Consider the following 55,439-nt stretch of genomic DNA (forward strand, 5'->3'; position numbering starts at 1 on the left):
CTCGACCGGGATCACCTGGCCCTTCAGCGGTTCGCTAGTGACCAGGCGGGTCGGGTTCGCCATCGATGTCAGTGCCCCGACCCGTTTCACCGGACCGAGGAAATTGATGAGGTTGGCGATATAGTAGGGGCCGAGATCGAGGATCGGTCCGCCGCCTTCGAGGAAGAAGAAGCCGGGATTGGGATGCCACATTTCCATGCCCGGGCTCATCACGTGGCAGGTGCCCGACGTGATGCGCCCGACGCCGCCTTCGTCGATATATTTGCGGGCGAGCTGGTGCGCACCGCCGAGGAAGGTATCCGGCGCGCAACCGACCGACAGACCCTTCTCCTTGGCGAGCGCCTGCAGCGCCTTGCCCTCCTCCAGCGTGATGACGAGGGGCTTTTCCGAGTAGACGTGCTTGCCGGCTTCGAGGATCGCCTTGGAGACGGCGAAATGCGCCGCCGGTATGGTCAGGTTGACGATCACGTCGAGCTCGTCATTGGCAAGCATCTGCTCGATCGACTGCGCCTTGACGCCGTATTCCTCGGCGCGCATTTCGGCCGCGTGCTCGTTGAGATCCGCGCAGGCGAGAACCTTCAAGCCGTTGAAGAGCGGCGACAGCTTGAAGTAAGTGGTGGAAATATTGCCGCATCCCATGATGCCGACGCCAAGTTCCTTGGGCATGGAAAACTCCGGAATTCCTGTGATCAATAGGTCTTGAAGGAAGCGATCGAGCGCGTCAGCAGCCGGTCGAGATCCTTCGGGTTGTCGTGTTCGAGGACGTAATGTTTTGCGGACGTCTTTTTGAGCGCCGCCATCAGGTCCTTCCACGGAACGGTGCCGTGGCCGACATCGGCCCAGCCGTCCTCATCCGCGTTTTCGCCGGCCGGTGCGATGTCCTTGACATGAACGGCGGTGATCCGCTTGGCGTAGCTCTCGATCCAGGCGAACGGATCGGCGCCGCCGCGGATCACCCAGGCGATATCCGCTTCCCAGGCAAGGTCAGGACCACCGGCGAGGATCTGCTCCTGCGGGGTCGAGCCGTCCGGCAGCGTCTTGAACTCGAAGTCGTGGTTATGCCAGCCGAACGTATAACCGGCATCCCAATAGCGTTTGCCAACGTTCTGCAAGCGCTGACCGAAGGCGAACCATCCGGCGGCGTCGGTTGGGCGCTGGTCGGCGACGAGATGCGGGCAATAGATCGCCTCGACGCCGAGCGTCCTGGCAATCAGCAGCGCCTGTTCCGGCTCCTTTTCGAGAAGGTCAATACCGAAGTGACCGGTCGGCATGGTCAGGCCGTTGGCATCGAGATCACCCTTGAGCGTCTTCAGGCCTGCTTCGTCAAGCGTCGCATAGATGCCGCCATAACCTTCGACTTCCGTATAGCCGGCCTGCGCAACCTTCTTCAGGACATCCGAGAGCGGCGGAAAGTTGCGTGCGCAATAAAGCTGAAAACCGAGTTTCGTCATGGTGTTCCTCCCTTGATAGAGACCTCAGCCTGCCGCCTGGCAGGAATAGAGGTCGTAGATGCGGAATTGCGGGATCGCGTCCGTCGGGACGGCGGGCGTGAAGCGAATGCTGCGGCTCTCGCCGGCGGCGAGATCGAAAGCGTTATCGGAATAACGGCCGGGCGTGCCGCTCTCGATCAGCACGAAAAGGGCGAGGCTCTCGGCCTTGACGACGAGATCAAAACCTCCGTCTCCGGATGGAGACGCGGCAAGCTCAAGCCCTGCCGGTTCGAGTTCCAGGGCCTTGTAAGTGCCCGGCACATGATGCCCCTCGCCGGCCATGCCGTTCGACGCGGTAAAGCTCCAGGCGAGGATCCCGCCCTCGGGAATATCTGCGGTCGGTAACGTCAGCACGGTCACGGCCGCATCCGGCGTACAGACGGATTCCACACGCCGAAGCGAACTGCGTTCGCCCTTGAGCGTCAGGAGCGAAAGGTTGAGCGTCACCGTCACATCCTCCGCCGTGTCGTTGACGAGCGAGAAGCGGATTTCCCGGACGTCGTCGGACGGGATCGCCGCAACCGTGATCGGCTGGAAGAAGCGTTTCGCCATGTAGTGCAGCACTTTCCAGCTGCCGCCGTAATCGAGGCTCGACCAGGAGGCGACGGGCCAGGTATCGTTGAGCTGCCAGTAAAGCGCACCCATCGTATGCGGCTTCAGCGACCGCCAGAAATCGACGGCGGTCTTGATCGCCAATCCTTGCTGTACCTGGCTGAGATAGACGAAATTGGCAAAATCCGTTGGAAAGCGGAAGTTGCGGAACATCGTGCCAGCGATGCGCTCGTTGCCACCGACATTCTTCTGGTGATGCTCCATGACTGGCGAAGCGATATTCATGTCCTTGGCCGCGGCATAGGTCTCGATGACCGGCAGCGACGTATAGGACTGGAAGCCGAATTCCGAGCAGAAGCGCGGGCGGACAGAGCGGTAATTGTCGAATGGCTTGTTCTCGTGCCAGACGGACCAGTAATGCATGTCGCCCGAACCGTCCGCATGCCAGGCGTCGCCGTAATCGAGATAACCGGAAGCAGGGCTGGACGGCCACCAGATGGCGTCGGGCGCGGCCTTGTCGAGCGCCTGTTCGATGACGCGGTTCAACCGGTCGTAGGAGACGAGGTACCGGTCGCGGTTCTCACGGGACTCCGGAAACCATGTCAGCGCGCCGACAAGTTCGTTGTCGCCGCACCAGAGCACGATGGAGGGATGCGAGATCAGCCTGCGGGCCTGGTACTCGACTTCCGCCGCAACGTTTTCGAGGAAATCGGGCGTCGACGGATAGAGATTGCAGGCGAACTGAAAATCCTGCCAGACCATTAGGCCGAGGCGGTCACAGAGATCGTAGAACCAGTCCGCTTCATAAAAGCCGCCGCCCCAGACACGGATCATGTTCATGTGAGCGTCGACCGCGGAGCGCAACAGGTCCTCGGTCTTCTCCCGGCTCGATAAGGAAAACAGCGCGTCGGCCGGGATCCAGTTGGCGCCGCGGCAGAAGATTTCCCGGCCGTTGACGCGAAAGGCGAAACGGCTGCCGGCCTCGTCCGGGTCGGTCAGCAGCTCCACGGTCCTGAGGCCGATCTGGCGGGTGATGGCTTCGGTGGGGGTGCCGACCGTCAATTCGTAGAGCGCCTGTTCTCCGCTGCCGGAGGGCCACCAGAGCTTCGGGTCATCGATGTGAAAGAGGTGAGTCACCGTCGTTTCGCCGGCGCGCACGCCGCAATCGAGCCGGACCCGTTCGTCTCCGAACGAGAAGAACACCGGCAGCACGCCCTGCCCTTCGGCATGAAGCGTCACTGTGACAACGAGATCGACCTCGCCCGCCTCATGTCTCTGGCTGGTGACGATGTGTTCGATACGGGCGGTTTCGAGCTTCTTCAGCGCGATTTCGCCGTAAAGCCCGAGCGGTGCAATTGCGATATTCCAGTCCCATCCGAAATGGCATTGCGGCTTGCGCAGCATGTTGCCGTTCGGGATCGGCGAATTGGTCGTGGAATAGGGAATGTAGAACGGCTGGCGCGCCTGCCGCTCGGCCGCTTCGGCGATGCTGGAGCGGAAGAGAATGCGGACCGTATTCTCTCCGGCCCTCAGCGCTTTCGACACGTCCGGACGGTAGCGGCGGAAGCAGTTGTCCGCCTGCAGTACAGGGATGTCGTTGACGAAGACGGTCGCGACCGTATCGAGGTAGGTGATGTCGAGATACCAGGAGCCCGCGGGATCATCGAGGGTGAAGCGCCTCTCGATCGTCCAGTCTGCATTTGCGACCCATTGCACGTCGCTCTCGTTGCGGCCGAAATACGGATCGGGAATGATGCCGGCCGACTTCAGCGCAGTGTGAACGTCGCCCGGGATCGGCATCTGGGTGCGATGCGTTCCGTCGGCAGAGGCGAGCTGCCAGGAGCCGGAGAGGTCGATCGTGGTCATTGCACCGGTCCGCAAAATTCATGGCGTGCCGTGCCAGCCCCCCTCTGTCCTGCCGGACATCTCCCCCACGGGTGGGGAGATTGGCTGGGGGCCTGTTCACCAGTCCCACTATAAACGCCGGGGATGGCGAGACGTTGCAGCGAGTCGATCTCCCCCCTTGTGGGGAAGATGTCCGGCAGGACAGAGGGGGGTATTACCTGCCGCGACGACAATTGCCCCAAGGGCAATCGGCCCATCTGCAACTGACTGCACGCAAACATCAGATCCGCTCTTCCGTTCCCGCGTCGAACAGCGAAGCCATGCTCATGTCGAAGGCGAGGCGCACCTTGGCGCCGACGGCGTAACGCCGTGCGCCGCCGATGCGAACAGACATCACGTGGCCGGCATGTTTCAGCCATAGCAGGTTGTCGGCGCCCATCGGCTCCTCGATATCGACCACCGCCTCATGGATTTCGCCGCCGGTGATATCGCCATCCACCTTGATATGCTCCGGACGGGCGCCGAGGATGACCTGGCGTCCGGGTTTCAGCGGTTCGGAGGCATCATAGCCATCCAAGGAGAAACTGACGCCATTGGTCTTGAAGACGGTATGATCGCCCTCCTCCGCCAGTTCTCCTTTCAGAAAATTCATCGACGGGGAACCGATGAAGCCGGCGACGAAACGGTTCCTGGGCCGGTTGTAGATCGTTACCGGATCGTCGAGCTGCTGAATGACGCCGCTCTTCATGATGGCGATACGGTCGGCAAGCGTCAGCGCCTCGATCTGGTCGTGGGTGACGTAGATCATCGTGTTCTTGAGCGCCTGATGCAGCCGCTTGATCTCGACGCGCAGTTCGGAGCGCAGTTTTGCGTCGAGGTTCGACAGCGGCTCGTCGAACAGGAAGACGTCGACGTCGCGCACCAGGGCGCGGCCGATCGCGACGCGCTGGCGCTGACCGCCGGAGAGTTCCGAGGGCTTGCGCTTCAAGAGCGGCTCGATCTGCAGAATGCCGGAAGCGCGTGCCACGCGGCGGTCGATCTCGTCCCTCGGAACCTTGGCAACGCGCAGGCCGAACGAGAGGTTCTTCTCAACCGTCATCTGCGGATAGAGCGCGTAGGACTGGAACACCATGCCGATGCCGCGGTCCTTGGGCTCTTCCCAGGTGACGTTCTTGTCCTTGATGAATATCTGGCCCTCGGTCGGCTCCAGAAGTCCGGCGATGCAGTTCAGCAGCGTGGACTTGCCGCAGCCCGACGAGCCGAGCAGGACCAGGAACTCGCCGTCATGGATGTCAAGGTTGAGGTTTTCCAGCACCTTGACCGAGCCGAAGGACAGCGACAGTTCTCGGATGGAAACGCTGCTCTGAGTGCGCGTGGAAACATTGTTGAGCATCAGGCTTATCCTTTGACTGCGCCGGCCGCGATGCCGCGGACGAAAAGCCGGCCGGAAACGAAATAGACGATCAGTGGAACCGCACCCGTCAGCAGCGTCGCCGCCATGTTGACGTTGTATTCCTTCACGCCCTGGACGGAATTGACGATGTTGTTGAGCTGTACGGTCATCGGATAGGTATCCGGGCGGGTGAACACCACGCCGAACAGGAAGTCGTTCCAGATGCCGGTGGTCTGCAGGATCATCGAGACGACGAAGATCGGCAGCGACATGGGCAGCATGATCCGCAAATAGATCTGCCAGAACCCTGCCCCGTCGATGCGCGCCGCCTTGAAAAGTTCTTCCGGCAGCGAGACGAAATAGTTGCGGAACAGCAGCGTCTGGATCGGCATGCCGAAGATCGAATGCACCAGAATGAGACCGTAGAGCGTGCCGTAGAGGCCCATTTCGCGCAGCACGATGACGATCGGATAGATCATCACCTGATAGGGGATGAAGGCGCCGACGATCAGGATCGTGAAAAAGATCTCCGAACCCTTGAACCGCCAGTTGGCGAGCGCGTAGCCGTTCACCGAGGCGATCGCGATCGACACGATCACCGATGGCACGGTGATCCGAACCGAGTTCCAGAAGCCGCGCGAAAGACCGTCGCAGTTCAAGCCCGTGCAGGCCTGCGCCCAGGCCTTCACCCAGGGCTCGAAGGTGATCTCCATCGGCGGCGAGAAGATATTGCCGAGACGAATTTCGGGCATGCCCTTCAGCGACGTGACGACCATCACATAGAGAGGCAGAAGGTAATAAAGTGCCGCCAGGCCAAGCGCACCGTAGACGATGATATTGCGCGACGAGAGAACCTTGCGGGGGCGTTTTCCCTGCGGACCGGCTTCCAGCCGGGAACCGGCCGGCCCGGAGATGGCGGCCCCTGAAATGGGCATCGTGAGCGATTTATCCACGCTTGCGTCCTCCGAATTCGAGATAGGCCCAGGGAACGATGATGATGGCGACGGCGAGCAGCATCATCGTGGATGCGGCAAAGCCCTGGCCGAGGTTCTGGGCGAAGAACATGTAGTCGTAGACGTATTTGGCAGGCACGTCGGAGGCGATGCCGGGTCCGCCGCTCGTCTGCGCCACGACAAGGTCGTAGATCCTGACGATGCCGCTGGCGATGATGACCAGGGTAGTGACGAAGACCGGCCTCATCATCGGGATGATGATGAAGAGGTAGGTCTTCCACATGGGGATGCCGTCGACGCGTGCGGCCTTCCAGATGTCCTCGTCGATGCCGCGAAGCCCCGCAAGCATCAGGCACATGACAAGCCCCGTCCCCTGCCAGAGTGCAGCGATCAGGATGCCGTAGATGACGATATCGGAATTGTAGAGTGGATCGAACGCGAAGCTCGTCCAGCCAAGCGAGCGTATGACCGATTGCACGCCGAATTCAGGATTGAGGATCCACTGCCAGACAAGGCCGGTGACGATGAAGGACAGCGCGAACGGATAGAGGAAGATCGTCCGGAACGTGTTTTCGAACCGGATCTTCTGATCCATCAACGCGGCCAGCAGGAAGCCGATGGTCAGGCTGAAAATCAGCGACAGGCACCCGTAGGTCGCCAGATTTTGGATCGAGACGATCCAGCGCGGCGTATCCCAGAGCCGCTCGTACTGTTCCAGGCCGACGAAGGACAGGCGTGGCAGGAGCTTGGAATTTGTAAAGGAATAAACGACGGTCCAGATCGTGCCGCCGAGGAAGATCACCACGGCCGTCAGCATCATCGGGATCGAGGCAATCTTCGAATTGAGATTGCGGAATAATTGGTTGGGTCGGCCGGGCTGAGTGTGCGCCGCCATGGTCAACTCCTCTGGATGGCAAAGGCTGCTGGAAGCGAGCCACCACCGGCCCCGCCCCTTTCGGACGCGGAGCCGGCTGTTGGATCGCTGTCTGTCGGATCAACCGGCCTTGGAGAAAATAGCCACGAAGCGCTTCTGGGCTTCCTCGGCAGTGATCGAGGTATTGGCGAAGAACTGCGACATCAGGTCTTCCAGCTGCTTCTGCGTATCCTGCGTGATGAGCTGGTCGGTGCTGGTGACGACATTGCCCTTGGCAAGGATCTCGAGGCCCTTCTTCATGCAGTCGTTGGCGGCCGCAAGATCGACGTCGCCACGCACCGGCAGCGAGCCCTTCTTGAGGTTGAAGGCAACCTGCGTCTTGGCATCGAGAAGCGTCGAGGCAAGTACTTCCTGCGCTTTCGTCTTCGCCGCATCCTTGAGGACCGGGAAGTAGAAGGCGTCACCGGCGGTCGAGATGATCTCGTTCACGCCGAGGCCCGGCAAGCAGGTATAGTCGACACCGGCTTTTTTGCCGGCCAGCTGGAATTCGCCCTGCGCCCAGTCGCCCATGATCTGGCCGCCGGCCTTGCCGGTGATCACCATGTTGGTCGCCTGGTTCCAATCCTGGACGTTGGTGCCCTTCGACATCTTGCGGGCGTCGTCGGCTGCCTTGAAGACCTTGGCCATTTCCGGACCGGCCGCGACCTTTGCGTCCTTGTCGCCATAGACCTTCTGGTAGATCTCCTTGCCGCCGATCGCGACCGTCAGCACGCTGAACAGGCCGGTCGACTGCCAGGCCTGACCGCCGATTGCGAGCGGCACGATGCCTGCCTTTTCAAGCGCCGGGGCTGCTGCGACATATTCGTCCCAGTTCTTCGGAACCGCAACGCCCGCCTTCTTGAAGGCGTCGTTGGAAAGCCACAGCCATTGCCAGGAATGGATGTTGAGCGGCACGCAATAGATCTTGCCTTCGAAAGTGCAGGATTTCAGCAGGCCCGCAGGGCGGACGATCTTGTCCCAACCTTCCTTCTTGGCGAGATCGGTGAAGTCGCGCATCAGGCCAGCCTGGACCAGTTCTTCGGCCTGGCGGCCGTGGTTGAACTGGGTGGCTGCCATCGGATCGCCGCCGGTGATACGGCTGATCATGATCGGACGGGCGGTACCGCCGGAACCTGCAATCGCGCCGTCAACCCATTTGTTGCCGGTTGCGTTGAAAGCCTTGGCGAGTTCCGCGACAGCGGCAGCCTCGCCCCCGGACGTCCACCAATGGGTGACTTCGAGATCGGTGGCGTGAGCCGCACCAAGCGGCAGCATCACGGTTGCGGCAAGAACAGCCGCCATAGAACGAATATTCATGAGTCTCCTCCCTCACTGAAACGTTGCCGTAAAAACGTAGGGCAATCCCGGATATCGCGCAACCGGTTTTGTCGGAAAAAATTTGTTGGCGCAGAGAATGCAACCTGAAGAAGATACCACCGTATTTCGACGGTCAGCGAATTTGTTCTTCAAGGGGACGAACAGCCACGTAACAGGCGTCAATTCGCCGATATCAGGCAGCCTACCTTTCGCGCCTGCAAAAATTTCTTTCGCATCTGCGTTGTGCAACTCAGAGGAAGGTGGTTCCTGTATCGGGCAAAATTCCTCTCGACATTTTACCTGTATCGTTTCAGTTATAATTTTCGTGTTGGAGGACAGGGAGGTGTCGCGACGTTTCCAGGCAAGCTTGGGCCCTTTATAGTGGCCACCTGACTCGAGCAGCGACGGCAAATCATGGATGACAGCGGAAGATCTAGGACGGGCGGAACGCAGACGGCGGTCCGTGAACGTCCTACCTTGAAAACAATCGCCTATATGACGGGCCTCGGCATCACCACCGTTTCACGTGCGTTGAAAGATGCGCCGGATATCGGCGCCGACACCAAGGAACGCGTCCGCCTTGTTGCCAACCAGCTCGGCTATCAACCGAACCGCGCCGGAGTGCGCCTCAGAACCGGCAAGACCAACGTCATCGCCCTCGTGCTCAGCATCGACGAGGAGCTGATGGGCTTCACCAGCCAGATGGTGCACGGCATTTCCGAAGTGCTGGGCGGCACGCAATATCACCTCGTGGTGACGCCGCATTCCTTTCAGAAGGACCCGATGGTGCCGGTACGCTATATCCTCGACACCGGCTCGGCGGACGGGGTGATCATCTCGCGTATCGAGCCCGACGACGCGCGGGTGCGGCTGATGACGGAGCGGAATCTGCCCTTCGTCACCCACGGCCGCACCGACATGGGGATCGTCCATCCCTATCACGACTACGACAACGAGGCTTACGCCTATAAGGCCGTTCAGAAATTGGTAGGGAAAGGCCGTCGGAGGATTGCGTTCCTGTCGCCGGGAAGCCGCTTCTCATTCTACGTCCACAGTCGCGTGGGCTTCGAACGCGGGCTTGCCGATTTCGGTGCAACCGAAGTGCCGATGGGCCGGGTGACCAGCGAGACGCCGCTTGAAGAAACACGCGCCTACGCGGAACGGATGATGCGCGCGGCCGAGCCGCCGGATGGCATCATTTCGATCAGTGGATCGGCGACGATCGCGCTGGTAGCCGGGCTCGAGGCCGCCGGCAAGAAACTGGGCCACGACGTCGATATGGTATCGAAACAGTCGGCCGACTTCCTCAACTGGATTCGCCCGGAGATCTATACGGTCAGCGAGGATGTTCGCCAAGCCGGGCGCGAACTCGCCAAGGCCCTGATGGCGCGCATCGACGGCGTCGGGCCGGAACTGCTGCAGAGCGTCTCAAAGCCCGTCTGGTCGAAGATGGCGCCGAAGGACTGAAACGAAAACGCCCGCCGGATTGGCGGGCGTTTTGCGTTGCGTGGATCAATGATCAGGCAAATTCGCTAAGGCCGCTGCCCCATGGGCCGTGATGCTTGTCGACGCCGTCGAGGCGGTCGAAGCCATGGGCCCCGAAGAAGTCGCGCTGAGCCTGGATGAGGTTCGCCGTGCCACGGCCGCGACGATAGGCGTCGAAATAGGAGAGCGCCGAGGCGAGCGCCGGAACCGGCAGGCCGGAGAGAGCGGCGTAAGAAACGACGCGACGCAACGGAGCGTCGGTATCCTTGACCATCTGCGCAAAGGCCGGCGTGACGATCAGGTTGGCGACATGCGGATCCTTGGTAAAGGCCGAGGTGATCTCGTCGAGGAAGGCCGAGCGGATGATGCAGCCGGCGCGCCAGATCTTGGCGATCGTCGGCATCGGCAGGTTCCAGTTATATTCGGCGGACGCTGCCGACATGACGGCGAAACCCTGCGCATAGGCGGCGATCTTGGCAGCAAGCAATGCGCTTTCGAGGTCGGCGATGAAAGCAGCCTTATCCTTCGGCGCTTCCGCGACCTTCGGGAGGCCAAAAATCTTTTCGGCAGCCAGGCGTTCGGTTCTCTGGGACGAGAGGACGCGGCCGGCGACGGCTGCCTCGATGGCGGTCGCGGCAACGCCCATGTTCTGGGCTTCGATAACCGACCACTTACCAGTGCCCTTCTGGCCGGCAGCATCGACGATGACGTCGATCATTGGCTTGCGGGTGATCGGATCGGCTGCCTTCAGCACCGTCTGGCTGATCTCGATCAGGTAGGAATTGAGCCGACCCTCGTTCCATTTGCCGAACACGTCGCCGATTTCGGAGGCGCTCATGCCGAGGCCGTCGCGCAGGATCCCGTAGATCTCGGCGATCATCTGCATGTCGGCATATTCGATGCCGTTATGGATGGTCTTGACGAAATGGCCGGCGCCGTTTTCGCCGAGCCAGGCAACGCAGGGCTCGTTGTTGAACTTGGCGGAGATCGAGGTCAGCACCTTCTCGACGCGCTTCCAGCTTTCCTCGGTGCCGCCGACCATGATCGACGGCCCGTGGCGCGCGCCCTCTTCACCGCCGGAAACGCCCATGCCGATGAAGGTCAGGCCGCTGTCCTTCAGATTGTCGAAGCGACGCATCGTGTCGCGGAAATTCGCATTGCCGGCATCGATCATGATGTCGCCGGCCGAAAGGTAGGGCTTCAGAAGCTCCATCTGCTGATCGACCGGATCGCCGGCCTTGATCATGATGATGATCGGCCGCGGCGGACGGATGGCGGCGACGAATTCTTCGAGTGTCTCGCAGGGGACAAGCTGGCCCTGCAGTTCGCCGGCTTCGGCGTAGAACTTGCGGGTCGCTTCCGGAGATCGGTTGAAGACGGCGATCTTATTGCCTTTTTCGGCAATGTTGAGCGAGAGGTTAGAGCCCATGACGCCGAGCCCGATAAGGCCGATTTCTGCCTGTTCCACGGATGTGCCTCCATATTGAGATTCGAGGGTGTTGTCGCATTCATATAGGGAAACGGCAAGGCGATGGCCACGCTAAACGATTAAATTTCCATGACACTCTGTCTTCGTCGCGGCGGCGCAGCGGCCTGTTTTCTCCGCGGCGGATGGCGTCTTGCGGCTGCCAAATTCCGATGCCACAAGGAGGTATGAATACGGCCAAAGATATGCGCAAAGATACGCCGATACTGGCAATGCGCGCCGGCACTTACCGAGAGCGACCGGCGCACGGGACGCTTTCGAGGCTGTTTTTCCGTGTCTGGTCGCACCGCCTGCCGCAGGAATTCGAGGGTCAGATTGCCGTCGTGCCGGACGGCTGCTCGGACCTGATCTGGGTTGGCGGTCAATTGATGGTGATTGGCCCTGACCGCACCGCCGCCTTCCCTGCCCTCGCCCCCGGTGAAACCATCCTCGGTCTGCGCTTCAGGGCGGGTGCCGCCCTGCGCTGGCTTGACGTCCCGTTGAGTGAGCTGGTTGGACGCGCCGTCCCGCTCCGCGAGCTCCGGGACGACGTTCGGACGGTAGAGGAGCGGCTGGCCGAAGCAAACTGCCCAATTGTAAGGCGGCGGCTGCTCGAGGCTTGGGCGGCAGGAGAGGCATCACTGGCCGCCGAGCCCCAAAACGCGATGGGAATGCTCTTTGATGAGCTCGGCAGCGGCGTGCTGCATGGCACGTCGGCAACGCAGGCACTCGGCGAACGCACCTTGCGCCGCCAGAGCCACGATCACTTCGGATATGGGCCGAAAACTCTCGAGCGCATTCTTCGCCTCCAGCGCTTTCTTCGCATGGTCCGCCAGCCCGCATCCGGAAATCTCGCCATTCTCGCGCTTGAGGCCGGTTACGCTGATCAGGCGCACATGACCCGCGACGTGAAGGAGCTGACGACCTTTACACCTTGGGAAATCCGCAGACAGATCTGCAGCTGATTGTCCGTTTTGTTCAAGAACCGTCGTTTCTCTTCGGATAGACCGAGGGGAAACTGAGGAGGCTACCATGACCACCCTGCCTGCCCGTATAATTCATATCGGCATCGAGAGACCTTGGCAGCACGTCTACGCCTTCGCGAGCCAGCCTGAAAACATGCCGCTCTGGGCATCCGGCCTTGCTGCCGGGCTTACCCGGGACGGTGACCACTGGATCGGCGACGGCGGACCGGTCGGCCTGGTGCGCGTGCGGTTCTCGCCCGACAATCCGTTCGGCATCCTCGACCACACGGTGATGATGGAAAACGGTCTCGTGGTCGAGAACCCGTTGCGCGTCGTGGCAAACGGTGATGGAGCGGAAATCATGTTCACGCTGTTCCAGCGCCCGGACCTTGACGACTCGGCTTTCGAGGCAGATGCCGCCCATGTGCGGAAGGATCTCAGGGCGCTGAAGAACCTGCTGGAAGAAACCAAATAGGAGGGCCCGATGGGAACCAAGGGAGCGGATCGCAAGATCGATTATATCGAGTTCAACGTGAAGGACGTCGAAGCCGCCAAGGCTTTTTACGGCTCGGCCTTCGGCTGGATTTTCACGGACTATGGACCGGACTACTGCGAGTTTCAGGACGGAAGGCTGACGGGCGGTTTTGCGAAGTCGACGGACGTAACAGCCAAAGGCGGCCCACTCGTCATTCTTTTCGCGGACGACCTGGAAAATGCCCTTGAGCGGGTCGGTAAAGCCGGTGGCCGGATCGTCAAGCCGATCTTCTCGTTCCCCGGGGGGCGGCGTTTCCATTTCGCCGATCCGGAGGGCTACGAGCTGGCCATCTGGTCCGACAAGTAAAGGTCAGGCAGCGGGGCGCCGGCGGCGGTCGGCTGTTTCCTGCATGACCAGGAGCGCGCCGATCAGTTGTGAAGAGCCAGAAACACAGGGAGACATGCGGCAACGGACGACGACCGTCTGGCCGTCGGTCTGATCCGCGTAAGTCAATGATATGCTCTCGCCCGCAAAGCAGCGATCCAGGTTCGGCTTGAAATCGTTCTTGAAACGGTGAAGGCCGACGAATTCAGCAAAATGCCGGCCGATCAGCGCGTCGCGATCGAGATCAAGACGGCGTGCGTTGGTCTCGTTGGAGTAGAAGATCCGATATCCGGGCGCGATCACCACGATACGGTCGGAAATCCGATTGAGCAGAGCGTCGTCGAGAAAACCGTCTGCCGTCGCATCGGCGATCACACCATGATCGAGCGATTCCGGCTCCGGACGGCGATTGGCCGACAGACCGGTCTCCTGAACGACGTAGCGTTCCACAAGCATCTGCAGCAAATGACCGTTGCGGCGGACGCAGCCGCGGTCATCGGCCTCTTCGTTCAAGAGGTCGAGTGCAAAGCGGAATTGCGCCTGTATGCTGGCCGGATCCTTGCTCTGGCTCGAAAACACAGCGAGCAGAAGCGGATCGAGGTCACGATCGAGCGAAGCGGTTGCGTTATCGTCATTGCGTTCGACGGCCTGCCGTAGATCGGCATATTTTGACCAAAACAGATCGATCAACGCTTCCAAAATGCCCTCCCCCTCGTGCCGGAGATTATCGCCGATCGTTCCTCAAGATCGGCGCCTCCGATATCCAATGCGATTCAGATTAATTTATTCCTCAAAAGCAGACCCGATTTATAGCCGGTGACTTAAAGTAAAATTGCAGTAATGCGGTCAGAAAAATCTCAAAATCTGCTTAGAGATAGCGCTTGATATGCCACCGGTCGTGGTACCAGAGCCACTGTTCGGGATATTCGCGAACCCAGCTTTCCACCTTGTCGTTGAGGAGCTGCCCGGTCGCCTGGAGATCGAGTTTGCCGTTGGCGTCCCGCGGCAGTTCGACCTTCGGTTCGATCTCGAGCCGGAAACGATTGCCCGGCAGTCGGATGCAGCGAGCCGGATAGACTTCGGCATCGAACTGCCGAACCAGCTTTGCGAGCAATGGGCTCGTCTGGACGGGCTGGCCGAAAAAGCTGGTCTTGAGGCCCTTGCGGAATTTCTGATCCACCAGAACGCCGACACCGCCGCCCGTTTCGAGCTTACGCGCCAGAGCAAACGAAGAGCCCGCATGCGATGGCACCAGCTGGCCCATGCGGGCGCTACGGAAGGCGAACACCTTGTCGGCGATATAGGGATTGTTCGGCGGCCGGAACAGCACCGTCACTTCGAGGCCGAAGGCATTGCCGGCGACCGGCAGCAGTTCGAAATTGCCTGTATGGGCCGTGAAGACGATGAACGGACGCGGATTGTCACGAAGATCGGCGAAGATCGGAATGCCGGAGACTTCCACCCTGCCCGGCTTCTCCTGTTCCGGATCGAAATCGAACAGCCGGTCGAGGAACACGTATTCGGCGGCGAGCCGGCCCATATGGCCCCAGCTCGCTATGGCGATCTGCTCAAGTTCCTCGTCGGTCTTTTCCGGATAGGCGTTGCGCAGATTGACAAGCATCAGCTTGTGGCGGCCGAGCTTTGGCCCGATGCGCCGCGCCATCCGGTCGGCGAACCGGATGCCCGGATCCGCCGGAAAGATCTTCAGGAAATTCAGGAGCCCGAACGCGCTCTGCGCCACCAGCCATTGCTGGAAGTGGAGTAGCGCCAGAGCGATCCGGGTAAGGAACATCTTCACGGGGGGACGCCTCAGTCCATCCGGAGCACGATCTTGCCGAACACCTGGCGGGTTTCCATTCGCTCCAGCGCCTTGTCGATCTCGGCGAAGGTGACTTCCGTGTCGATCACCGGATGAACGATGCCCTGAGCCATCTTCTGCATGGCATTCGCCATGTTCTCCATGCGGCAGCCGAACGAGCCGAACAGCTTCAGCTGCTGCTGGAAGAGCATCATCAGGTTCATGTCGGTCGAGACGCCGGACGTGGAGCCGCAGGTGACGAGGCGGCCGCCGCGCTTCATGCACAGCATCGAGCCGGCCCAGGTATCCTTGCCGACATGTTCGAAGACGACGTCGACGCCCTTCTTCTTGGTGAGCTTGCGCACCACGCCTTCAAAACGGTCGGTGCGGTAGTTGATGACGTGATCTGCGCCGAGTGCCTTGGCCCGTTCGATCTTGTCGTCCGAGCCGACCGTGGTGATCACCGTGCAGCCGATCTTCTTGGCGAGCTGGATCGCCGCCGTGCCGATGCCCGAACCGCCTGCGTGAACCAGGATGGTTTCGCCCGGCTGCAGCTTGGCATTGTCGAACAACATATGCTCGACGGTCCCGAACGTGACCGGTGCGAGCGCTGCGGCAACCGCATCGACGCCCGGAGGTGCAGGCACGAGCAGGCGGGCCGGCAGGTTGGCCTTTTCCTGTGCGAAGCCATCGAGGTGGAAGCCGTGCACGCCGGAGACGTGTTCGCAGAGATTGTCGCGCTTCTCGCGGCAGGGCTTGCAGAGGCCGCAGGTGCGCGCGCCGTAGATCGATACGAGCTGGCCCGGCAGGACGTTCGAAACGCCCGGCCCGATCGCCTCGACGACGCCGGAAGCTTCCGCTCCGATCGTCAGCGGCATCTTGCGCTTGGCGAACGCCATGCCACGCCAGCCCCAGACGTCGATATGGTTGAGCGCGACGGCTTTGACCCGCAGCGTTACCTCGCCCGGGCCGGGGGCTTCCGGCTCGGGAATGTCCACCGCTTCGAGCTTCCGGTCATCGATCAGTTGCAGAGCGCGCATAATAGGTCTTCCTTCGCCCGGAGGCGTCCCAATTCGTCAAACGTGATTGGCGACGGTCTCTAAGCTGGTTCCAGCGTCATGACAAGGCTGGCGTTCTGTCCGCCGAAGCCGAATGAGTTGGAAAGCACCGCCTTCGGCTGCCCATCCCGCTTCTTGTTCGGCACCACGTCGAGCACGATCGTCGGATCGGGGTTGGTGTAGTTGATGGTCGGCGGCAGCGTACCGGTCAGCATCGTCTGGATGGAGAAGACGGCCTCGACGGCGCCGGCCGCTGTCAGCGTATGGCCGATCATCGACTTGTTGGAGGAAACCGGGATTTCCTTCAACCGATCGCCGAAGACGGCGAGCATCGCGCCATACTCCATCTTGTCGTTTTCCGGCGTCGAGGTGCCATGCGCATTGATATAGCCGATGCTGCCCTCGTCCATGCCGGCGTCTGCCAGCGCCGCGCGGATCGTCGCAATTGCCGGGCCGCCGTCAGGCGAAGAACGGGTGCGGTGGAAATGGTCGGCCTTTTCGCCGCAGCCCTTCATGATGCCGAGCACCTTGGCGCCGCGGGCGATGGCCGATTCGAGCGATTCGAGCACCAGCGTCGCCGCGCCTTCGGCGATGACAAACCCGTCGCGGTCCTTGCTGAACGGCTTTGACGCCTTTTCCGGCGGATCATTCTGAGTGGAGAGTGCGGAGAGGAGCGAGAAGCGGATCAGTGCTTCGGCGCTGACCGAACCGTCGGTCGCAACCACCAGCGAGCGATCGGTGCGGCCCTGACGGATCGCTTCGACGCCGAGCTGGATGGCGGTGACACCGGAGGCACAGGCCGTCGAGAGGGTCACGGGCAGGCCGCGCGTGCCGAACTTGTCGGCGAGGCGTTCGGAGATCGACCCGAATTGCACGGCTTCGAGGAAGACCGGATCGGGACGTTCGCGCATGGCGGCGAGGAAACGGTCATAGGCGTCGCCTTCGGCCTTCGACGGCGGAGCGCGGTCGGCAAGCGCGAAACGATCGCTCCATTCCGGCTCGACCGGCGGTGCGGCAAGAAAGAGCGGTCCGTCGAAATCGCCGGAAAGACCCGACTGCGCAAGCGCTTCGACCGTCGTCTCGCGGGCAAAAGCGAAGGAACGTTCGACAGAGTTTTCGGCCGGAACGGCAATGAAATCCACCGTGCCTGCGATCCGGGTGGAAAGGCCCTCGGTCGGGAAGCGGGTCACCTTGTGGATGCCGGAGGTGCCGGAGGTCAGCGCCGCCCAGTTGTCGGCAAGGCCCTGGCCGAGCGAGGTAATGACGCCCATGCCGGTGATCGCGATGATCGGACGGCCGAGATGATCCTTGAAGCGGTTGTCGCTCATCAAAATCTCCTTTACGCGGCCGAGAGGACTGCAAGGCCCTCGCCGCGCGTATAACCGACCGTCGTCACCACCGCGTGTTTGGCAGGCGCCGTCATCGGCTTTTCGTTCTGGGCATCGAATGTGGGAACTTTTGCCGCGCCATCCAAGGTCAATGCCGCAAGGGCCAGACCCAAGGGGAATTGCGCTTCCATGCCATGGCCGGTGACGCCGCCAAATCCGCGGATCGCAGCGCCCGGGAATTCGGTCTCCAGCAGCGTTTTCTCCCGCGTCGTGAGATCGACGACGCCGCTTGCACCTGAAAACACGACCGTATCGGCCTTGGAAAGGCCCGAGGCATGGCCAGCGAGACGGGCGAGACGTTTTTCGAGGCGGCCCTCGTCACGATTGCCGCGATCGCCTTCGATCGCATCGATGACAGCGTAGATATGGGCGCCCCGCGCCTGCGCATGGGCGCGCGATTCGAGCACCAGGAAGGCCCCGACGGTGCCCATGATCATGCCGCCGCCATTGTCGGCCGAGCGCGACCAGAGCGGATGCCAGCCGCCCGTCGCATGCGCACGAATACCCTCGACAAGAAGGATGATGTCGGCGCGTTCGGCGACGAAGGCGCCGCCGACCAGACTGTGGGTAGATTGGCCGGCCTTGATGCGGTGGAAGGCGGTCTCGACGGCGGAAATGCCGGCCGCCTCTTCGCCCATGAAGGTGCGCGACGAACCGGTGACCTTGTGGACGATCGAGATATTGCCGGCGACCAGGTTGGAAAGCTGCGCCAGAAACAGCGTCGGGCGAAGCTCGGTCGTCAGCTTCTCGTTGAGCAGCATTTCGCGGTCGTTGCGCTTCAGCGCTTCGTCGACGATCAGCGAATCGACCTTGATGTCGCGCTCGCCGCCGCCGGCGGCCACGATCATGTCCATGGAAGCGCAGGCTTCCGCATCCGTCTTCAGGCCCGCGTCGTCGAGCGCAAGGCCTGCGGAAAACACGCCGAGCCGCTGCCAGTTCTCCATCTGGCGCTGGTCGCCACGCTTGGCGATCTGCGCCGACCAGTCGATCTCGGGCATCGGATGCACCGGATACGGCGCGAAACGATCGGTCTCGACTTTCGGGGCACCCGCTTGCAGCGACGACAGGAGCTCGATATGCGGCTCCTTGCCCACGCCCTGGCTGGTGACGATCCCGATACCAGTGATCACGACATCATTGTCAGACTTCATAATGTCCTCTTTGACCCACCGGGTTGAACGGGCAGGCTTTTATGCGCTTGCGGCAATCGCATCCATCAGGCCGACCTCTTCCGCGCGCTTGCGGATGACCGGCGCCAGCGGGATTTCGCTGAACGGCATGGTGCGCAGTTTGAGCTGTGCGTCGCAGACCTTCTTGCCGTTACACGTGATCTTTGCCTTGGTCACCGCGTAACCGGACCCCTCATGCTCCAGAAACGCCTCGATGTCGAGAACCGCGTCGGGCTCCACAAAGGCGCGCATCTTGGCGCCGTCGACCGACATCAGGAACGGCATGGCGGCGAAATCGGTGGCGGCAAGCACTAGGAAACCGGAGGCCTGCGCCATGGTCTCGATCAGGAGCACGCCAGGTACCAGCGGCATTCCGGGAAAATGGCCTTCGAAGACAGGGCTTTTGGAAGGCACGACAGACCGCGCCTTCAACACTTTGGCCCCAAGATCGACCGCTTCGACGCGGTCGATCATCTGGAAATATTCGAGCAGCATGAGTTTGCCGGCCCGGGATGATCGGTGACGATCAGCCCTTGGCCGCCTTCAGCTCGTCGATCTTGGCACACAGGTTCTTCAGGACGAAGTACTCTTCGGTCGAAACCTTGCCCTCGTTGACTTCCTGGGTCCACTGTTCCAGCGGAATCTTGATCCCGAATTCCTTGTCGATGGCGAACACGATATCCAGGAAGTCCAGGCTATCGATGCCCAGGTCATCGATCGTGTGGCTCTCCGGCGTGATCGTCTCGCGATCGATTTCGCTGGTCTCAGCGATGATGTCGGCAACTTTATCGAATGTAGCTGTCACGCCCATGTCCTTTGTCGAATATCCAAATCAAGGTTCCACATAGGGAAATCGATCACAAATGCCAATGGCCTCGTGTTCCCGCGTGAAAATTTGCACCGGAACTGTTGCCTAAACAGCAATCGCCTAGGCACCGGAAGCTCGGCTCTCGACCAGCGCGGTGCGGATCACCTCCAGAACCTCGCCCGATCGGACGTCGGTGCACACCCACTGGCTCGGCTGACCGTCCCAGGCGGTGCCGACGAACTTGCGGCCGCTGTCGGGGGCCTGGATCGTTTCGCCGTCGGCAATGCCGCCGCAGACGACCCGCACCGCGCCGCTGCGGAGAATAAAGAGGTCCGGCCGCACCAGATAGACGCAAGCCGTGCTGTCATGTACCGCCATGCCGGAAATGCCGACCCGGCTCTTGTAGAACTCGATGTAATATTGCGACAGGTCGGAGAGCAATTGCACCGATTTTTCGCCCGACTTGGCCATGTCGGCAAGATACTCCCCCGTCATGATCGTCTTCAGCGTCACATCGAGCCCGACGATGGTGACCTTCCAGGGCGTGGTGAAGATGATGTCGGCGGCTTCCGGATCGCCATGGATATTGGCTTCCGCTGCCGGCGTGACATTGCCGTTCACATCGAAGGCGCCGCCCATGACGATGACTTCCTTGACGAGGCCGGCAAAATCCGGATCAGCCTGCAGCGCCAGCGCCAGGTTTGTCATGCGGCCGACGGCGATCAGCGTCACTTCGCCCGGATTGTCGCGGACGGTATCGATGATGAACTGGTAGGCGGGACGCGGGTCGAGCGGCCAGTCTATCGTATCCGGCAGGCCGATATTGCCGAGACCGTCAAGGCCGTGCACGACGGAAGCGGCGCGATCGTCGCTTCGCAACGGATCGATCGTCCTGTCGGCGCCTCTGGCGATCGGCGCGGAAATTCCCCATTCCTGATGCAGGAACTGCGCATTGCGAGTGGTCAGATCAAGTGACACATTGCCGAAAACGGTCGTGACGCCAATCAGGTCGACTTCAGGATGCCGGTGCAGAAAGAGCAGCGCCATCGCGTCGTCAACGCCGGGGTCCGTATCGAAAATGACCTTGTGCATGTGCTTTCCTCGTTCGGCTCTTCGAAAGCCGCGCACAATAACGCCAAACCAATGATGCGCAATCCCGGAAGCAACATGGCTGGAGTTCCGCTGGAGATGGTTGCGGTCAACGCGGTTCGATGCGAGAAGCACGCCGCACCCGTCCGGATGCGCCTCCCCTGACAGAGTCTCCTCCCCTTGACCGACCTCGCATTCCAATTCCTCTTCCTGCTGTTTCTTGCCGCGATTTTTGCTGGTTTCGTCGATTCGATCGCCGGCGGTGGTGGGCTCATCACCATTCCGGTCATGCTGATCGCCGGCATCCCGCCGCTCGAATCGCTTGCTACGAACAAACTGCAGTCGCAGTTCGGATCGGCATCCGCGACGATTGCCTATGCGCGGCGAGGTCACGTGAACTTAAAAAGTCAGTTGCCGATGGCGGCGATGTCGCTGATCGGCGGGGCCGTCGGCGCCGCGCTCGCGTCGTTGGTGCCGGCGGGTTGGCTTGCCGCGGCAATCCCGTTCCTGCTGATCGCCATCGCGCTGTTCTTCGCCATCAAGCCCAATCTCAACGATATCGACAGTCACCGCCGGGTGACGCCTTTGGTGTTCGGGGTGACGATCGTCCCGTTGGTCGGCCTGTATGACGGCATCTTCGGGCCTGGTGCCGGCTCTTTCTACATGCTGGGTTTCGTACTGCTCGCCGGCTTTGGCATGCTGAAGGCGACCGCCCACACCAAGCTCATCAATCTCGGCTCGAATTTCGGCTCGTTCCTGGTCTTTGCGGCAACCGGGTCCGTACTCTGGAAGATTGGCCTGATCATGGGCGTCGGCCAGTTCCTCGGCGCCCAGGTCGGCTCGCGGCTGGCCATGAAGAACGGCGCCAAGCTGATCAAGCCGCTGCTTGTCATCTCCTGCCTGGCGCTCGCCCTGAAGCTGCTCGCCGACCCGACCCATCCCGTCCGCGTCTGGCTCGGCTTCTAGCTCTTCATCCTGAGCGGCAGACCGGCGGCGACGAAGAAGACCTCGTCGGCAGATGCCGCGATCCGCTGGTGCAGCCTTCCGGCATGGTCTCTGAACTCCCGCGCCATTCTGTTGTCCGGCACGATGCCGAGGCCGACCTCGTTGGAGACGACGATCAGTTTCGCTGAGAGGCTTTCGAACTGCCGCACGAATGCGGCGGCGGCAGTGTCGATATCGCGCTCGTCCATCATCAGGTTGGTGAGCCAGAGCGTCAGGCAATCGACGAGGATGACCCTCCCCGGCGCATCGATGTCGGTCAGTCGCTCCACCAGATCGAGCGGCACTTCGTGCGTGGTCCAGCCGTCTCCGCGATCGACGCGATGCCGGGCGATGCGCTCGCGCATCTCGTCGTCATAGGCACGACCGGTGGCAACGTAGTGCCGTTCCAGGCCGCTCTCATGGGCAAGCCTTTCCGAAATCCCGGATTTGCCCGAGCGGGCGCCGCCGAGGACAAGGGTGACGTGACCGGTGCGTGTCATGGAGAAAATGGCCTGAACCAGAGGGGACCGGACGATTCGTAGACAGGAGGCGTCCGGCCCTGTTGGTGATGATGTCTCTGGATTAGCATTACGGTCAAATGGTGCCGCCAGAAAGCACGGGTGTCAACCGATACCCGCTTGCCGTATTCAAGCCTCACCGACGAAAGGCCTCGGCTGACCGGGCTCGGCCAGCCGATTTTGACCGCAAATCCACGCCGGTGCCAAAAGGCCCACGAGCCAATATGACAATCGTGAATTCTACAACAATCGGAAGATGAAACGTCCGCGGGCCAATAAAGCAGGCCCGCCATCGGACAGCGAGGGCAACCGGTACGCACTACCTGATCCGGCGCCAGGCGCGAGCTAACCGCCCGCATTAAAAGCAATAACGCGACATTCTTACCGGATGGTTAGTGAACTCCGGAAGTCACGCGATTTTCTCATTTTCCTTGCGGTTCCCTAAAAATGGGCCGTGGATAAATGATCCCAGGTCGCGCGTATTGATTTCTGATCCCGAAACCCTACCGTGATTTGAGTTGACATATAAATGCGCAGTATCTGTGAAAAGCTACCGCAAATGCGGATGTGGTAGATCCTTCGCAGGGCTGCTTGAAACTGCCTCCATCGGTTGATCACCATCTTGCGCTCTGCTGAAGTCAACACTGAAAGGAAACGGCCGGGAGGTCTCAAAATGAAAAAAATCCTCGCTTCCACGGTCTTCGCCGCCGGTCTTTATGCTTTCGCAGGGTCAGCCTCGGCGGACTGCGGTTCAGTCTCGATCGCCGAAATGAACTGGGCCTCAGCCGGCATCGCCGCCAATCTCGACAAGATCATCCTGGAACAGGGTTTCGGCTGCACCGTCGTACTCGTCGCGGGTGACACGCTTCCGACTTTCACATCCATGAACGAAAGGGGCCAGCCGGACCTCGCACCGGAATTCTGGATCAACTCCGTCCGCACGTCCCTCGACAAGGCCGTTGCCGAAGGCCGCCTGGTGATCGGCGCCGAAATCCTGTCAGATGGAGCCGTCGAGGGCTGGTGGATCCCGAAATTCCTTGCCGACTCGCATCCGGACATCAAGACGGTCGCGCAGGCGCTCGCCCATCCGGATCTCTTTCCGGCTCCGCAGAAGTCGGCCAGAGGCGTCGTCTACAACTGCCCGTCCGGATGGAGTTGTCAGATTTCGACCGCGAATCTTTTCAGGGCTCTCGGCGGCAAAGAGAAGAATTTCGACCTGATCGACACCGGCACGGCAGCAGGCCTCGACCAATCGATCGCCGCCGCCTTCGAGAAGAAGACCGGCTGGCTCGGTTATTACTGGGCGCCAACCGCCTTCCTCGGCAAATACGAGATGGTGAAGCTCTCCTTCGGCGTGCCGCACGACAAGGCCGATTGGGACGCCTGCACCGCTGTCCCCAACTGCCTGAACCCCAAGGTGAACTCTTATCCGACCTCGCAGGCCTTCACCCTGGTGACCAAGCAGTTTGCTCAAAAGGCTGAGGTGGCGATGGACTATATCAAGAGGCGCAAGTGGAGCAATGCGACGGTCAACGGCGTGCTGGCCTGGCAGGAGGCCAACAAGAGCACCAACGAGGCTGCCGCCAAACATTTCCTCGAAACCAGTCCGGACATCTGGACCAAATGGCTGGCCCCCGACATCGCCGATAAGATCAAGGCGTCGCTCTGAGCCGGCCATTCGGGCGGGCGCTGCTGGAGCCGCCGGCGTCGCGAAGAGGCGCGCGTGGCCGCGGCTTGAAATCATATAAAGACTTCTTTATATGATTGATCGCTATTGCAAGGAGCGCCCATGCCGACCGCCAATGCACTGACCGAACTTCTGGCCGAGAAGGGCGTGCTGCTGGCTGACGGCGCGACCGGTACCAATCTCTTCGCCATGGGCCTGGAAGCCGGCGAAGCGCCGGAACTGTGGAACGAGGCCGCGCCTGAAAAGATCGAGAAGCTGCATCAGGATTTCGTCGACGCAGGCGCCGATATCATCCTCACCAATTCCTTCGGCGGCACGCGCCAGCGGCTGAAGCTGCACAAGGCGGAAGGCCGGGTGCACGAACTCAACAGGCTTGCCGCCGAGATCGCCCGCAAGGTGGCAGACAAAGCGGGCCGCAAGGTGATCGTCGCCGGTTCGGTCGGTCCGACCGGCGAACTGTTCGTACCGCTCGGCGCCATGACCTATGAGGATGCAGTCGCCGCCTTCGCGGAACAGATCGAGGGCCTGAAGACCGGCGGCGCCGATATCGCCTGGATCGAGACCATGTCCGCGCCGGAGGAAATCCGCGCAGCGGCCGAAGCGGCCGTCAGGGCCGGGTTGCCCTATACCTATACCGGCTCTTTCGACACGGCCGGCAGGACGATGATGGGCCTCGATCCCAAGCAGATCCACAGCGTGGCAAAGGATGTCGGCGAAGGTCCGGTCGCGGCTGGCGCCAATTGCGGCGTCGGCGCCTCCGATATCCTGTCCAGCCTGCTCGACATGACAGCCGCCGATCCTGACGCTGTCACTATCGTCAAAGGCAATTGCGGCATTCCGGAATTTCGTGGCTCGGAAATCTTCTATTCCGGCACGCCGCCGCTGATGGCCGAATATGCGCGGCTTGCCCGCGATGCCGGCGCAAGGATCATCGGCGGATGCTGCGGCACGTCCTGCGAACATCTGGCCGCCATGCGCTCGGCGCTCGACGATTACACCCCCCGGCCGCGGCCGACGATCGAGGAAATCGTCGACAAGATCGGTCCGCTGCGCAATAAGACCGCCAGCGAATCGGGCGGAGATTCCGGCCGGGAAAGACGTCGCCGTCGCGGCTGACGCGTGAGGGCTGAAGGATAGAGACATGGCAAACATATCGCCGATCGGCAGCCGGGAAACGGTAGCGGAAAGCCTTGCGAGTTTCTCGGCCGAGAACCAATCCTGGCTGGTGCTGCTGATGGACAATCCGACGTCGGACGACCTGCTGCTCGACGGCCTGCATCTTTATCTCGATCAGGCTTCGGAAGCGAAATTCCTGAATTCGCTGAAACTGCAGAAATGCGGCGAGTGGATCGGCGGCACCGCCCCTGCCCGGCTGCAGATCCGGCTGATGGAAGCGGCGAAATCGAGCCAGCATCCGGCCTATGCCGCATTTCGCGACGGGTTGACCCGCTCCGGCGGACTGGAGCGGGCCTATCCCAAGGTTTGACTGAGACGGCCTAGCGGCGGTCGAGGGTCTCGGCAAGCCGCACAAGGTCGAGGAACCCGCCGCGATATCCGAACGCATCCTCGCCGCGGGCATTACGCGCCATGTCGAGGATCAAGCGGTAGGGATAAGCGTCGAGCGCATCGGTGCCGCGCAGTTTTTGCCCGAAGGCTGCCACCGCTGTCGAGAACCGGACATCTTGAGGTGCTGACGCGAAGTCGCGCACCGCATTCATCTCGGTGACCGGCGTGGTGATCAGCTTGCTACTATCGCCATCCGGCTGCTTGTAGCGGATTTTGACGAAGGCCATTTCATCGGAGACCGCAACCGGCGCGGATGGTGCGGCCGGGCCGTAGCGCAGCGGATCGTTGAGTGCCGAGGCACTGCCCTTCGGCGTCACCTCGTAAATTGCCGTCACCGCATGACCGGAGCCGATATCGCCGGCATCCACCCGGTCATTGTTGAAATCCTCACGCTTCAGCGCCCGAGTCTCATAGCCGACCAAACGATACTCCGAGATCTGCTGCGGATTGAACTCCACCTGGATTTTTACATCCTTGGCGATCGGGAAAAGCGTCGAACCAGCCTCTTCGACCAGCGCCTTCTGCGCCTCGGCCAGCGTGTCGATATAAGCGGCGGTGCCGTTGCCGTTCTGGGCGAGCGTCTGCATCAGGCTGTCGTTGAGATTGCCTTCGCCGAAACCCAGAACCGACAGGAAGATACCGTCCTTGCGGCGCTGCTCGATGAGGCGCTTGAGGTCTTCGTCGCTGGAAGCGCCGACATTGAAATCGCCGTCAGTCGCCAGCATCACCCGGTTGACGCCGCCCTGGATGAAGGCCTGGCGGGCCAGCCGATAAGCCGCATCGATGCCTTCCGCCCCGGCCGTCGAACCGCCCGGCCGTAGATTGTCGATCGCGGCGAGGATCTTGTCCCGTTCGCGAGCGGACGTCGGCTCCAGCACCGTTCCGGCATTGCCGGCATAGGTGACGATCGAGACTTTGTCCTCCGGCTTCAACTTACCGACTAGCAGCCGGAAGGCACTTTTCAAGAGCGGCAGCTTGTCCGGCGCGTTCATCGAGCCCGAGACGTCGATCAGGAAAACGAGATTGGCGGCAGGCTGCGCGGCCGGCGCGGTCTCGAAGCCCTGGATCGCCACATGCATCAGCCGCGTGCCGGTATTCCACGGAGTGGGCGTAACGGTGACGGTGGTGCGGAACGGCTCGTCCGCCGTCTGCGACCGAGGCCAGTCATAGGGGAAATAGTTGATCATCTCCTCGACCCGCACGCTATCGGGATTGGGCAGATGCCCCTCCATCAGCGAGCGCCGCACGAAGGCATAGGAGGCCGTATCGACGTCGACGGAGAAGGTCGAAACCGGATCGGTTGCGACGCTTTTGACCGGATTGGTGTCCGCGTTGGCGAAACGGTCGCGGCCCTCTTCGGGCGGCGGCAGGATTTCGCGCTCAGTTGGCGCATAACGGGGAGCAGCGGCCATCGGTGCTGCGCGCTCGGCCATGGCCGGGGGCGCGGGCATCGGAGCAACCGATGGGCTGGGCGCAGCGCTCCGCTTGGTCGCACCGCCATTTGCCTCCTGCTTGTTCAGCTGGCGGGCAATATCCGCGGAGCTAAAATCCCTCTGCTTCGAGGATTGAACCGACGGTGCGGCATAGACCTTACGATCGGCTTCCTGCTGCGGTTCGGCCGGCTTCGCGACCGATGGTACCGGCACTCTCTCCGCCACGGGCTTCGGTGCGTCCATGACTTGCGGCAGCGCGACCTGCCCTGAGCTCGGCAGGTTGCCGCGCGTCAGTTCGAATGTCAGCAGGGCAGCCGTCGGAATGATCAGCATCGTCGCAAGTGCGGAGCCTGCGAGATAACGGTGTTGGGTAACCATGCGGATGCTCCAGATCCTATTGAGAACAGAGCTTTGACGCTGCCGCCAGGAACTTCCTTTGCTGCGCGCCGCATTTTTTTCCGTCTCGTCGAAGGCCTGCATGGCGGCGGCAAGCGCGCGGGCGCGAGCCGCATCGGAAGCGCGAGGCGCCGGGGCCAAATTGCCGAGCTGGTCGAATTCGTCCGTCATGGTCAAACCGCCTCCTTCTTCAGAAGGTCCTTCAATCGTTTACGCGCCTCGTGCAGATGCCAGGAGACCGTGTTTTCGCTGCAGTCGAGAATGCCCGCCGCAGCCGCATGGGACAGACCCTCGCTATGGACCAGCAGGACCGCATCCCGCTGTTTTTCCGGCAGGCGGCGCACCGCCGCCCATAGCCAGTCGCCGCGATCGTCCTCCTCCGGCTGCAGATGCGAAAAGAAGATCGGGTCGTTTGCAAGCCGGTCCTGGTCCCGTCGCCGGCGGGAGGACTGGCGCTGATGGTCGCGCACCGCGTTCAGCGTCAGCGTGTAGAGCCAGGTGCGGAACGCCGACTGTCCTTTGAAGCTGCGGATCGCCTTGCCCAGCCGGATGCAGACGTCCTGGGCGATGTCTTCCGCATCGCTTTCCGTGCCGCACCAGCGCCAGGCGACGGCATGAATGAAATCGTAATGCGCTTCGACGAGCGCTGAGAACGCATTGCGGTCGCCTTGGCATGCCTTATCGAGGATTTCCGCGCTCACTTGCCCGCCCGCTTTTCCGTCGCTTAAGAGCTTAGACGTTTCGTTCAGGAAATTCCTTGGGGTATCCCAAGAAAAAATTTTTAAGCTCACTGCACCAGCGCTTCCATATGGAACCGGAGCTGCCCCGGCGGGTAGCGATATTGCAGGCCAACCGGACAGGAGTTGCGGGCCGCACAGCCGGAAATCATGCAGACCGCCTTGCCAGCGTCACTTGCAAGATAGGCGTGACATCGAGGAATATCGAAGCCCGACAAGCCGACCGCGTTGACGGGACAGGCTGACAGGCAGGGCTTTTCTGCGCAGCTCTCGCAAGGATGCTCGGCCTCATCAGGCGAAATCTCTATCGAATACGGAAAACCCAGAGCGCCTCGATAACCGTGCCAGAGCCCGAACTGCGGATGGATGAGGATGCCGAGCGGGGAAGACCTGAGACCTTCAGCCTTCATCGCCCATTGCTGGAACGGCTGCCAGGGCGGATCGGACGGGAAATAGGCAGCGGCCCGGAGCTGCTCGGCGAGCGGCCGGATCAGGGACTTCGACCACGTGTCGAGCGGATCGGGACCGTCATGGCGTTTTCGCCATTCCGTGAACGACGGCCAGATCGAACCGCCGACATTGCCGAGCAATACGACGGCCTGCGCAAGGGCACCGTCACCCAGCAACGGTCCCTCGCCCGTTCCGAAATTCACTACGCCGCGGATCAGGATGCCGTGGGGTTCGAGCCCCGCGGCAATCTCGTCGAGAACTGGTGAAGGCGGCCTCACCGAGGCCCCTGGTATTTGTAGTGAGGGCGCCAGACCCCTTCCTGGACGAAATCGGCGACCAGCCGGGCACCGCCTTGCTCCCTGGCGGCATCGGGCTCTCTTCAGGTGAAGGCGTCGGGCATCGAATCCTTGCGATCCTTGATGAACGCCAGCAGCGCCTCGTCGATCGCGGGATCGAGCGGCGGTGCTTCGTAGCTGTCGAGCCAGGAGCGGCAGAGCGCGTTGGCGCGCTGCTCGATCCGCTTCTCGCCCTCGATTTCCCACTGTTCGAAGGAATTGTTGTCCATCAGCGCCGAACGATAGAAGGCAGTCTGGAAATGTGCCTGGGTATGGGCGCAGCCGAGATAATGGCTGCCGGGCCCGACTTCGCGGATCGCGTCCAGCGCCTGGCCTTCTTCGGACAGATCGACGCCCTGCGCCATCTTCTGCATCATGCCGAGCTGGTCCTGGTCGATCATAAATTTCTCATAGGACGACACGAGGCCACCCTCCAGCCAACCGGCGGCATGCAGCACGAAGTTGGTGCCGGCGAGCAGTGTCGTGTTCAGCGTATTGGCCGATTCGTGCGCCGCCTGGGCATCGGGCACTTTCGAGCCGCAGAGCGAACCGCCGGTACGGAACGGCAGGCCTAGGCGACGGGCGAGCTGGGCCGCACCGTAGGAGACCAGCGACGGTTCCGGGGTCCCGAATGTCGGCGCGCCAGACTGCATCGAGATCGACGCCGCGAACGTACCGAACAGCACCGGCGAGCCCTTGCGGATCAGCTGCGTCAGCGCAGCACCGGCCAGTACTTCGGCAAGGATCTGCGTCAGCGTGCCGGTCACCGTTACCGGGCTCATGGCGCCCGAGAGAATGAACGGCGACACGACCGAGGCCTGGTTATGCCGCGCATAGACCTTCAGCGCGCCGAGCATGGTCCCGTCGAACACCATCGGAGAGTTGGCGTTGATGAGGTTCAGGGTGACGCAATTGTTCTCGACGAACTCGTCGCCGAATACCAGTTTCGCCATGGCAACCGTGTCTTCGGCGCGTTCCGGCGCGGTGACCGATCCCATGAACGGCTTGTCGGAATATTTGATATGGCTGTAGACCATATCGAGATGCCGCTTATTGACCGGCACGTCGACCGGCTCGCAGACCGTGCCGCCCGAGGAATGCATCGAGGGCGCCATGTAGGCGAGCTTCACGAAATTGCGGAAATCCTCGATCGTCGCATAACGGCGCTTGCCGTCGAGATCGCGCACGAAGGGAGGTCCGTAGACCGGCGCGAACACGGTCGCCTTGCCGCCGATCTGGACGTTGCGCTCCGGATTGCGCGCATGCCAGGTGAATTCGCTCGGTGCGGTCTTCAAGAGTTCGCGGCAAAGGCCCTTCGGGAAATGCACCCGGTGGCCCCGGACGTCGGCACCCGCCTTTGCCCAGAGTTCGAGCGCTTCCTCATCCTCGCGAAATTCGATGCCGATCTCTTCGAGGATGAGATCCGCATTGTGCTCGATGAGGGTAAGGCCCTCCTCGTCCAGCACCTCGTAGACACCGATCTTGCGGGTGATATAGGGCAAGGAAAGGCCGGGACCGTGGCCTGCGCGGGCTGCGCGGCGGCCTGCCGCTCCCCGCTCGCCGCGGCCGCGTCTGGCCCCGCTGCCTGCCGGTTCCGTCTCTGGGGTCAAATCGTCCATGATGTTCCTCGCCTCCGCTTTGAAAAGCGCCTCAAGCTTTTTTGATGCGCCATGCTAGGCTCAAGCGCAAGCCGAGCCCCGCCTTTCTGCGTCACGGGTTTGTACAGGACAGACATCCCGCAGCGATCTTCCGTCGTTTTTCCGACGCGCCGCTGTCGCATACGAAAGAAATTGCCAAGCAAATTAAAGGTACAGATAGTCGGGACGGTAAACGTCTGATTTGCCGGCCTTCGAACCGGCCCCTCGAACGAAGGGAAGCATTGCATGTCCGACGACGAAATCATCCTGGCGGAACTTTCAGACGAGGAACTCGTGCAGCAGATGCACGACGATCTTTACGACGGCTTGAAGGAGGAGATCGAGGAGGCGACCAACATCCTGCTCACGCGCGGCTGGACGCCCTATGACGTCCTCACCAAGGCCCTGGTCGAGGGCATGCGCATCGTCGGCATCGACTTCCGCGACGGCATTCTTTTCGTGCCGGAAGTGCTGCTCTCGGCGAGTGCCATGAAGGCGGGCATGTTCATCCTGCGGCCGCTTCTGGTCGAGACCGGCGCTCCCAAACTCGGCAAGATGGTGATCGGCACCGTCAAGGGCGACATCCACGACATCGGCAAGAACCTTGTCGGCATGATGATGGAGGGAGCGGGCTTCGACGTGGTCGATCTTGGCATCAACAACCCGGTCGAGAACTATCTCGATGCGATCGAGCGGGAACAGCCGGATATTCTCGGAATGTCGGCGCTTTTGACCACGACCATGCCCTATATGAAGGTCGTCATCGATACGCTGAAGGAAAAGGGTATGCGCGACGACTATATCGTGCTTGTCGGCGGCGCGCCGCTCAACGAGGAATTCGGCAAGGCGGTCGGCGCCGATGCCTATTGCCGCGATGCGGCGGTCGCCGTCGAAACGGCAAAGGAATATATCCGCCGCAAGCACAACAGCCTTGCCGCCGGCGCCTGAGGCGCCGAACGGCTTGCTGACGGCGACGCCTTAACGCGCAGCGCGATCGACCCGGCGTCCCGCATCCTGCGTGGCATTGACGGTGTTGGCCGCATCCTTGCCCATGCCGCGGATGGTATTGCCGCAGGAGGTGAGTGAAACCATCGTCGCGAGAAGAGCGGCGATTACCGTGACTGTCTTGACCGTCATGTTAGAATACTCCGATGGAGAGAAATGAAATCGTGGCGGAAATGGATTTTCCGGCAAAGGAACGTTCAACTTGCGAAAAAGTTCACGTGATCGCGTGCGGAGCGATCGCGCGGGAAATCCTTGCTGTTTCCAGGCAGCAAGGTCTTGGCCATATCGATCTCAACTGCCTGCCGGCAATCTGGCACGCCTATCCGCAGAAGATCGTTCCAGGGCTTGAAAAAGCCGTTGCTGAGGCGCGCGAAGCAGGGTTCGAAAAGATCTTTTTTGCCTATGCGGATTGCGGAACCGGCGGCGACATCGACCGGCTCTGCGAACGCGAGGGCATCGCCCGCATCGAGGGCCCGCACTGTTATTCCTTCTTCGCCGGAAACGACGCTTTTGCCGCAAAGGCGGACGAAGACCTGTTCTCATTCTTCTTGACAGATTTTCTCGCCCGCCAGTTCGAGGCCTTCGTCATCGAACCGCTCGGTCTCGACCGTCATCCGCAGCTGAAGGAGATGTATTTCGGCAATTACCGAAAGCTCGTCTATCTGAGCCAGGAGGAAGACGAGGTCCTTCAGGAGAAGGCGCGTGCGGCCGCCGAGTATCTCGGCCTGGAATACGAATACCGCTTCACCGGCTACGGTGACCTCACGCAGGCGTTACGCTCGGTTTAACCGTTTCTTCGGGCCTTCGGCGGAAGAGTGCGGCCCTGCGCTTTTTGCGGGGGGATCGATGCAGGACCGGAATTCTCGGATCGTGGTGATGACGTCAGGCGGGGTGAACCCGCAGGTGATGATCAACGCATTGGCAAAACATTTTCCCGACCTGCATGTCGTTGAGGAACAGCCGGAATCGAAGGGAACGCTTTTGAAACGCCGCGCCCGGCGGTTCGGCTGGTTTACCGCGCTTGGCCAACTTGCGACGATGATCGCGTCGCGGCTCACCAAGAGCGTGGCGGCGAGCCGCTCCGCCGAGATCATCCGCGACTACGGCCATTCCACCGAGCCTAACCCGGCGATCCCCGTGACGCACGTGGCCTCCCTCAACGATCAGGCCTGTCACGCAGCGGTGACAGCCCTGAAGCCCGCTGCGATCTTCACCATATCCTGCCGCATCCTGTCGCCGGAGACGCTTGCCGCTGTCCCCTGCCCGGTGATCAACTTCCACGCCGGCATCAATCCGATGTATCGCGGCCAGATGGGCGGCTATTGGTCGCGTGTCGAAGGCGACGAGAAGAACTTTGGCGCCACCGTGCATTTGGTCGACAAGGGCATCGATACCGGCGGAACGCTCTACGAGAAGCGGGTGGAGCCGGCGCGCTCGGATTCGCTCGCCACCTATCCGTTGCTGATGACCGCCTCTTCCGTCGATATCAGCGTCCGCGCGCTTCGCGATGCCATCGCCGGCACACTGAAGCCGTACCAGCCGCAAGGCCCCTCCGCACTACGTTTCCCGCCGCCGATCTGGACCTGGGTCTATCACGGGCTGACCCGGAAGATCTGGTAACCGGCACCCGGCCCGACATCCGGCAAGGCAATCCCATCACCGCGTCGTATTTTGCTGGGTGCGACGTCGTCGCAAGCGCAGTCTTGTCGCCCGCACCCGTGCATGCTGCACCTCAACACGGAGGAATTCATGGCCGACCGCATCGTCGTCTTCTGGCGGGATATTCCGGCGCAGGTGATCATCAAGAAGGGCCGCCAGACCGCCAAGCGGGAATTGTCGCTGCGCTTTACCGAGGCGATCGACATGTGCGCGATGCGCAGCGGCGCAGCCGGCACCGACGACTATCTCGCCGAATGGCGCAAGGCACAACCGGTCGCCGTCTCCGACGATCTTGAGGCCGAAGCCGACAGGGCGGCGGCCGAACTCGAAGCAGCTTATGACCGGGAAAAGCTCGTGGCGCTGGTGAAGACCGGCGGCCGCGAAACCGCCTGACGTTCAGACAATCACATCGTTTCTGCGCCGCATCGCGCGCCTGGAGGAAGAAATGACCCGCACCATCGTCGCATCCGCAACCCGGGAGATCGTGATCGGCTTCGACCAGCCCTTCTGCGTGATCGGCGAACGCATCAACCCGACGGGCCGCAAGAAGCTCGCGGCCGAGATGAACGAGGGCAATTTCGACACGGTCATCAGGGATGCGCTGGAACAGGTGGCGGCGGGCGCCACCATGCTCGACGTCAATGCCGGGGTCACCTCGGTCAACCCCAACGAGACCGAACCTGGCCTACTCGTCCGGACGCTGGAGATCGTCCAGGGCCTCGTCGACGTGCCGCTGTCGATCGACAGTTCGGTGACAGCCGCCATCGAGGCGGCGCTGAAAGTGGCCAAGGGCCGGCCACTGGTCAATTCGGTCACCGGCGAGGAGGAAAAGCTCGAGGCGATCCTGCCGCTTTGCAAGAAATACGACGTACCGGTCGTGGCGATCTCCAACGACGAGACCGGCATTTCGATGGATCCGGACGTCCGTTTCGCGGTCGCCAAGAAGATCGTCGAACGCGCCGCCGACTACGGCATCAAGCCGCATGACATCGTCGTCGATCCGCTGGTCATGCCGATCGGCGCGCTCGGCAGCGCCGGCCTGCAGGTCTTTGCGCTCCTGCGGCGCCTGCGCGAGGAGCTGAAGGTCAACACGACCTGCGGGCTCTCCAACATCTCCTTCGGCCTGCCGCACCGCCATGGCATCAATGCCGGCTTCATCCCGATGGTGATCGGCGCCGGCATGACGTCGGCGATCATGAACCCCTGCCGGCCGCAGGAAATGGAAGCGGTGCGCGCCGCCAACGTGCTGAACGGCACGGATCAGAACTGCGGTAACTGGATCATGACCTATCGCGACTACAAGCCGGTCGAAGGCGGCGGAGCCGCTGCGACGGCTGCACCTTCTGCTGCCAGCGGCCGACGCGGCGGCCGGGCCGCACGGGCTGGCGCCGGAGCAAGCATGGAGTAATCAGGCTTCGATAGCTTTACATTCGTATATACAAAAGCATATATGAAAGCGTAACAGATGCGCGGAATTGCGGGCTTTGATTGGGACGATGGCAATTGGCCGAAATGTGCCAAGCACGGCCTCAGTAAGGATGAAATCGAGAGTCTCTTCGAAAACGCTCCCGCCGTTCATCGCGATCCTCAAGAGGGCGAGCAACGGATGCGCGCCATCGGCATTGCGGAAAGTGGCCGCTATATATTCGTTGTGTTCGCACTCCGGGAAATCGATGGCAGAACCCATATACGGCCCATCAGCGCCCGATATATGCACGAACGGGAGATAAGACGATATGAGCAAGGATGACCTGAAGAAGCTGCCCGCCTTCCATTCCGATGCGGAAGCCGAGGCTTTTGTCGAGACGGCGGACCTATCCGAATACGATCTTTCCGGCTTCAAACCGATGCATTTCGAATTCGAGAAGAAATCCGCCCAGCTCAATATGCGGCTGCCGGAGCCTCTGCTACGTGCTGTAAAGGCCAAGGCGAAGGAACGGGGAATTCCCTATACGCGACTGATCCGCGAAGCCCTTGAACAGACCGTCCGCAAGTGAATTCAAGCCGCCCGAATTGTGAGCCCATGGCAAGAGATCCCCTCGTCCTCTTCATGCCGTCCGGCAAGCGCGGCCGGTTTCCGGTCGGCACGCCGGTGCTCGATGCCGCGCGTCAGCTTGGCGTCTATGTGGAAAGCGTCTGCGGCGGGCGGGCGACCTGCGGGCGATGCCAAATCTCAGTCCAGCAGGGACATTTCGCCAAGCACGGCATTACCTCGACGAACGACCATCTGTCACCGCTCGGCCCAAAGGAAGAGCGCTACGACCGCGTGCGCGGGCTTCCCGAAGGTCGCCGCCTCTCCTGCTCGACCCAGATTCTCGGCGATCTCGTCATCGACGTTCCTCAGGATACGGTGATCAATGCTCAGGTAGTCCGCAAGGCCGCCGACGAGCGTGTCTTCGACCGCAATCCGGCGATCCGCATGTGTTATGTCGAGGTAGAAGAGCCCGACATGGAAAAGCCGCTCGGCGATCTCGACCGCCTGAAGGCAGCCCTTGCCGCCGAGTGGCATTTTGACGATCTCGATGTCGATTTCCACCTGATTCCCAAGGTCCAGCAGATTCTGCGCAAGGGCGAGTGGAAGGTCACGGCGGCAATCCACAAAGATCGCGACGATGACCGTGCCCGGCTCGTCGCGCTCTATCCCGGCCTGAAGAACGAGGCCTACGGGATTGCCTGCGATATCGGCTCGACGACGATCGCCATGCATCTGTCGTCGCTGCTGTCGGGTCGCACCGTGGCGTCGGCGGGCACGTCGAATCCGCAGATCCGCTTCGGCGAAGATCTGATGAGCCGCGTTTCCTATGTGATGATGAACCCCGATGGCCGCGAGGCGATGACGTTAGCCGTGCGCGAGGCGCTGAACGGGTTGATCGACGAGGTCTGCGCTGACGGCGGCGTGTCTCGCACCGACATTCTCGACAGCGTCTTCGTCGGCAATCCGATCATGCACCATCTGTTCCTCGGGATCGATCCGACGGAGCTTGGCGGAGCCCCCTTCGCGCTTGCCGTTTCCGGAGCGGTAAAGGTCAGATCCTCCGAGATCGGCTTGCCGATGAACGATGGCACCCGCACTTATCTCCTGCCCTGCATCGCCGGCCATGTCGGCGCCGATGCCGCGGCGGCAACTCTGTCGGAAGGTCCGCACCGGCAGGAGGAGATGATGCTGCTGGTCGATATCGGCACCAATGCGGAAATCGTGCTCGGAAATTCGACCCGCGTCGTCGCTGCCTCCTCGCCGACCGGTCCGGCCTTCGAAGGTGCCGAAATCTCATCGGGCCAGCGGGCAGCACCCGGTGCCATCGAGCGGATCCGTATCGACGCCGAAACCCTCGAGCCGCGCTTCCGGGTGATCGGCGTCGAGCCCTGGTCGGACGAGCCGGGTTTCGCCGATGCAGCCGCTGCGACCGGCATCACCGGCATCTGCGGTTCGGCGATCATCGAAGTGATTGCCGAAATGTATCTTGCCGGATTGATCTCGGAAGACGGCGTGGTGGACGGCGCAATGGCGGAGCGCAGCCCGCGCATCCTCCAGAACGGTCGGACCTTCTCCTACCTCGTGCATGACGGCGAACAGCGCATCACCGTAACCCAGAACGACGTGCGCGCCATCCAGCTCGCCAAGGCGGCGCTTTATGCCGGCGTCAAGCTGTTGATGGACAAGCAGGGCGTCGACCATGTCGACCGCATCGGGCTTGCCGGCGCCTTCGGCACGTTCATCGATCCGAAATACGCGATGGTGCTGGGTCTTATCCCGGATTGCGATCTGGGCCGCGTCAAATCGGTCGGCAATGCCGCAGGCACGGGCGCGCGCATGTGCCTGCTGAACCGCGGCTACCGCCGCGAGATCGAGGAAACGGTGCGCAGGATCGAGAAGATCGAGACGGCGTTAGAGCCGAAATTCCAGGAGCATTTCGTTTATGCCATGGCGCTGCCAAACAAGGTCGATGCCTTCCCGCATCTGGCAACTGTCGTGACCCTGCCGGAGCGAAAGGCGCTGGCAGAGGCTTCGGGAGAAGGCGGCCGCAGACGTCGCCGCAGCCGCGAGTAGGATCAGGCAGCAGCAGCGATCAGGGAGCCGAAAGCTTCGCGGATGCTTTCGGCCACTGCTTTGCCGGGGACGGAGAGCTGCGGAGCCGTCAACAGCCGGATATCGAAGTTGATCAGTTCCGGCAGGCCTTCCTTCGCCCCGAGTATCTGCATGTCGTCGGTAACATAAGAGCGCGGGAACGGCGCGATCGCCAGATCGGACAGCACCGCGGCGCGTTGCGCCATCGTATGGGCGCTCGCATAGGCGATGCGATAGCTCCGCTTGTGCTTCTCAAGCTGGGCAATTGCATCCTGACGCCAGACGCAGCCGTCTTCCCAGACGGAGATCGGCAGCGGATCGCGCAGATACGCCGTGCCGCATTTGGCGCCGGCCCAGACCAGTCTTTCCGTGTGAATCATCTCTCCGGCCGTCGAGAAAGGCCGGGTCGCACAGTTGATCAGCGCCAGGTCCAGCCGCTGCTCGTCCATGCGCTTCTTGAGCGCCAGGCTCATGTCGACCGTGACATCGACCATGATGCCCGGAAAGCTTTCGCCGAAGTCCTTGAGAACCTTCGGCAGAAGGCGTTCGGCGATATCGTCCGGCGCGCCGAGACGTACCACGCCGGAGAGTTCCGGCATGACGAAACGTGACACTGCCTCGTTGGAGAGCGCCAGCATGCGCCGGGCATAGGAAAGCAGCATCTCGCCATGCTGCGTCAGCGACACCGAGCGGGCGTCGCGCAGGAAGAGCGTCGTCTTCAACTGCTCTTCCAGTTTCTTGATCTGCATCGAAACAGCCGACGGCGTGCGCAGAACCGCATCGGCCGCGGTCGAGAAATTGCCAGTTTCGGCAATCGCTACGAAGGTGCGCAATACGTCGTTATCGAGCAGCGGGAGCGGCGGGCGGAATGGAACAGTCATGTCAGCCTCTATCAATAATTCTGAACTTAAGCACCATATCATTTCGTTTGATTGAATGTCAAACCGGCGGCATACTCAAAACATCGGAAGCGAGCGTCGATACCAAACAGAATTTCATGAGACGCATAACTTACATCCGATTGATTGATGGATTGACGGCGTTCATTGTTCCCATAGAGCGCTGCTCCATGAAACACCCAAGGAGAACTGACATGACCATGATCACCTATCAGGAGAGCGATCGCTCCCGGCGTCAGTCGTCGTTCGTCTCGCTGATCCGCCCTGCCCTTACTGCGGTGTTTGGACTTCGCGACCAATGGCGTCGCCGCCAGACCGAAAGGATGCTGGAAGGTTTGCCGGCAGAAATCCGCAAGGACATCGGATGGCCGACGACCAATGCCGCACCGCATCGCCGATAACCTCCCGACCCATGGCCCGCACACGAACCGGTGAAGCGGGCCATGTAGTCTGAGACACGCTTTGAGCCTGCTGCCTTTGACAATTATGTCTGCGACCCGCCTATGTCGCAAAAATGTTATCAGCCTGTCGCCGAAAGCCCTTCTCCGCCGCCTTTCCCCGTGCCAATGTCGCTTTTGAAGAAAAGCGGGCCGCAATGTACGGCCACGAACAAGGGGAATGACGGCATGAATGTGATGACCAAAAACCCGGCAGCAAAGCGCTCTCTCGTCTTTTTTCTTGTTCCCCATTTCACCATGCTGCCTTTTGCTGCAGCGGTGGAGACGCTCCGAATCGCCAATCGCATGCTCGGATACTCGGCCTATACCTGGCGGCTCTGTTCCGCCGACGGTGAAAAGGTCTATTCCTCGAGCGGCATCGGGATTGAGGTAAATTCGTCGCTGGCCGACGAACGTCGCAGCCTCTCCGGCGAAAACCGCCCGAACATGGTTCTGGTCTGCTCGGGCGTCTACGTTGAGGAGTTCAACAACAAGTCGGTCAACGCCTGGCTGCGCGAAACCTATAACCGCGGCATTGCCGTTGGAAGCCTCTGCACCGGAGCACATGTGCTCGCCCAGGCCGGGCTGCTGAACGGCAAGCGTTGTGCCATACACTGGGAAAACCTTCCGGGATTTGCCGAGGCATTCCCGCAGGCAGAAGTTTATGCGGATCTCTACGAGGTCGATTCGAACCTCTATACCTGCGCCGGCGGTACCGCCTCGCTCGACATGATGCTGAACCTGATCAGCCAGGATTTCGGCGAGAACCTCGTCAATCGCGTCTGCGAGCAGCAGTTGACGGACCGCGTCCGCAACCCGCACGACCGCCAGCGCCTGCCGCTGCGGGCCCGCCTCGGCGTCCAGAACGCCAAGGTTCTGACGATCATCGAGGTCATGGAAAACAATCTCTCCGAACCGCTGTCGCTGGTCGAGATCGCCGACGACGCCGGCCTCTCCCGGCGCCAGATCGAACGCCTCTTCCGCCAGGAAATGGGCCGCTCGCCGGCGCGCTATTATCTGGAGATCCGGCTCGACCGGGCACGGCACCTGCTGGTGCAGTCGTCGATGCCCGTGGTCGAGGTGGCGGTTGCCTGCGGGTTCGTGTCCGCCTCGCATTTCTCGAAATGTTATCGCGAGGTCTATAACCGCTCGCCGCAGCAGGAACGTGCCGAGCGCAAGCTCAACATGAACACCTCGCGCATCGGCGTGGTGGCCTGATCCTGGTGATTGCGGCTGTCAGCCCGCCGCTTGCAGCACGACCGTATGATCCGAAAAGACCTGGTTGCGGCCGAAGCTCTTCGCCATGAACAGGAATTGTTCTGCAGCATTGAGGTAATTGTCGAAGGTCTCCGGACCGTAGACTTCTGCCAGTCCGATCGAGACGGTTATCGAGAAGTCGTTGTCGCCGGAAGTGATCCGCATGCCGGCGATCTCAAGCCTCAGCTTTTCGCAGAAATCCGTTGCCGCCGCGCCGTCGAAACCGACCAGCAGCAAGCCGAATTCCTCGTCGTCCAGCCGGGCAAGGAGGTGCCGGCCGCCGCTGCACGCGGCATCGAGTTTGGCCGCGATCGCCTTCAGGACCTCAGCGATCGTTTCCTCACAATGGGTATCGTTCAACCGCCGGAAATGATCGATGTCGACGATTGCGACGGCGCAGGACGTGCCCTCAGAAAGGCAGGCCCCCACCAGCGGTAAACCAAGCCGATAGAACTCCTTCAGATTAGCAAACCCTGTCAACGGATCGGCGGTGAGATTGGCCATCTCCATCTGGACCGGTGACGGCGCAGCCCAGCCATAGGTCAGACGTTCCGACTTCCGGAAGTGCTGGCTTTGAAGATAGGGCATGCGAAAAACCCTCGCAGATCAGGCGACGTTCTTGACCGTCGAGTCCTGACGTTTTGCCTGCATCGACCAGATCTGGATCAGCGTATCCAGGTTCTGGTTGACGCGGCAGTAAAATTCCTCGTCGATGAAGGGCCGCAGCATGAAGTCGTTGCCGCCAGCCTTCAGGAAACGGGCCGAAAGCAGCCGGTTCGAAGAAGACGACACGCCGATAATCCGCAGTTCGTGCGAACCGCGCACCGAGCGGATGCGGCGGGTCAGCTCGAAACCGTCGATATCGGGCATGTTGTAGTCGGTGACGACGAGGCCGATATCCGGGTTCTTCTTCAGAATATCCAAGGCCTTGGCACCGTTCTCCGCAACGCTGACCCGGAAATTGTAGCGCTTCAGACGGCTGGACAGCAGCGCCCGCGCCGTCGGGCTGTCGTCGACGATCAGCACGTGGTGGCGATGATTGGTGAGGAACCGGCAGACCGATTCGGCCAGCATCTCAACCGCAAAGACATTGTCCTTGAGGATATAGTCGACGATGTCCTTGGTCAGCAGCTTGTCGCGCGTCTCTTCGTGGAACGTGCCGGTAAAGACGATGGTGGGGATCGAGAGATCGACGAGATATTCCAGCGCCTCGCCGTTTTCCGCACCCGGCAGGTTGATATTGGAAATCGCCAGTGTGACCGGTTCGCTCGAACGGTCATAGGCAACCTGCAATTCCTCGAAATTGCGGCAGATCTCAACCTCGATGCCGAACAGCTCCTTGAGCCGGGTACCGATCATCGAGGTAAAGACGTTGGAATCTTCCGCAAGCAGGATGCGGGAGTTTGCCAGTGATTGGCCGGAATACTGCATCCCGGAAATGCCGAGGAATGTCATGGTGCCCCTGTCGATAAGTAATTATCCCCTCAGCTAACACCCGTATTACAAACGCTTTGCAGAACCGTTAATCGGAGCGGCTTCCTCGTCCAAAAACGGAACAGGCGGCCCGAAGACCGCCCGTCAATGTCAATGGTTTCTTACTTTTAGCCGGATTTCACGCGCGCAGTGCAACGTTGTCGGTGTCAAACGGGCTCTCGGCGACAACGCTGGCATTGTAGAGGTTGCCGAGAATCTTGATCTTGAGCCGCGTACCAGTCTCCGCATAACCGGGCTTCACCATCGCCAGCGCCAGAGACTTGCCGATCCGCCAGCCGTAGGCGCCGTTGGTGGCGCGGCCGATCAGTTCGCCGGCGTCATTGTAGATCGCCTCCGAACCGCGGGCATCGAGATCGTTGGCGCCCTCGACGACCAGCGTGCAGAAATTCCACTTCAGCCCCTTCTCCCTATAGGAAAGCAGACCTTGCTTGCCGAGGAATTCCTTGTCCGTCTTGATGAAACGGTCGAGGCCGGACTCGTAGGCATTGTACTCGATCGACATTTCGCGCGGGATAAGCCGATACGACTTCTCGACCGACATGGAAAGCATGGCACGAATGCCGAAGGGTTTGATGCCGAATTCGGCGCCGGCTTCCATCAGCTTGTCGAAGATGTAGTTCTGCATCTCGATCGGGTGATGCAGTTCCCAGCCCAGTTCGCCGACGAAATTGACGCGCAGCGCATGGGCGGACGCCATGCCGACGGAAATCTCCTTGCCGGAAAGCCAGGGGAAATCCTTGTTGTCGAGGCTGGTGCGGGTGAGCTTCTTCAAAACCTGGCGAGACTTCGGGCCGGCCAGAACCAGTACGCCGAGCTTCTGGGTAATCTGGGTGAGTTTGACCGACCCGTCTGTCGGCGCCAGCTTGCGCAGATAATCCTGATCATGCGCCTCATAGGCACCAGCCGATACCAGATAGAAGCGATCCGGCGCCCACTCGTAGACGGTGAACTCGGAGCGCACCCCACCCTGTTTGGTAAGCAGGTGGCAGAGCGCGATGCGCCCGCGCTTCTTCGGGATCGCATTGGCGAAGATCGAGTCGAGGAAAGCACGCGCACCCGGGCCGGACACTTCCATCTTGGCGAAGGCCGACATGTCGAGGACGCCGACATTCTCGTGGACATTCTTGACCTCGTTGCCCACGTGGTCGAAATAGTTCGAGCGGCGGAAGGACCATTTTTCGACGATCCGGCCATCTTCCAGCGCCGGCGCGTGATTGTGACCGGTCAGCACCTCGGCGCCGACGCCGAGGTCTTCCGCAGGCACTTCATAACCTTCGGGCGCGAACCAGTTGGCGCGTTCCCAGCCATAGACGGAGCCGAACACCGCACCCATCTTCTTCAGCCGGTCATAGACCGGCGTCGTCTTCAAGGGACGCGCGGCGGAGCGCTCTTCATCAGGATAATGCATCGTGAAAACATTGGCATAGGCCTCTTCGTTCTTCTCGATGAGGTAGCCTTCCGTCGCGTAAGGCCCGAAGCGGCGCGGATCGACGCCCATCATGTCGACGGTGGGTTCGCCATCGACGATCCATTCCGCGAGCTGCCAGCCGGCGCCGCCGGCCGCGGTGATGCCGAAGGAATGGCCTTCGTTCAGCCAGAAGTTCTTGAGGCCAGGTGCGGGGCCGACGATCGGCGAGCCGTCCGGCGTATAGGCTATCGCGCCATTGTAGACCTTCTTGATGCCTACTTCGCCGAAGGCCGGCACGCGCACGATGGCGGTCTCGATATAGGGCATCAGCCGGTCGAGTTCCTCGTTGAAGAGCTCATATTCGCTCTCGTCGGACGGACCGTCGACGTAACAGACGGGTGCTCCGACCTCGTAAGGCCCGAGCAGCAGGCCGCCATTCTCCTCGCGCATGTACCAGGAGGAGTCCGATTCGCGTAGGACCCCCATTTCCGGCAGGCCCTTGGCCTTGCGCTCCTGGATCGCCGGATGCGGCTCGGTGACGATGTACTGGTGCTCGACCGGAATGACCGGAATGTTGATGCCGACCATCTCGCCGGTCTTGCGCGCGAAGTTGCCGGTGCAGGAAATGATGTGCTCGGCGGTGATCTCGCCCTTGTCGGTCGTCACTTTCCAGAGCCCGTCCGGCTGTTGTGCGATGGCGGTGACGGTCGTGTTTCGATAGATCGTGGCGCCGAGGTCGCGCGCACCCTTGGCAAGCGCCTGCGTGAGGTCCGCCGGCTGGATATAGCCGTCGTCAGGATGCTGGATGGCGCCGAGAATCCCATCCATCTCGCAGAGCGGCCAGATCTCCTTCACCTGTTCGGGCGTCAGGACGTTGACCGTGACGCCGATCGTCTCGGCGATCCCGGCATAATACATATACTCTTCCCAGCGGTCCTTGGTGCGGGCGAGACGGATGTTCGAGACTTTCGAGAAACCGACATTCATGCCCGTCTCTTCCTGCAGTTCCTGATAGAAACGCACCGAATATTTATGCAGCTGGCCGACCGAATAGGAGAGGTTGAAGAGCGGCAGAAGGCCCGCCGCATGCCAGGTCGAACCCGAGGTCAATTCCTTGCGTTCGATCAGAACCGCGTCGCTCCAGCCCTTTTTCGCCAGATGATAAAGCGTCGAAACACCGACCACGCCGCCGCCGATCACCACCGCCCGTGCATGTGTCTTCATGGAAAGAACCCCTCTTCGGCCTCGTGCGGCCTTTTCGCAAACTGCAGGGACTATGCAATTCCGGCAGGCGGGCCAAACGCCTGTTTACGACATGCCGGGAGCCAGCCCGCGACGATCATTAAAATGGCCGCGCGGGGCTCGGGCAGAGGGTCGGTTAGGCGCCCCCTCTTGCATCGTTCTCCTCCGGCAGGATCGGCCGGCCCCGATGAAAGATGATCTCCTGCTGCGGGAACGGGATCGCGATCCCCTCCTCCTTGAACCGCTTGAGGATGGCGATCCTCAGATTGTTGCGGATCCTCAAACCCTCGCCCATGTCGGCCAGATGAAACCTCAGTTCGAAATTGAGCGAGGACGGACCGAAATTCAGGAACTCCACGTGCGGTTCCGGATTGCGCAGCACTTCCGGAACCTGGTCGACCAGTTCCAAAAGAATATCCATCACCTTCTGCGGATCGGTATGGTGGCTCACCGCGACCGGCACTTCGGAACGCCCGATCTTGTTGCGATGCGTCCAGTTGCCGACCGGCGAATTGATGAGGTCGGAATTCGGCACGATGATCGACTGCTTGCGAAACGTCTCGATCTCCGTGGCGCGCACCGAAATGCGCTTGACGATACCTTCCGTCGCCCCGGTCACCACATGGTCGCCGACCTTGAACGGCCGCTCGACGAGCAGGATCAGGCCGGACACGAAGTTCGAGACGATATTCTGGAGACCGAAACCGATGCCGACCGACAAGGCGGATGCGACCAGCGCGAAGCTCGACAGGTCGATGCCCGCGGCAGAAACGCCGACGAGCACCGCAAGCCCGACGCCGAGATAACCGATACCGGTCTTGACCGAATTGCGGACGCCGAGATCCACCTGGCTGCGCGCCAGCACATTGCCGTCGATCCATTTCTGGATCCAGCGCGTGATGACGAAGCCGAGGCCGAAAAGCAGAATGCCGCCGAGAATACCGACGATAGAAATCGAGATGTTACCGATCCGGATCTGCGTGAAGAAACTGTAGATCCAGGCTTCGATATCGGCGATCTGGAAACCCCAGGTCAAAAGAATGAGGGGGATGCCGAGGATCAGCGCAAAAGCATAGATGCCGAGCCCCGCGGCAAGCCCCGCCTGGTCGAGCGACACCTCCCCGAAATGAAAGTGTTCGGCGAGCCGGCGACCGGCGGCCGTATCCGTGAACGATCCCTGTTTCGAGATCGCCCTGCCCGACAGCAGTCCGATATAGATCAGCACGATCACCGCACCGGTCAGCACGATCTGGGTGGAGGCGAACCGAGCAAGCCCGACATATCCCGTCAGCACCGACAGGATGAGGAGCAGGCCCATGACGCGAAGGAACAGAGGAAAGAAGCGCGGCCAGCGATGCCCCGGACTATCGGGATCCTCGCCCTCGGCAAGCCGCGGCTGGATGAAGGAGATGGCGATCAGGATCAGGCCGATGATGACGGAGGCGAGCAGGCTTTTGACGATGGTCAGAACCAACGGGGAATTCAGCGCCTCGCTGATCGCGCCGAGCAGATAGTCGAGCCCGTTGACGATCGCCATGGCAAGCACGGCAAGTGTCAGCAGATGGGCGCCACGGTTGGTGATACGGACGAGCCGCCATTCCGGTTCGCCGGGCGCCAGCACACCATAGGTGAGCTTCCAGACGAAATTGACGAACCAGACGAATGCGAAAAATGTCACCACGATCGGCGTGATATCCGTGCGCAGGACGTTGAAACCGTCGAGGAACAGGAATGAGGCGACCAGAAAAGCCGCCAGCGACACGGTCTGGATCACCGTCGACCAGAAGGCCACCGACAAACGCCTGATATAAGAAGGGTGTTCATGGTCGTCGCGCCGGATGAAGCGCCCGAACAGCCGGTATCCTCCAGACAGGAAGAGCATGGCCGCGCCGAGCGACAGTGCCAGCGCTCCGAGCAGTTGCAGCTTCTTGAATTTCCAGACGAAACTGATCCAGCCGCTGAAGGTGGAGCCGAAATTCCTGACTTCCGCGACGAATGCGTTGCCGGCATCGGCGAACAGCTCGCCCGACAGCTCCGTGTGGCGGAAGAGCGTCTGGGTAAACAGCGTGCGGCGCAGATTGGTGATCGTGTTGGCGACCTGCGTCGCGCTGTTGGAAAGCTGGCCGGCGTCGTCGACGATAATGTTGAGTTCCGAGCGCTCGTTCAGCAGCCGGTTGCGCTCCTCGACGACCGCGGGCGCTTCCGGCGGCTGGCCGGCTGCGGGCGGCTCGCCGAGTCCCTTGAGGCGGGCCTGTATCTGTTCGACACGCGTACGCATGGCATCCGATGCGGATCGCATTTCGCCGACGATCGCTTCCGCTCTAACCCTGAGTTCCGCAAGACGTGCATCGTCGTCGGCATCGCTCTGTATCCGGTTGCGAAAGGAATCGAGCTGCTGGCGGATCGCGTCGATCTTGCCCTTCATATCGGTATTGATGGAATCGACGGTGACGTCGGGCGCCACCTGTTCCTGGCGCTGTCCTTGTGCCTGCTGCTGCGCCTGTGCGGCCGCCTGCGAGGGCAAGCCGAGCGGGGCAGCGATCATGAGTGCCGCCAGGAGCGCGCACGCTATCCGTTGAATGGTCGAAGGGCCGGTCGTGAGAAGTTGTGTCAAATGTCTGCTCTTTTGTCTTTCGATCGGATTCGCGCGCGAAAATAGAGTGACTTCTGGGCGAAGAAAAGGAATGCTCTGACGCCCGGCCACGAATTGGAACAATTCGTGGAACCTGGAACATTTCTTCGCGTTTCTCCGTCCCAACAATCATTGAGGGTAAGTCATGGAACAGGCAGGTATCGGCTGGATCGCAGCCATCATCATCGGCGGCATTGCCGGCTGGCTCGCTGAAAAGTTCATGAAAAGCGACATGGGCTTAATCATGAACATCATTCTCGGCATTGTCGGCGCCATCATCGCCAATGCCATTCTCAACTTTTTCCACCTTTCGCTGGGTAGCGGCTGGATCGCTTACCTCATCGCCGGCTTTATCGGTGCGTGCATCCTGATCGCCGTCGCACGCCTGTTCCGCCGCTAGTTACCTCAACGTCAGAAACCGGCGCCGGGCTTGGCCAGATATCCCAGCTCGGCGGCGGTCGATTCCCGGCCAAGCAGCGCATTGCGATGCGGGAAGCGGCCGAACTCGCGGATCACCAGGCGGTGACGCTCCGCATAATCCAGATAATCCGCATCCCCCAGCAAAGCGAAGAGCTCCACCGACCGATCCTGATCGGCAAGGACTTCCGAGTGTTCGAACGGGAGATAGAAGAAGCCGCGCTGTTCGGGCAGGACCGCCATATCCGCACCGGCCTCGATTGCCAACCTTGCCTCCCGCAAAGCCAGCCAGTCCGTTGCGAAGGCAAGCGGGGTGCCGCGATAGAGATTGCGGGAAAGCTGGTCAAGCACGATCACCGCCGCGAGCCGGTTTTCCGGCGAAGTCCGCCACGCGTCGAGCTCCCCCCGGGCAAGCGAGAGATGCGTCGCGGCAAAATGCCGGCGCATCGCCTCATCGAGCGCCTCGTTCTTCTCAAACCAGTCCTTGCGGGTCAGTTCCCTGAACCAGAAGGAGAAAACTTCGTTGGGGGTCTTTATGTCGGCCTGCGCCATCGAATATCTCCTCAGTCGAGCCGGAGTGTGGAGATATCCTTGCCGGTCATCCGCGCAAGGGCTTCGACGACCATATTATGATCCTCGCGCTGCGGCAGGCCTGAAACGGTCACCGCCCCGATGCAGCCGAGGCCGGCGACCTTGATCGGGAAGCTGCCGCCATGCGGCGCGTGGTCTGCCGCGGAAATACCATATCGGTTTTCGACCGTGTCGCCCTGGAGCTCGAGCTTCCGTCCGATTGCATAGCTGGACTGGAAGAAGCGGAGCACAAGATTGCGCTTGCGCCGTACCCAGCTCTGGTTGTCGGCGCTGGTGCCCGGAAGCGCCGTGTAGAAGGCCGACATCGAATGCAATTGCACGTCGATGACGATGCTCAGGCCCCGCTCGACGGCCATATGCCGGAGCAGCGATCCGAGATCCCAGGCTGTCGTCAGGTCGAACCGGTCGAAGACCAGCGCCTTCTCCTGCTCGGCGATCTTCGCCATGTCTTCTTCGATGGCCATGCGTTCTCCTCCGCGTTGCGGTTGCGGGGGATTGATGACGGCAAAGCGAACGAAAGTAAAGTTACTCGGCAGCGGCGAGTTCCCGGACAGGAAAGAACGCGGCGAGTTCATCGACGGCAAAGCCGATCCGCTGCTGCAGCGCCTCGGAGACGATACGGTAGTCGGCGAAATCGCGATCGGACGCGTAGACGGCCGTCGGCAGGGTATGGGCCATGAAGAAACCGAAAAGCGGCCGAAGCTGATGTTCGACCATCAGCGCGTGCCGGTCGCCACCGCCGGTAGCGGTGATCAGGATCGGCTTGGCACGCAGCTGTTCGGGATCGATCAGATCGATGAAATGCTTGAAGAGCCCGGGATAGCTGCCCTTGTAGGTCGGCGAACCGACAATCAGGAAGTCCGCCTCGACGACATCCGTCAGTACCCTGGCGGCCGCTTCATCCAGATCACCCTGGCGTTGTGCCTGACCAAGAGACGGTCCCACATCGGTGAGATCATGAAGCCGGGTATCGAATCCATAACGCTCGGCTGCGACCGAGGCGATATGTTCGACCAGCGCAAAAGTTTTGGACGGGCGATTATAGCTCCCCGCAAGACCGACGAGTTTCAGGGCCATGGAAATTCCTTCCTGCGCAATGACTTTCTCCAGATTAACGTCGATGGCGCGGTATGAAAGCAAGGAACCTGCCGTTGATGCTCGATCAGGAGAAAATCGTGCTCACGGAATGCTCGACTACGCGATACGGGCTCGCCGTGGTGCCGTCCGGGAAATGTCCGTGGCGATTGTTTCTGCAAGCGCCTTGGCCTGTACGCGGATATCCGGCACCGCCGTGATCTCCCAGAACTGGCCGGCCGTCAGCGCTCCGGCAGCAAACAGGCCGGGCAGTGGCCGGCCATCCGGATCGAGAACGCGAGATTGTCCGTCGACGGAGATGCCAAGTCCGAGTTCGTCCATGGCGATCATCCCAAGGTTCCGCATCTCGGTCAGCAGCGGCGAATGGCCGATGCCGGCGCGCTCCATGCCGGTGCAGTTGACGATCCAGTCCGCATGGAAGGAGGCAATGTCCGGCGTGCCGCGTTGCCTGAACCGGACGTTCGCACCCTCGCCGTCTCTCTCGATCGAGCGGAGAAAACCGGCATGCACGGTCACCGTACCGTCCTTCAGGAGCGCGTTGAAGCGCGCGAACACCTCCGGCGCAATGCGGTGGCGGTGGATGTTCCACCAGGCAAGTGCATGGCGCAGGAACCGCGAGCGCTGCTCGGCGGTCAGGCTCTGCCACAAAGCCTGGGTCTGCGGTCTTAGGCCATCGACGACGCCCCGCCAGTCGGCACCGTTCTCCACCTGTCGCCGCAAGGCGCGCAGCAGAGCGCTGATTTCGCGGCTATCGGGCAGATCCGGCGTGACGGGAGCGGCGCGCCGGGTCGGATGCGGGTGCGGCACCAGTCCGCGGCGCGACAGGACATGGATGCGGCCGCTATGTCCTTGGGCGCGCAGCGACAGAACCTGGTCGATCATCGTCAGGCCGGAGCCGAAGATACAGAGTTCGTCGGTGCGGCCGACGCGCGAAAGCCAGCCGAGCCGCCAGGGATTGTCGATGATGCGGGAGCCGACGCCCGGATCGATACGATCCTTCGGCAAAGGCAGATCGGCATTGCCGACGCCGAGCGCCAGAATGACGGTACGGGCCCGCAGTTCGCCGGCGTTGTCGAGATGGAACATGACCCCGTCCTGTTCGCACTCGACGCAGGCCGTCGCCTTGGCTCGGATAAAATCCACATGCGCGCGCCGCTCACGGGGCCTCAGCAGCGAGGCAAGCGTATCGCGCAGGTAGAGACCGTAGTCGCCGCGAGAGGCGAAATCCTCCGGAAAGGCCGCTTTGCCCTGGCGGCGCAGCCATTCGACGAAATCGTCCGGTCGATCCGGGAACACGCTCATCCGCGCCGCCGGGACATTGAGACGATGCAGATAGAATTCGGTGCGATAGGCGGTGCCTCGTCCGAAGCCGGGATCATCGCCGACCACCGCGATCGAAGCGGAGGACGGCAGGAAGCGCAAGAGGTTGATGGTAAGGGCGATTGCGGAAAAACCGGAACCGACGACGGCGACATCATAAGTCATCAAGCACACACTCCTCGTCCTGGGTTGTTTTGGGCGAAAGGTTGTCTTGGAAGCCACAGGAAAGCGGTTTTGCATCTGCTTCCGCCGGCGCTTCAATGTCTACCAACTTAATAGAGATTGACGAAGAGTAAAGGTGTTTTCGCGTCTCTTTCAGTGGCACGCCTGTTCAGGCCGCGGCAGCGTCGGCGCTTCGGCGCTCGGATTGGTATTGTTCGGCGTCCCCGGCGGCTGGCAGCGATCTTCCTGATCGACAGTGCCGGTCGTGCTGTTGGTGGTCGTCGGATCAGTGACGCCGGGAAGCGTGGTGACCGGCGAAGCGCCGGAATTGGCATTGGGCGCGGTCGTTGTCGCCCCGGGCAAAGTGGTGGTGGCGTCGGTGCCTGATGTCTGGGCGAGGAGTGGCGCCGAAAGCAGGGAAATGGCGGAAAACGCAATGATCCTCATCAGCATGTGAAGGTTCCTCCGGTTGATCGAAGAAACAACCGGAAGCCATGCCACTTGGTTCCGTTGCGCCGGCCCGTCTTCGGCCAACACTATTCAGCCTGGCATCATGTCGTGGATCGAGGACAGCAGCATGTCGTGCTGATAGGGCTTCGGCAGAAACACCGTGTTGGTCGGCAGGAGCATCGGGTCAAGGCTGACGACGCCCGACGTGATGATGATGCCGATGCTCGGGCGGATGGCGCGTATCCGCTGAGCAAGCTGGATGCCGTCCATCGACCCCGCCATGTTCACGTCGGTGAAAACGATGTCGATATCGGACCGATTACGGAAGAGTACCATCGCCTCGTCGGCACTGCCTGCTTCCAACACTTGGTGCCCGACCTCTTCCAGCGCATCGAGCGTGGTGAATCGGATTAGCGGTTCATCCTCGACGACGAGGACAACAGCTTTCTGCGCCATGAACGTCTCCTTCATCCATCGGATGTTTGTCCCATGGCCTCCACCAGCGAAAATCCGCTCCGCGATGCGGCAGGTCGGGGACGCGCTCCGCCGTGAGGCCATATAGGAGGCAGGTGAGTCGCGACAAGTGGAACTGAATCCGGACGAAAAACGCGGTTACCCCGATCGGTTGCTTTTCCGCACGCGCCAACCGCTTCGATAATGGATAATGACATTTGACAGAATGCAAAATCCGCTTGCCAAGCGCCCTGAAATATCCTGTACCAATCGCCACGAAAATGTGACTAGAAGAACATCCTCACCTTCCACCCTCATCCACTCCCGACTCAGGTTCACGCTTCATGATGGAACTCTTCACCGCAGCCGGCTTTGCGGCCCTTCTCGAGGTCATCGCCATCAACCTCGTTCTTTCCGGCGACAACGCCATCGTCATCGGTCTTGCTGCCGCCGGTCTTCCTGCCGAACTGCGCAAGAAGGCGATCCTCTTCGGCATCTCCGCGGCGACCGTGCTGCGCCTCGTGTTTGCGGTCGTTGCAACCTACCTTCTGGCGATCAAGGGGCTCCAGCTTGCCGGCGGCCTGCTGCTGGCCTGGGTCTGTTGGAAGATGTGGAGCGAGCTGCGCGAGGGCCAGGGCGACGATGCCCATCTCGCCGCACAAGCCAAGGAAAACGCCGCTCAGAAGACTTTCTTTCAGGCCGCGACCCAGATCGTCGTCGCCGACGTCTCGATGTCGCTCGACAACGTGCTGGCCGTCGCCGGCGCCGCCAAGGAACATTCGACCGTGCTGATCATCGGCCTGATCGTCTCGATCGCACTGATGGGGATCGCCGCCAACTTTGTCGCCAAACTGCTCTCCCGTTTCCGCTGGATCGCCTATGTGGGCCTGGCGGTCATCGTTTATGTGGCGCTCGATATGATCTATCACGGTTCTCTCGAAGTCCTGCCGCTCATCCAGGGCGCATAAATCTCTTCGCCGCCTCTCGACCAGTCATTTGCCCCGCCGGCGCCGATCGCGTTGGCGGGGTTTTCTGTTTTGCCTCCCCCCGGAGAAGTATTGGAATGTGACAGTGCCCTGATTTGAAACAGGAAAATTATTCTCTGCTTACCAAGTTCTTTGACATTTGTGACGTTCCCATTGATCATGTTCGGCAAGCAAAGCTACGTGGCCTCCAGCCGGCATGACGCCGGTTAGGGGCTCGCGGACCCCCTACTCGCAAGAGTTGGTGAGCCCCGTCCAAGTCAATGAGAGCCGATCTTGAGCCACGATCACGACGATCATCATCACACTCATGACAGTGACCATGACGGTCATTCCCACGTCGATTGGCGCGAGCACGGCGTGAAAGTCATTCCCGGCAATTCGCTCGATCCCAACACCGCCCAGACCCCCGGCATGAACCGCGCGACCGCGATCAACAACGCCCGTGCGGGTGCCGAAAAGATCTGGGCGGGCACGGTGACGATCCATGCCAACGCCAAGACCGGCGCCCATCACCATGGCGATCTGGAAAGTATCATCTACGTGCTGAAGGGAAGAGCGCGGATGCGCTGGGGCGACAATCTCGAATTCGTGGCGGAGGCAGGCCCCGGCGATTTCATCTATGTGCCGCCCTACGTGCCGCATCAGGAGATCAACGCCAGCCGCGACGAGACCCTGGAATGTGTCCTCTGCCGCTCCGGCCAGGACCCGGTCGTGGTCAACCTCGATATCGAGCCGATCGAGAAGCCGGAAGAAGTGCTCTGGAAGGACCCGATCCACAAATAACGCGGCAATCGATTTCCCGCATGAAATGCAGGGATTGGCGCAAATGCCGCCGCAATCTGTCCTTACGCTTGCTCCGACTGGAGATTGACCGCCTCGAACCTCTCCTTTAGAAGGCGGCATTCCGTTCCGAAGCAAGGACTTCGGGATTTTTAACGCTCCGGAGCTGATGCGGATGGCGCTGTTTCCGCAGGACAAGCGGATGAGAGACGGACGTGAACAGGAAAGCCTCCTGTCGCGCTGGCCGGTCTTTGCCGCCGCTCTGCTGATTGCCGCCTTGTTCGGCCTGCTGTCCGGCGTCGTCAAGGACGTCCAGTTCCCCCGCGGCGTCCTTACGGCCGACAAAAGCAGCGACACTCCGCATCTGACCAAGCGCGAGCCTTTGCGTGCACTTGCCGCCATGGACCGCAAGGACGGAATGGGCGCCCATTGGCCTACGGGCGACGGTGCGCTGGAAGCCCGCGCCATCGAGATCAGCTTCCCGATTTTCGTTTCGGCCTTCGCGTCGAAGCCATCCTCCGATCCGACGGCTCATCCGTTCTGGCACGGATCGCTGCCGCGTGCGCCGCCGGCCCGCGCCTGAGATATCGCGCCCCGGCGCTTGCACGACATCAGTATTCTCGCCCCAACCGCTCAACAGAGCGTGACCCGGGCTCAGCAGGATTAAATACATGAGAAACTCCCCATGGTTGGTGACGACCTATCTCGTCATCATCTTCCTCGGCATTCTGGTGGCGCTGCCGAATGTCATTCCGCAGTCGACGCTTGGCCGGCTTCCCGCCTGGCTGCCGCACAACCGCGTCTCGCTCGGCCTCGACTTGCGCGGCGGCTCGCACCTCGTGCTGGAAGTCGACCGTGCCGACCTGATCAACGAGCGTGTCCAGAGCCTGCTGCAGGATGCTCGCCGGGTTCTGCGCGACAAGAACATCGCGACCACCGCAATCCGCCGCACGGGTGACACCGTGACGGTCGCGCTGCGTGATGCGGCCCAGCGCGGCGCTGCCGTGACCGAGCTCCAGACGCTTGCCAACCCGGTCAACGCCGGCACAACGATCGGCGGCAGCGATCTTGCGATCACCACGCCCTCCGACAATACGATCACGATCGCCCAGACCGAAGCCGGCATCAATTCGCACATCACCGGTGCCGTCGATCAGTCGCTTGAAATCATCCGCCAGCGCGTCGACCAGGTGGGCGTCGCTGAACCGACCATTCAGCGCATCGGCTCCGATCGCGTCCTTGTCCAGCTTCCGGGCGAACAGGATCCGGCCCGCCTTCGCCAGCTTCTCGGCTCGACCGCCAAGATGAGCTTCCATCTGCTCGGCCAGCAGGGCGAACAGGGTGTCACCATGCTCGCCGACGAGCGCGGCAACCAATATCCGGTCCTCGACCGCGTCGAACTTTCCGGCGACCGCCTGACCGATGCCCGCGCCGCCTTCGACCAGCAGACCAACGAACCGGTCGTCAACTTCCGCTTCGATTCGGCAGGCGCCAACCGCTTTGCCCAGATCACCCAGCAGAATGTCGGCCGTCCGTTCGCGATCGTGCTCGACAACAAGGTGCTGAGCGCGCCGGTCATCCGCACGCCGATCACCGGCGGTTCGGGCCAGATTTCTGGCGGCTTCTCGGTATCGGAAGCCAATACGCTCTCTGCACTGCTGCGCGCCGGCGCGCTGCCGGCGAAGCTCACCGTCATCGAAGAACGCACCGTTGGCGCAGACCTCGGCGCCGATGCCATCCAGATGGGCCTCTATTCTGGCCTCGTCGGCTTCGTCCTCGTCGCCGTCTTCATCCTGGTTCTGTATGGCACGTGGGGCCTGCTGGCGAACGTCGCTCTGCTGATCCACACGATCCTGACCTTCTCCGCCCTGACGCTGGTCGGCGCGACGCTGACACTGCCCGGTATCGCCGGTATCGTGCTCGGCATCGGCCTTGCGGTCGACGCGAACGTTCTGATCAACGAGCGTATCCGCGAGGAAACGCGCAAAGGCCGTGGTGCTTTCGCCGCCATCGACGTCGGCTTCAACCGCGCCTATTCGACCATTGTCGACGGCAACATGACCGCGCTGATCGCCGCCGCCATCCTGTTCTACTTCGGCTCCGGCCCGGTGCGCGGCTTTGCCGTTACCATGGGTCTTGGCCTGATCATCTCGATGTTCACGTCGGTCGCCTTCGTCCGCGTGACGATGATCGCCATCGCGCGCCGCTACAAGCTGAAGGTCATCAACATCCAGTCGATGTTCCGGTTCAGCCCTTACGACAAGCATATCCAGTTCATGAAGGCGCGCTTCTTCGGCGTGGCGGTCTCGGCCGTCCTGTCGATCGCCTCGATCGGGCTGTTCTTCTATCCGGGACTGAATTACGGCGTCGACTTCCGCGGCGGCATCCAGATGTCTGTCAAGACGCAAGGCCCCGCCGACCTCGCCAAGTTCCGCGAAGGTCTGAACACGCTCAACCTCGGCGAAATCACGCTGCAGTCCTTCGGCGATCCGAACACCATCCTGGTGCGTGCCCAGCGTCAGGAAGGCGGCGAAGAGGCGCAGACGGCAGCCGTCACCAAGCTGAAGGACGAGGTCACCAAGATCGACTCCACCGCGACCGTCCAGGGCACCGACGTCATCGGCCCGAAGGTTTCGGGCGAACTGGCCGTCGCCGGCTTCCTGTCGGTCTTCATCGCCAGTATCGCGATGCTGATCTATATCTGGGCGCGGTTCGAATGGCCGTTCGCGGTCGGCGCTATCGTGACCCTGGTGCTGGACGTCACCAAGCTGGTGGGCTTTTTCGCCATTACCGGCC

General features: G+C 61.3%; 56 protein-coding genes (2 of these 56 cut by a window edge). 23 read left to right on the forward strand and 33 right to left on the reverse strand.

Features of this window, described 5'->3' with window-relative positions:
* From AC1D3C_RS16350 to AC1D3C_RS16380, 7 genes are all read right to left on the reverse strand, one after another.
* On the reverse strand, window positions 1–666 hold the 5' portion of the coding sequence (locus tag AC1D3C_RS16350; protein ID WP_477483618.1) for a Gfo/Idh/MocA family protein. It extends 468 nt beyond the left edge of the window; 666 of the gene's 1,134 nt are visible here — the first part of the coding sequence; its start codon is at window positions 664–666; its stop codon lies beyond the left edge, outside the window.
* A 23-nt stretch (window positions 667–689) separates the two neighbouring features.
* The gene (locus AC1D3C_RS16355) at window positions 690–1,451 is read right to left on the reverse strand and encodes a sugar phosphate isomerase/epimerase family protein (RefSeq protein WP_038543243.1); all 762 of its coding nucleotides are present in this window, start codon (window positions 1,449–1,451) and stop codon (window positions 690–692) included.
* Window positions 1,452–1,475: 24 nt separating this feature from the next.
* A complete protein-coding gene (locus tag AC1D3C_RS16360) occupies window positions 1,476–3,908 on the reverse strand; it encodes a beta-mannosidase (protein ID WP_477483619.1) in 2,433 nt (810 codons plus the stop codon).
* A 259-nt stretch (window positions 3,909–4,167) separates the two neighbouring features.
* The gene (locus AC1D3C_RS16365; protein ID WP_247034561.1) at window positions 4,168–5,280 is read right to left on the reverse strand and encodes an ABC transporter ATP-binding protein; all 1,113 of its coding nucleotides are present in this window, start codon (window positions 5,278–5,280) and stop codon (window positions 4,168–4,170) included.
* Between the two features lie 5 nt (window positions 5,281–5,285).
* Window positions 5,286–6,215 (reverse strand): carbohydrate ABC transporter permease, encoded by a 930-nt coding sequence (locus tag AC1D3C_RS16370; protein ID WP_477483711.1) that lies wholly within the window; start codon window positions 6,213–6,215, stop codon window positions 5,286–5,288.
* A gap of 10 nt (window positions 6,216–6,225) precedes the next feature.
* A complete protein-coding gene (locus AC1D3C_RS16375; protein WP_247034563.1) occupies window positions 6,226–7,128 on the reverse strand; it encodes a carbohydrate ABC transporter permease in 903 nt (300 codons plus the stop codon).
* Between the two features lie 99 nt (window positions 7,129–7,227).
* Window positions 7,228–8,463 (reverse strand): ABC transporter substrate-binding protein, encoded by a 1,236-nt coding sequence (locus AC1D3C_RS16380; protein ID WP_038543251.1) that lies wholly within the window; start codon window positions 8,461–8,463, stop codon window positions 7,228–7,230.
* 414 nt (window positions 8,464–8,877) lie between these two features.
* Between AC1D3C_RS16380 and AC1D3C_RS16385 the strand changes: the two genes are divergently transcribed.
* On the forward strand, window positions 8,878–9,930 hold the full coding sequence (locus AC1D3C_RS16385) for a LacI family transcriptional regulator (RefSeq protein ID WP_477483620.1): 1,053 nt from the start codon (window positions 8,878–8,880) through the stop codon (window positions 9,928–9,930).
* 52 nt (window positions 9,931–9,982) lie between these two features.
* On the opposite strand, the gene gndA is transcribed toward AC1D3C_RS16385, so the two are convergent.
* Window positions 9,983–11,416, reverse strand: coding sequence for an NADP-dependent phosphogluconate dehydrogenase (gene gndA / locus AC1D3C_RS16390; protein WP_477483621.1), 1,434 nt, complete (start codon window positions 11,414–11,416; stop codon window positions 9,983–9,985).
* Between the two features lie 185 nt (window positions 11,417–11,601).
* Between gndA and AC1D3C_RS16395 the strand changes: the two genes are divergently transcribed.
* The 3 genes from AC1D3C_RS16395 to AC1D3C_RS16405 all read left to right on the forward strand — a co-directional run bounded on the left by AC1D3C_RS16395 (window position 11,602) and on the right by AC1D3C_RS16405 (window position 13,219).
* Entirely contained in the window at window positions 11,602–12,378 is a 777-nt protein-coding gene (locus AC1D3C_RS16395) for a helix-turn-helix domain-containing protein (protein ID WP_477483622.1), read from the forward strand.
* Window positions 12,379–12,445: 67 nt separating this feature from the next.
* Entirely contained in the window at window positions 12,446–12,853 is a 408-nt protein-coding gene (locus AC1D3C_RS16400; RefSeq protein WP_477483623.1) for an SRPBCC family protein, read from the forward strand.
* A gap of 9 nt (window positions 12,854–12,862) precedes the next feature.
* A complete protein-coding gene (locus tag AC1D3C_RS16405) occupies window positions 12,863–13,219 on the forward strand; it encodes a VOC family protein (protein WP_477483624.1) in 357 nt (118 codons plus the stop codon).
* 3 nt (window positions 13,220–13,222) lie between these two features.
* Here the strand turns inward: AC1D3C_RS16405 and AC1D3C_RS16410 are convergent, their stop codons facing one another.
* The 8 genes from AC1D3C_RS16410 to AC1D3C_RS16445 all read right to left on the reverse strand — a co-directional run bounded on the left by AC1D3C_RS16410 (window position 13,223) and on the right by AC1D3C_RS16445 (window position 20,550).
* On the reverse strand, window positions 13,223–13,936 hold the full coding sequence (locus AC1D3C_RS16410; protein ID WP_247038706.1) for a PAS domain-containing protein: 714 nt from the start codon (window positions 13,934–13,936) through the stop codon (window positions 13,223–13,225).
* Window positions 13,937–14,105: 169 nt separating this feature from the next.
* Entirely contained in the window at window positions 14,106–15,035 is a 930-nt protein-coding gene (locus tag AC1D3C_RS16415) for a lipid A biosynthesis lauroyl acyltransferase (RefSeq protein ID WP_038543264.1), read from the reverse strand.
* 11 nt (window positions 15,036–15,046) lie between these two features.
* Window positions 15,047–16,075 carry a zinc-binding dehydrogenase gene (locus AC1D3C_RS16420; protein ID WP_007760295.1) on the reverse strand — a complete coding sequence of 343 codons (1,029 nt, stop codon included), beginning with the start codon at window positions 16,073–16,075 and terminating at the stop codon, window positions 15,047–15,049.
* A 59-nt stretch (window positions 16,076–16,134) separates the two neighbouring features.
* Window positions 16,135–17,421, reverse strand: a complete 1,287-nt coding sequence (locus tag AC1D3C_RS16425; RefSeq protein WP_247038704.1) for a beta-ketoacyl-ACP synthase — start codon at window positions 17,419–17,421, stop codon at window positions 16,135–16,137.
* Window positions 17,422–17,432: 11 nt separating this feature from the next.
* Window positions 17,433–18,632, reverse strand: coding sequence for a beta-ketoacyl-ACP synthase (locus AC1D3C_RS16430; RefSeq protein ID WP_477483625.1), 1,200 nt, complete (start codon window positions 18,630–18,632; stop codon window positions 17,433–17,435).
* A 39-nt stretch (window positions 18,633–18,671) separates the two neighbouring features.
* Window positions 18,672–19,145: a 3-hydroxyacyl-ACP dehydratase FabZ family protein gene (locus AC1D3C_RS16435; RefSeq protein WP_037082199.1), complete on the reverse strand. Its 474-nt coding sequence runs from the start codon at window positions 19,143–19,145 to the stop codon at window positions 18,672–18,674.
* Between the two features lie 31 nt (window positions 19,146–19,176).
* Entirely contained in the window at window positions 19,177–19,461 is a 285-nt protein-coding gene (locus tag AC1D3C_RS16440; RefSeq protein ID WP_092662234.1) for an acyl carrier protein, read from the reverse strand.
* A gap of 117 nt (window positions 19,462–19,578) precedes the next feature.
* The gene (locus AC1D3C_RS16445) at window positions 19,579–20,550 is read right to left on the reverse strand and encodes a nucleoside hydrolase (RefSeq protein ID WP_247135987.1); all 972 of its coding nucleotides are present in this window, start codon (window positions 20,548–20,550) and stop codon (window positions 19,579–19,581) included.
* A 177-nt stretch (window positions 20,551–20,727) separates the two neighbouring features.
* Between AC1D3C_RS16445 and AC1D3C_RS16450 the strand changes: the two genes are divergently transcribed.
* Window positions 20,728–21,513 carry a TSUP family transporter gene (locus AC1D3C_RS16450; RefSeq protein WP_247038698.1) on the forward strand — a complete coding sequence of 262 codons (786 nt, stop codon included), beginning with the start codon at window positions 20,728–20,730 and terminating at the stop codon, window positions 21,511–21,513.
* Here AC1D3C_RS16450 and cobU read toward each other — a convergent pair.
* Window positions 21,510–22,031, reverse strand: coding sequence for a bifunctional adenosylcobinamide kinase/adenosylcobinamide-phosphate guanylyltransferase (gene cobU, locus AC1D3C_RS16455; protein ID WP_477483626.1), 522 nt, complete (start codon window positions 22,029–22,031; stop codon window positions 21,510–21,512). The two genes, AC1D3C_RS16450 and cobU, sit on opposite strands and share 4 nt — an antisense overlap.
* Window positions 22,032–22,722: 691 nt before the next feature.
* On the opposite strand from cobU, the gene AC1D3C_RS16460 reads away from it, so the two are divergent.
* The 3 genes from AC1D3C_RS16460 (at window position 22,723) to AC1D3C_RS16470 (ending at window position 25,222) form a co-directional block, all read left to right on the forward strand.
* Entirely contained in the window at window positions 22,723–23,718 is a 996-nt protein-coding gene (locus AC1D3C_RS16460) for an ABC transporter substrate-binding protein (RefSeq protein WP_477483627.1), read from the forward strand.
* A gap of 120 nt (window positions 23,719–23,838) precedes the next feature.
* A complete protein-coding gene (gene bmt / locus AC1D3C_RS16465; RefSeq protein ID WP_477483628.1) occupies window positions 23,839–24,852 on the forward strand; it encodes a betaine--homocysteine S-methyltransferase in 1,014 nt (337 codons plus the stop codon).
* Between the two features lie 25 nt (window positions 24,853–24,877).
* A complete protein-coding gene (locus AC1D3C_RS16470; RefSeq protein ID WP_477483629.1) occupies window positions 24,878–25,222 on the forward strand; it encodes a hypothetical protein in 345 nt (114 codons plus the stop codon).
* 10 nt (window positions 25,223–25,232) lie between these two features.
* Here AC1D3C_RS16470 and AC1D3C_RS16475 read toward each other — a convergent pair whose 3' ends face one another.
* The 4 genes from AC1D3C_RS16475 to AC1D3C_RS16490 form a co-directional block, all read right to left on the reverse strand.
* The gene (locus AC1D3C_RS16475) at window positions 25,233–27,308 is read right to left on the reverse strand and encodes a vWA domain-containing protein (RefSeq protein WP_477483630.1); all 2,076 of its coding nucleotides are present in this window, start codon (window positions 27,306–27,308) and stop codon (window positions 25,233–25,235) included.
* Window positions 27,305–27,832 (reverse strand): RNA polymerase sigma factor, encoded by a 528-nt coding sequence (locus AC1D3C_RS16480; RefSeq protein WP_247038688.1) that lies wholly within the window; start codon window positions 27,830–27,832, stop codon window positions 27,305–27,307. Before AC1D3C_RS16480 ends, AC1D3C_RS16475 begins: the two co-directional genes overlap by 4 nt.
* 86 nt (window positions 27,833–27,918) lie before the next feature.
* Window positions 27,919–28,596: a ferredoxin gene (locus AC1D3C_RS16485; RefSeq protein ID WP_477483631.1), complete on the reverse strand. Its 678-nt coding sequence runs from the start codon at window positions 28,594–28,596 to the stop codon at window positions 27,919–27,921.
* Between the two features lie 101 nt (window positions 28,597–28,697).
* A complete protein-coding gene (locus AC1D3C_RS16490) occupies window positions 28,698–30,272 on the reverse strand; it encodes a trimethylamine methyltransferase family protein (RefSeq protein ID WP_477483632.1) in 1,575 nt (524 codons plus the stop codon).
* Between the two features lie 264 nt (window positions 30,273–30,536).
* Between AC1D3C_RS16490 and AC1D3C_RS16495 the strand changes: the two genes are divergently transcribed.
* Window positions 30,537–31,238: a corrinoid protein gene (locus AC1D3C_RS16495; RefSeq protein WP_477483633.1), complete on the forward strand. Its 702-nt coding sequence runs from the start codon at window positions 30,537–30,539 to the stop codon at window positions 31,236–31,238.
* A 30-nt stretch (window positions 31,239–31,268) separates the two neighbouring features.
* On the opposite strand, the gene AC1D3C_RS16500 is transcribed toward AC1D3C_RS16495, so the two are convergent.
* On the reverse strand, window positions 31,269–31,427 hold the full coding sequence (locus AC1D3C_RS16500; RefSeq protein ID WP_038543295.1) for an entericidin domain-containing protein: 159 nt from the start codon (window positions 31,425–31,427) through the stop codon (window positions 31,269–31,271).
* 14 nt (window positions 31,428–31,441) lie between these two features.
* On the opposite strand from AC1D3C_RS16500, the gene AC1D3C_RS16505 reads away from it, so the two are divergent.
* From AC1D3C_RS16505 to AC1D3C_RS16535, 7 genes are all read left to right on the forward strand, one after another.
* Entirely contained in the window at window positions 31,442–32,083 is a 642-nt protein-coding gene (locus tag AC1D3C_RS16505) for a DUF1638 domain-containing protein (protein WP_477483634.1), read from the forward strand.
* Window positions 32,084–32,141: 58 nt separating this feature from the next.
* Window positions 32,142–32,915 carry a formyl transferase gene (locus AC1D3C_RS16510; RefSeq protein ID WP_477483635.1) on the forward strand — a complete coding sequence of 258 codons (774 nt, stop codon included), beginning with the start codon at window positions 32,142–32,144 and terminating at the stop codon, window positions 32,913–32,915.
* A 129-nt stretch (window positions 32,916–33,044) separates the two neighbouring features.
* Window positions 33,045–33,347 (forward strand): virulence factor, encoded by a 303-nt coding sequence (locus AC1D3C_RS16515; protein ID WP_477483636.1) that lies wholly within the window; start codon window positions 33,045–33,047, stop codon window positions 33,345–33,347.
* A 52-nt stretch (window positions 33,348–33,399) separates the two neighbouring features.
* Window positions 33,400–34,362, forward strand: coding sequence for a methyltetrahydrofolate cobalamin methyltransferase (locus tag AC1D3C_RS16520; protein WP_477483637.1), 963 nt, complete (start codon window positions 33,400–33,402; stop codon window positions 34,360–34,362).
* A 57-nt stretch (window positions 34,363–34,419) separates the two neighbouring features.
* Complete coding sequence (locus tag AC1D3C_RS16525) at window positions 34,420–34,704, forward strand: BrnT family toxin (protein ID WP_477483638.1); 285 nt, start codon at window positions 34,420–34,422, stop codon at window positions 34,702–34,704.
* Window positions 34,691–34,951, forward strand: a complete 261-nt coding sequence (locus tag AC1D3C_RS16530) for a BrnA antitoxin family protein (RefSeq protein ID WP_477483639.1) — start codon at window positions 34,691–34,693, stop codon at window positions 34,949–34,951. Before AC1D3C_RS16525 ends, AC1D3C_RS16530 begins: the two co-directional genes overlap by 14 nt.
* 26 nt (window positions 34,952–34,977) lie before the next feature.
* Entirely contained in the window at window positions 34,978–37,002 is a 2,025-nt protein-coding gene (locus AC1D3C_RS16535; protein WP_477483640.1) for an ASKHA domain-containing protein, read from the forward strand.
* Between the two features lie 2 nt (window positions 37,003–37,004).
* Here the strand turns inward: AC1D3C_RS16535 and AC1D3C_RS16540 are convergent, their stop codons facing one another.
* Window positions 37,005–37,901, reverse strand: a complete 897-nt coding sequence (locus AC1D3C_RS16540) for a LysR family transcriptional regulator (protein ID WP_477483641.1) — start codon at window positions 37,899–37,901, stop codon at window positions 37,005–37,007.
* A 212-nt stretch (window positions 37,902–38,113) separates the two neighbouring features.
* Here AC1D3C_RS16540 and AC1D3C_RS16545 point away from each other — a divergent pair, with 212 nt between their 5' ends.
* A complete protein-coding gene (locus AC1D3C_RS16545) occupies window positions 38,114–38,320 on the forward strand; it encodes a hypothetical protein (RefSeq protein WP_038543309.1) in 207 nt (68 codons plus the stop codon).
* Window positions 38,321–38,554: 234 nt separating this feature from the next.
* Complete coding sequence (locus tag AC1D3C_RS16550; RefSeq protein ID WP_247037610.1) at window positions 38,555–39,574, forward strand: GlxA family transcriptional regulator; 1,020 nt, start codon at window positions 38,555–38,557, stop codon at window positions 39,572–39,574.
* Window positions 39,575–39,592: 18 nt separating this feature from the next.
* Here the strand turns inward: AC1D3C_RS16550 and AC1D3C_RS16555 are convergent, their stop codons facing one another.
* From AC1D3C_RS16555 to AC1D3C_RS16570, 4 genes are all read right to left on the reverse strand, one after another.
* Window positions 39,593–40,201: a GGDEF domain-containing protein gene (locus AC1D3C_RS16555; RefSeq protein WP_477483642.1), complete on the reverse strand. Its 609-nt coding sequence runs from the start codon at window positions 40,199–40,201 to the stop codon at window positions 39,593–39,595.
* Window positions 40,202–40,219: 18 nt separating this feature from the next.
* Window positions 40,220–41,068 carry a response regulator gene (locus tag AC1D3C_RS16560; RefSeq protein ID WP_038543311.1) on the reverse strand — a complete coding sequence of 283 codons (849 nt, stop codon included), beginning with the start codon at window positions 41,066–41,068 and terminating at the stop codon, window positions 40,220–40,222.
* Between the two features lie 157 nt (window positions 41,069–41,225).
* On the reverse strand, window positions 41,226–43,739 hold the full coding sequence (locus AC1D3C_RS16565; protein WP_477483643.1) for a GcvT family protein: 2,514 nt from the start codon (window positions 43,737–43,739) through the stop codon (window positions 41,226–41,228).
* Between the two features lie 154 nt (window positions 43,740–43,893).
* The gene (locus AC1D3C_RS16570; protein ID WP_477483644.1) at window positions 43,894–46,302 is read right to left on the reverse strand and encodes a mechanosensitive ion channel domain-containing protein; all 2,409 of its coding nucleotides are present in this window, start codon (window positions 46,300–46,302) and stop codon (window positions 43,894–43,896) included.
* A 232-nt stretch (window positions 46,303–46,534) separates the two neighbouring features.
* Here AC1D3C_RS16570 and AC1D3C_RS16575 point away from each other — a divergent pair, with 232 nt between their 5' ends.
* Window positions 46,535–46,789 carry a GlsB/YeaQ/YmgE family stress response membrane protein gene (locus AC1D3C_RS16575; RefSeq protein WP_038543316.1) on the forward strand — a complete coding sequence of 85 codons (255 nt, stop codon included), beginning with the start codon at window positions 46,535–46,537 and terminating at the stop codon, window positions 46,787–46,789.
* Between the two features lie 11 nt (window positions 46,790–46,800).
* Here AC1D3C_RS16575 and AC1D3C_RS16580 read toward each other — a convergent pair whose 3' ends face one another.
* The 6 genes from AC1D3C_RS16580 to AC1D3C_RS16605 form a co-directional block, all read right to left on the reverse strand.
* Complete coding sequence (locus AC1D3C_RS16580) at window positions 46,801–47,358, reverse strand: DUF924 family protein (protein ID WP_477483645.1); 558 nt, start codon at window positions 47,356–47,358, stop codon at window positions 46,801–46,803.
* An 11-nt stretch (window positions 47,359–47,369) separates the two neighbouring features.
* Window positions 47,370–47,861 carry a heme-degrading domain-containing protein gene (locus tag AC1D3C_RS16585; protein ID WP_477483646.1) on the reverse strand — a complete coding sequence of 164 codons (492 nt, stop codon included), beginning with the start codon at window positions 47,859–47,861 and terminating at the stop codon, window positions 47,370–47,372.
* Window positions 47,862–47,922: 61 nt separating this feature from the next.
* Window positions 47,923–48,474, reverse strand: a complete 552-nt coding sequence (gene msuE / locus AC1D3C_RS16590; protein WP_477483647.1) for an FMN reductase — start codon at window positions 48,472–48,474, stop codon at window positions 47,923–47,925.
* 117 nt (window positions 48,475–48,591) lie between these two features.
* The gene (locus tag AC1D3C_RS16595; protein ID WP_477483648.1) at window positions 48,592–49,977 is read right to left on the reverse strand and encodes an FAD/NAD(P)-binding protein; all 1,386 of its coding nucleotides are present in this window, start codon (window positions 49,975–49,977) and stop codon (window positions 48,592–48,594) included.
* 150 nt (window positions 49,978–50,127) lie between these two features.
* Complete coding sequence (locus AC1D3C_RS16600) at window positions 50,128–50,427, reverse strand: hypothetical protein (protein ID WP_477483649.1); 300 nt, start codon at window positions 50,425–50,427, stop codon at window positions 50,128–50,130.
* Between the two features lie 87 nt (window positions 50,428–50,514).
* The gene (locus tag AC1D3C_RS16605) at window positions 50,515–50,880 is read right to left on the reverse strand and encodes a response regulator (protein WP_038543328.1); all 366 of its coding nucleotides are present in this window, start codon (window positions 50,878–50,880) and stop codon (window positions 50,515–50,517) included.
* Between the two features lie 344 nt (window positions 50,881–51,224).
* Between AC1D3C_RS16605 and AC1D3C_RS16610 the strand changes: the two genes are divergently transcribed.
* From AC1D3C_RS16610 to secD, 4 genes are all read left to right on the forward strand, one after another.
* Window positions 51,225–51,845, forward strand: a complete 621-nt coding sequence (locus AC1D3C_RS16610) for a TerC family protein (protein WP_038549261.1) — start codon at window positions 51,225–51,227, stop codon at window positions 51,843–51,845.
* A gap of 291 nt (window positions 51,846–52,136) precedes the next feature.
* The gene (locus tag AC1D3C_RS16615; RefSeq protein WP_247135629.1) at window positions 52,137–52,646 is read left to right on the forward strand and encodes a cupin domain-containing protein; all 510 of its coding nucleotides are present in this window, start codon (window positions 52,137–52,139) and stop codon (window positions 52,644–52,646) included.
* Between the two features lie 199 nt (window positions 52,647–52,845).
* The gene (locus AC1D3C_RS16620; protein ID WP_477483650.1) at window positions 52,846–53,226 is read left to right on the forward strand and encodes a hypothetical protein; all 381 of its coding nucleotides are present in this window, start codon (window positions 52,846–52,848) and stop codon (window positions 53,224–53,226) included.
* Window positions 53,227–53,314: 88 nt separating this feature from the next.
* On the forward strand, window positions 53,315–55,439 hold the 5' portion of the coding sequence (secD, locus tag AC1D3C_RS16625; protein WP_477483651.1) for a protein translocase subunit SecD. Its footprint extends 395 nt past the window's final position; only the first 2,125 of its 2,520 coding nucleotides appear in the window; the start codon lies at window positions 53,315–53,317; the stop codon falls past the right edge of the window.

This window comes from Neorhizobium sp. P1_A6, from assembly GCF_056406795.1.

Coding starts and splice junctions, on each gene's coding strand:
- msuE (WP_477483647.1), bottom strand. CDS start 48,474: ATGGCCCTGAAACTCGTCGGTCTTGCGGGGAGCTATAATCGCCCGTCC.
- AC1D3C_RS16605 (WP_038543328.1), bottom strand. CDS start 50,880: ATGGCGCAGAAAGCTGTTGTCCTCGTCGTCGAGGATGAACCGCTAATC.
- AC1D3C_RS16545 (WP_038543309.1), top strand. CDS start 38,114: ATGACCATGATCACCTATCAGGAGAGCGATCGCTCCCGGCGTCAGTCG.
- AC1D3C_RS16610 (WP_038549261.1), top strand. CDS start 51,225: ATGGAACTCTTCACCGCAGCCGGCTTTGCGGCCCTTCTCGAGGTCATC.
- AC1D3C_RS16375 (WP_247034563.1), bottom strand. CDS start 7,128: ATGGCGGCGCACACTCAGCCCGGCCGACCCAACCAATTATTCCGCAAT.
- AC1D3C_RS16395 (WP_477483622.1), top strand. CDS start 11,602: ATGAATACGGCCAAAGATATGCGCAAAGATACGCCGATACTGGCAATG.
- AC1D3C_RS16500 (WP_038543295.1), bottom strand. CDS start 31,427: ATGACGGTCAAGACAGTCACGGTAATCGCCGCTCTTCTCGCGACGATG.
- AC1D3C_RS16370 (WP_477483711.1), bottom strand. CDS start 6,215: ATGCCCATTTCAGGGGCCGCCATCTCCGGGCCGGCCGGTTCCCGGCTG.
- AC1D3C_RS16495 (WP_477483633.1), top strand. CDS start 30,537: ATGTCCGACGACGAAATCATCCTGGCGGAACTTTCAGACGAGGAACTC.
- AC1D3C_RS16505 (WP_477483634.1), top strand. CDS start 31,442: ATGGAGAGAAATGAAATCGTGGCGGAAATGGATTTTCCGGCAAAGGAA.
- AC1D3C_RS16565 (WP_477483643.1), bottom strand. CDS start 43,739: ATGAAGACACATGCACGGGCGGTGGTGATCGGCGGCGGCGTGGTCGGT.
- AC1D3C_RS16535 (WP_477483640.1), top strand. CDS start 34,978: ATGGCAAGAGATCCCCTCGTCCTCTTCATGCCGTCCGGCAAGCGCGGC.
- AC1D3C_RS16585 (WP_477483646.1), bottom strand. CDS start 47,861: ATGGCCATCGAAGAAGACATGGCGAAGATCGCCGAGCAGGAGAAGGCG.
- cobU (WP_477483626.1), bottom strand. CDS start 22,031: ATGACACGCACCGGTCACGTCACCCTTGTCCTCGGCGGCGCCCGCTCG.
- AC1D3C_RS16425 (WP_247038704.1), bottom strand. CDS start 17,421: ATGAGCGACAACCGCTTCAAGGATCATCTCGGCCGTCCGATCATCGCG.
- AC1D3C_RS16405 (WP_477483624.1), top strand. CDS start 12,863: ATGGGAACCAAGGGAGCGGATCGCAAGATCGATTATATCGAGTTCAAC.
- AC1D3C_RS16580 (WP_477483645.1), bottom strand. CDS start 47,358: ATGGCGCAGGCCGACATAAAGACCCCCAACGAAGTTTTCTCCTTCTGG.
- AC1D3C_RS16570 (WP_477483644.1), bottom strand. CDS start 46,302: ATGATCGCTGCCCCGCTCGGCTTGCCCTCGCAGGCGGCCGCACAGGCG.
- AC1D3C_RS16430 (WP_477483625.1), bottom strand. CDS start 18,632: ATGAAGTCTGACAATGATGTCGTGATCACTGGTATCGGGATCGTCACC.
- AC1D3C_RS16510 (WP_477483635.1), top strand. CDS start 32,142: ATGCAGGACCGGAATTCTCGGATCGTGGTGATGACGTCAGGCGGGGTG.
- AC1D3C_RS16440 (WP_092662234.1), bottom strand. CDS start 19,461: ATGGGCGTGACAGCTACATTCGATAAAGTTGCCGACATCATCGCTGAG.
- AC1D3C_RS16560 (WP_038543311.1), bottom strand. CDS start 41,068: ATGACATTCCTCGGCATTTCCGGGATGCAGTATTCCGGCCAATCACTG.
- AC1D3C_RS16380 (WP_038543251.1), bottom strand. CDS start 8,463: ATGAATATTCGTTCTATGGCGGCTGTTCTTGCCGCAACCGTGATGCTG.
- AC1D3C_RS16595 (WP_477483648.1), bottom strand. CDS start 49,977: ATGACTTATGATGTCGCCGTCGTCGGTTCCGGTTTTTCCGCAATCGCC.
- bmt (WP_477483628.1), top strand. CDS start 23,839: ATGCCGACCGCCAATGCACTGACCGAACTTCTGGCCGAGAAGGGCGTG.
- AC1D3C_RS16530 (WP_477483639.1), top strand. CDS start 34,691: ATGAGCAAGGATGACCTGAAGAAGCTGCCCGCCTTCCATTCCGATGCG.
- AC1D3C_RS16435 (WP_037082199.1), bottom strand. CDS start 19,145: ATGCTGCTCGAATATTTCCAGATGATCGACCGCGTCGAAGCGGTCGAT.
- AC1D3C_RS16520 (WP_477483637.1), top strand. CDS start 33,400: ATGACCCGCACCATCGTCGCATCCGCAACCCGGGAGATCGTGATCGGC.
- AC1D3C_RS16445 (WP_247135987.1), bottom strand. CDS start 20,550: ATGCACAAGGTCATTTTCGATACGGACCCCGGCGTTGACGACGCGATG.
- AC1D3C_RS16620 (WP_477483650.1), top strand. CDS start 52,846: ATGAGAGACGGACGTGAACAGGAAAGCCTCCTGTCGCGCTGGCCGGTC.
- AC1D3C_RS16550 (WP_247037610.1), top strand. CDS start 38,555: ATGACCAAAAACCCGGCAGCAAAGCGCTCTCTCGTCTTTTTTCTTGTT.
- AC1D3C_RS16600 (WP_477483649.1), bottom strand. CDS start 50,427: ATGCTGATGAGGATCATTGCGTTTTCCGCCATTTCCCTGCTTTCGGCG.
- AC1D3C_RS16470 (WP_477483629.1), top strand. CDS start 24,878: ATGGCAAACATATCGCCGATCGGCAGCCGGGAAACGGTAGCGGAAAGC.
- AC1D3C_RS16555 (WP_477483642.1), bottom strand. CDS start 40,201: ATGCCCTATCTTCAAAGCCAGCACTTCCGGAAGTCGGAACGTCTGACC.
- AC1D3C_RS16515 (WP_477483636.1), top strand. CDS start 33,045: ATGGCCGACCGCATCGTCGTCTTCTGGCGGGATATTCCGGCGCAGGTG.
- AC1D3C_RS16540 (WP_477483641.1), bottom strand. CDS start 37,901: ATGACTGTTCCATTCCGCCCGCCGCTCCCGCTGCTCGATAACGACGTA.
- AC1D3C_RS16400 (WP_477483623.1), top strand. CDS start 12,446: ATGACCACCCTGCCTGCCCGTATAATTCATATCGGCATCGAGAGACCT.
- AC1D3C_RS16385 (WP_477483620.1), top strand. CDS start 8,878: ATGGATGACAGCGGAAGATCTAGGACGGGCGGAACGCAGACGGCGGTC.
- AC1D3C_RS16460 (WP_477483627.1), top strand. CDS start 22,723: ATGAAAAAAATCCTCGCTTCCACGGTCTTCGCCGCCGGTCTTTATGCT.
- AC1D3C_RS16490 (WP_477483632.1), bottom strand. CDS start 30,272: ATGGACGATTTGACCCCAGAGACGGAACCGGCAGGCAGCGGGGCCAGA.
- AC1D3C_RS16360 (WP_477483619.1), bottom strand. CDS start 3,908: ATGACCACGATCGACCTCTCCGGCTCCTGGCAGCTCGCCTCTGCCGAC.
- AC1D3C_RS16525 (WP_477483638.1), top strand. CDS start 34,420: ATGCGCGGAATTGCGGGCTTTGATTGGGACGATGGCAATTGGCCGAAA.
- AC1D3C_RS16575 (WP_038543316.1), top strand. CDS start 46,535: ATGGAACAGGCAGGTATCGGCTGGATCGCAGCCATCATCATCGGCGGC.
- AC1D3C_RS16420 (WP_007760295.1), bottom strand. CDS start 16,075: ATGCGCGCTCTGCAACTGATCGATGACCGGAAGCTCGAAGCGGTGGAC.
- AC1D3C_RS16365 (WP_247034561.1), bottom strand. CDS start 5,280: ATGCTCAACAATGTTTCCACGCGCACTCAGAGCAGCGTTTCCATCCGA.
- AC1D3C_RS16355 (WP_038543243.1), bottom strand. CDS start 1,451: ATGACGAAACTCGGTTTTCAGCTTTATTGCGCACGCAACTTTCCGCCG.